This is a genomic window from Pseudomonas sp. 2, assembly GCF_056627435.1.
The window spans coordinates 227,818-279,902 of sequence record NZ_JBWXNG010000008.1 but is presented as its reverse complement, the minus strand read 5'-3'; the positions used below and the strand labels follow the sequence as shown (position 1 = coordinate 279,902).

The following is a 52,085-nucleotide window of genomic DNA, read 5'->3' as shown; positions in this document are numbered from 1 at the left end:
TTCACAGCAGCGACAAGTTTTAAGCCGCAAGCTGCAAGAGAGGCCGCGTTACCCTTTCTTGCAGCTTATAGCTTGAAGCTTAAGACTGCTTCAGCGTGACGCGACCGAACGCCTTCTTGCCGGCCTGGCATACATGAGTTGCGCCCAGCTTGAATACGAAGCCGCGATCGACGACCTCACCATCCACGCGCACACCGCCGGACGCCAGCAGATCGCGGGCGATCGCCGAGTTCTTTACCAGGCCAGCCTTATTAAGGACAGCAGCGATCGGCATGTCTTCAGCACCCGCCACTTCGATCTCCGGCAAATCCTCAGGCAGCTCGCCTTCCTTCATGCGGTTGCCGGCAGAACGGTGCGCCGAAGCGGCAGCCTCTTCACCATGGAAGCGAGCCACGATTTCCTCGGCCAGCTTGATCTTGATGTCGCGCGGGTTGGCACCGGCTTCGCAATCAGCCTTGAACGCGTTGATCTCATCCATCGAGCGGAAGCTCAGCAGCTCGAAGTAACGCCACATCAGCGCATCCGGAATGGAAACCAGCTTGCTGTACATGATGCCCGGCGCTTCCTGGATGCCGACGTAGTTGCCCAGGGACTTGGACATCTTCTTCACACCATCCAGACCTTCGAGCAACGGCATGGTCAGCACGCACTGTGCTTCCTGACCGTAAGCGCGCTGCAGCTCACGCCCCATCAGCAAGTTGAACTTCTGGTCGGTACCGCCCAGCTCCACATCCGCGCGCAAGGCGACCGAGTCATAACCCTGCACCAGCGGGTAGAGGAACTCGTGGATGGCGATGGACTGGTTCGACTTGTAGCGCTTGTCGAAATCGTCGCGCTCGAGCATCCGCGCAACGGTGTACTGGGAAGACAGGCGAATGAAGTCCGCCGGGCTCATCTGATCCATCCAGGTGGAGTTGAATGCCACCTCGGTCTTGGCCGGGTCGAGAATCTTGAAAACCTGGGACTTGTAGGTCTCGGCGTAGTCGAGCACCTGCTCACGGGTCAGCGGCGGACGCGTGGCGCTCTTGCCGCTCGGGTCGCCGATCATGCCGGTGAAGTCACCGATCAGGAAGATCACCTGATGCCCCAGGTCCTGGAACTGGCGCAGCTTATTAATAAGCACCGTGTGGCCCAGGTGCAGGTCCGGCGCCGTCGGGTCGAAGCCGGCCTTGATGCGCAGTGGCTGACCACGCTTGAGTTTGGCGACCAGCTCGGACTCCACCAGGAGTTCGTCCGCGCCACGCTTGATCAGCGCCAACTGCTCTTCAACCGACTTCATACACTGCCCCGTAAGCCTTATTCCAAAGGGAAACAACGATACAAGATCACCACCCAAATACAAGTTCTGCCCACAGCAGGGCGACGAATCAGGGAACGATCCGCGCGCAGACTTGCCTCAAGCAGGATTTGGTTATATTTTATACAGTTATTTCATCTTCATCATGTCATTCATCTTTTCCATTTCATCTTTTTTCAAAGTCAAAATTACTTATGAACGACACTCCGCCTAAAGCGCCCCCGCTTTATCCGAAGAGCCATCTGCTAGCTGCCAGCGGTATCGCGGCCCTGCTGAGCCTGGCGCTTCTAGTCTTTCCATCCAGCGATGTCGAAGCCAAGAAAACCAACATCGCGCTGGAGCTGGACACCCCGGTTGATCAGTTCAAGCAACAACAAGACGCTCAAGATCAGGCAAAAGCCACAGAAGACGACACCGCTTCCCCGTTTGCGCAAATCGACAACAGCGCCGACGAACCTGAAGAAACCGCCGAAGCCCCTGCCCCGTCAGCGACTCCAGCCAAGCCTGCCGCCGAGAAGGTAGCTGCCGCGAAGGACCCGAATCACAGGGAAATCGTGGTCTCCAAGGGCGACACGCTCTCGACGCTGTTCGAGAAAGTCGGCCTGCCGCCTGCCGCCGTGCACGAAGTCATCGCCAGCGACAAACAGGCCAAGCAGTTCAGCCAGTTGAAGAACGGCCAGGTACTGCAGTTCGAACTGACGCCTGACGGCAACCTCAAGCAACTGCACAGCAAACTCAGCGACCTGGAGACCATCAGCCTCTCCAGAACCGAGAAGGGCTACCTGTTCACCCGCGACGTCAGCAAGCCCAACGTTCGCACCGCCTACGTACACGGCGTGATCAACAACTCCCTGTCGCAGTCGGCACAACGCGCCGGTCTGAGCCACAGCATGACCATGGACATGGCCAACATCTTTGGCTACGACGTGGACTTCGCCCAGGACATCCGCAAGGGCGACGAATTCGACGTGATCTACGAGCAGAAAGTGGTCAACGGCAAGACCGTCGGCACCGGCAACATCCTGTCCGCTCGCTTCACCAACCGCGGCAAGACCTACACCGCCGTGCGTTACACCAACAAACAGGGCAACACCAACTACTACACTGCCGATGGCAACAGCATGCGCAAGGCGTTCATCCGTACCCCGGTCGAGTTCGCGCGCATCAGCTCGATGTTCTCCATGGGCCGCAAGCACCCGATCCTGAACAAGATCCGTGCTCACAAGGGCATCGACTACGCAGCGCCGCGCGGCACGCCGATCAAGGCCACCGGTGACGGCAAGGTGATCCTCGCCGGGCGTCGCGGCGGCTACGGCAACACCGTGATCATTCAGCACGGCGAAACCTACCGCACGCTGTACGGCCACATGCAGGGCTTTGCCAAAGGCATTCAAAACGGCAGCAGCGTCAAGCAAGGCCAGGTCATCGGCTATATTGGTACCACGGGCCTGTCTACAGGCCCGCATGTGCATTACGAGTTCCAGGTAAACGGCGTTCACGTCGACCCGCTGGGTCAGAAGCTGCCGATGGCAGACCCGATCGCCAAGTCCGAAAAACAGCGGTTCATGCAAGAGAGCCAACCTCTGATGGCTCGCATGGACCAGGAAAAGGCCACCATGCTGGCCTCGAGTAAGCGCTGACCCATGACTTTATATGTAGGTGTAATGTCCGGAAGCAGTCTCGACGGACTCGACTTCGCGCTGGTAGAACAGAGTGACCGACCGCACTTGCTCGGCACTCACTACATTCCCATGCCCGATGACCTGCGCGCCGAACTGCTGGGCCTGTGCGCCAGCGGCCCGGACGAGATCGCCCGTGTCGGCATCGCCGAACAGAAGTGGGTGCATCTGGCCGCACAGGGCGTGCTCGCGCTGCTGGACAAGCAGAACGTCTCGGCCGGCGAAATTCGCGCCATCGGCAGCCACGGCCAGACCATCCGCCACGAACCGGCTCGCGGCTTCACCGTGCAGATCGGCAACCCTGCGCTGCTGGCAGAGCTGACCGGGATCACCGTCGTCAGCGATTTCCGCAAGCGCGACATCGCCGCTGGCGGCCAGGGCGCCCCGCTCGTTCCTGCATTCCACGAAGCGCTGTTCGACGATAACAAGGACTACCGCGCAGTCCTCAACGTCGGCGGCTTCAGCAACCTCAGCCTGATCGAGATCGACAAGCCGGTTTCCGGATTCGACTCGGGGCCAGGCAACGTGCTGCTCGACGCCTGGATTCAGGCTCAGCGCGGCCTGAGCTACGACAAGGACGGCGCATGGGGCGACAGCGGAACGGTCAACCCGGACCTGCTCAAATCCATGCTCAGCGACCAGTTCTTCCAGACCCGGGGCCCGAAAAGCACCGGTCGCGAAGTGTTCAACCTGGGCTGGGTTCAGCACCACATGTTCCAGCTACCGACACTCAAACCGGAAGACGTTCAGGCGACCCTGCTGGAAGTGACGGCGCTGAGCATCACCGAGTCGCTGCAATCGGCTCAGGCCCAGACCAAGGAGCTGCTGGTGTGCGGCGGAGGCGCTCACAACAAGGCGCTGATGGCGCGGCTGGCCGCCCTGCTGCCCAACACCAAGGTGTCCAGCACTGCCGAATTCGGCGTGGACCCTGACTGGGTCGAAGCCATGGCGTTCGCCTGGCTGGCGCATTGCGCGCTGGAAAGCGTACCGGCCAACCGCCCCAGCGTGACCGGCGCCAAAGGCCTGCGAGTGCTGGGCGCGATCTACCCGGCGTAATAGATACGCTGAAACGCAAAACGCCGTGCATCTGCACGGCGTTTTTGTGTGTATCAGGGTTGCAGCAGGGAATCAGATCGAGAACGAGGAACCGCAGCCACAGGTGGTCGCGGCATTCGGGTTCTTGATCACGAAGCGCGAGCCTTCCAGCCCTTCCTGATAATCCACCTCTGCGCCTGCCAGGTACTGGAAGCTCATCGGGTCGACCACCAGGCTCACGCCTTCGCGCTCGACGATGGTGTCATCGTCTGCAACGTCTTCATCGAAAGTGAAGCCATACTGGAAACCGGAACAGCCACCGCCGGTCACGAATACTCGCAACTTCAGGCGATCATTGCCCTCTTCGTCGACCAGGGTTTTCACCTTGTGCGCTGCACCCTGGGTAAATTCCAGAGCCACCGGTGTGAAGGTTTCGACGCTCATGCTCAATATCTCCCGGCGCTAAGCCGTCATAATGCGTAATGGGCGCATTATCCGCTTCTCCCAGAAAATCGGTCAACTATTGCGAGAGCAGCGGCAGGCTTCAAGTGACAAGCTGCAAGCCGGCGCGCCCACCCCTTGCAGCTTGAAGCTTGCAACTTGTAGCTGCCGTTAAGGCAGCATACCGGCGCGGGACAGGCCCAGACGCTCGTCCAGGCCGAACATGATGTTCATGTTCTGCACCGCCTGGCCCGACGCGCCTTTGACCAGGTTGTCGATGACCGACAGCACCACCACCAGATCGCCACCCTGTGGACGATGCACCGCAATGCGGCAGACATTGGCGCCGCGTACGCTGCGGGTTTCCGGGTGGCTGCCGGCTGGCATCACGTCGACGAACGGCTCGTTGGCGTAGCGTTTTTCGAACAGTGCCTGCAGATCCACCGATTTATCGACCACGGTCGCGTACAGAGTCGCATGAATGCCGCGGATCATCGGCGTCAGGTGCGGCACGAAGGTCAGACCGACATCGCCACCGGCTGCGCGACGCAGGCCCTGGCTGATTTCCGGCAGGTGACGATGGCCCTTCACCGCGTAAGCCTTGAAGCTTTCGCTGGTTTCCGAATACAGCGAACCCACGCTAGCGCCGCGGCCAGCACCGCTGATGCCGGACTTGCAGTCGGCGATCAGGCGAGTCGCGTCGGCGAGGCCAGCTTCGAGCAGTGGCAAGAAGCCCAGTTGAGTGGCGGTGGGGTAGCAACCCGGCACCGCGATCAGGCGCGCGCCCTTGATCTTGTCGCGGTTGACTTCCGGCAGGCCGTAGACCGCTTCGCCCAGCAGCTCAGGTGCACCGTGTGGCTGGTTGTACCATTTGGCCCATTCATCGGCGTCCTGCAGACGGAAGTCGGCCGACAGGTCGATGACCTTGGTGCCGGCGGCCAGCAGTTCACCGGCCAGCGCATGGGCGACGCCATGAGGAGTGGCGAAGAACACCACATCGCAGGCGCCGAGGATTTTCACGTCCGGAACGCTGAACGCCAGGCCATCGTAGTGGCCGCGCAGGTTCGGATACATGTCTGCAACCGGCAGACCTGCTTCGGAGCGCGAGGTGATCGCCACCACTTCAGCTTGCGGATGCTGTGCCAGAAGACGCAGCAATTCGACGCCGGTGTAACCCGTGCCACCGACGATACCGACCTTGACCATGACCTGCCCTCAACGAAACCACTGGAAAGCCGCTGATAATATGGGCGCAGCGCCCTCGGGACAACCGCGAACGTGACGTACGGCCCCGCCAGCCACTACTATTTGCGCCACCGTGATCCTGGAAAAAGCAAAAATGTACCTGTGGATAAAAGCACTGCACATCGTTTCGATCGTCTGCTGGTTTGCCGGCCTGTTTTACCTTCCGCGCCTGTTCGTCTATCACGCCATGAGCGAAGACGACGTCAGCCGCGAGCGCTTCTGCACCATGGAACGCAAGCTGTATCGTGGAATCATGGGGCCGGCGATGATCGCCACGCTGGTGTTCGGCATCTGGCTGATTACACTGACCCCCGGATTTCTGCAGCAAGGCTGGATGCACGCCAAGCTGACCCTGGTCGTACTGCTGATCGGCTATCACCATATGTGCGGCGCGCAGGTCAAACGCTTCGCCCGTGGCGAGAAGGGCCGTAGCCACGTGTTTTATCGCTGGTTCAACGAAATTCCGGTTCTGATCCTGCTGGCCATCGTGATTCTGGTCGTCGTAAAACCGTTCTGATCTCGGTTTTCAAGAGACGCATTTAACCCAAGACAAGGAAGCCGCCCATGGCCGAACAGTTCAAGATCGTATTCGAAGGACAATTGCGAACGGGTGTGGAACTTGAAACGGCACGTCTGAATCTGGCGCAGCTGTTCAAGAGTGATGTATCGGCCATTGACCGGTTGTTCACCGGTCAGCCGGTCACCGTCAAGCGTGGCCTGACCCGCGATGATGCCCAGCGCTACCTCAAAGCGTTAAACGATGCCGGCGTTGAAGGGCGAATCGAATCCGAACAGCCGGTCGCCTGGACGCTGGAAGAAATTGAAGCGCCCGCCCCGGCACAACCCGCTGCCCAGCCCTCTTACCAGCCCGCCGCATCGCCCTACGCGCCACCCCGCTCATCGGTCACCCAAAACTGGCCGGCCGAGGGCGAGCTGAACGTGTTCACCGTTCAGGGCCGCATCGGCCGGTTGCGCTACCTGGCGTGGTCCATGGCGCTGGTCCTCGCCGCGATGGTATCGGCCGTGGTGGTCGTCAATGTGCTGAGCCTGTCGCTGGTGGCAGGCGGGCTGCTGGGCGCAATTCTGCTGCTGGCGTTCCTCGTCGTCAGCATCATGATGGGCGCACAGCGCCTGCACGACGCCGGCTGGTCGGCCTGGCTGCTGTTGCTCAACCTGGTGCCGTTCGTGGGCAGCTTCTTTCCGATCCTGATGTGCGTGGTGCCCGGCAATGCGGGGCCAAACCGCTACGGCGCGCCCCCCCCGAAGAACACCACTGGCGTGAAAATCCTTGCCACACTGTGGCTGCTGTTCCTGGCGCTGGTGTTTGTGGCAGGTTTGACGGGTGGCCTGCAGAAGGTCAAGAACACGGTAGAAGCCACCACCGACGAATATGAGCAGACGCTGCCGTATGACGATGACTCGGATGACGCCGCACAACCGGCCGCTCCGGTTGATCCCGCCGACGCCAGCGATTCGTCCGACAACGACGAAGACCAATAACTGACTGGCAGCAAGGATGCTGTCTCAACACTTGCAACACCTCATGGGAGAAATGCATGACCCGTTACGCCCTGGTCACAGGCGCATCCAGCGGCATTGGCCTGGCCTTGGCCGAAGCCCTGGCTCGCCGTGGCCGCAATCTGATTCTGGTCTCTCGCCACCGGGACATGCTGGAGAGTATTGCCATCGAGTTCACCCAGCGTTTTGGCGTCGAAGTGCTGTTTCGCGCCTGCGATCTGGGCGAGCCTTTGCGGCTGTCGGGGTTTCTGCTGGAGCTGGAAGAAGGCGAGCGGCAGATAGATCTGCTGGTCAATTGCGCCGGCATCGGCAACAGCGGCCCGTTTCTGGCGCAGGAGTGGGCGCAGGAGCAGGACCTGCTCGACCTGAACGTCCTGGCGCTGACTCGGCTCTGCCACACCGTCGGCAATCTGATGGCCGTGCAGGGCGGCGGCCAAATCCTCAATGTCGCCTCGATCATGGGTTTTCAGCCCGGTCCATGGATGGCCACCTATGCCGCCAGCAAAGCGTACGTGCTGCATTTTTCCGAGGCACTGCGTGAGGAACTGAAAAAGACCGGGGTGAAGATCTCGGTGCTCTGCCCGGGGCCGACCCGCACCTCGTTCTTCCGCACAGCGCAGTTGAACGCCGACAAGTTCACCAGTGACAAGACCCTGAGCGCCGAAGAGATCGCGCTGTACACCGTCCGGGCGCTGGACAAGAACCGGGCGATCATCGTGCCGGGCTGGCGCAACCGCTTCATGAGCCGCATGCCGCGCCTGACAGGACGCTGGATGACCCGCAAGATCTGGGGCTCGATGCTCAAGTCGCGCACCTCTGCCTGACCACCGTTGCGCAACAAACGGCTGGGCGTGGCCCTGCACGCTCAGTACACTCGCTCAACTGCCACTGAAACGGAGAAACAAGGCTGTGACTACTCTGTTCACCAAGATCATCAACCGGGAAATTCCGGCAAAGATCATCTACGAAGACGATCAAGTGCTGGCGTTTCACGACATTGCCCCGCAGGCGCCGATCCATTTTCTGGTCATCCCGAAGAAAGAGATCGCCACCCTCAACGACGTGACCGAAGAAGACAAGGGCCTGCTGGGCCACATCCTCTTCACCGCGCAGCGCCTGGCCAAGGAGCAGGGTTGCGAGGACGGTTTCCGCGTGGTGATGAACACCAATGAGAAAGGCGGACAGACCGTCTATCACATTCACATGCACGTACTGGGCAAGCGCCAGATGACCTGGCCGCCGGGCTGAGTCAGGCCTGCGAGCTTTTTCATCGACCCGCCGGGCGTCTATTACGCGCCTGGGCGGGTTGACGCAGCACAAGCCTCGTCACATTGATTGAGGTAGACTGGCCGCCGTGGATTTATCCGGAGGTGCCCATGGCTACCGAACGTCACTACTCCCCTATCGACCGTTTCCTTCTGCAGGCCGACGCTGCGATGAAGACGCTGCTGCCTGCCAGCGCGCATTCCCATCGCCCCTCGCCTGCCATCGTCAAGCCTGACACCAAGATGGACGAGACCGATACCCGGCACGTCGCCGGCCTCATGCGCATCAACCATACCGGTGAAGTCTGTGCCCAGGCGCTGTATCAGGGCCAGGCGCTGACCGCCAAGCTGCCTCACGTACGCAAGGCGATGGAACACGCCGCCGAAGAAGAAATCGACCATCTGGTGTGGTGCGAACAGCGCATCCGTCAGCTGGGCAGCCATACCAGCGTGCTCAACCCGCTGTTCTACGGCATGTCGTTCGGGATCGGCGCAGTGGCCGGCCTGATCAGTGACAAAGTCAGCCTGGGTTTTGTGGCTGCCACGGAAGATCAGGTCTGCAAGCACCTGAACGAGCACCTCGAGCAATTGCCGATCGAGGACGAGAAGTCCCGGGCGATTCTCGAACAGATGCGCACCGATGAAGAGCAGCACGCCGAAGGCGCGATCCAGGCCGGCGGATTCCGCTTCCCGGCGCCGGTCAAGTTCGGCATGAGCATGCTGGCCAAGGTGATGACCAAGAGTACCTACCGGATCTGACGATCAGGCTTGGTTGGCCCTTCGCCGTTTGGCGGGGCCATCGCGGAAAAACGCCTCCGTAGCAGCACGGCTTGCCGGCGGGCCGGTGTGTCAGACGGCACATTCGTCACAGATACACCGCCCCGCCGGCAAGCCGTGCTGCTACGGGGCTTGTGTCGATCAGCCCAGCTCGATGATTTCGTAATCGTGGGTGATTTCGACGCCCGCAGCGCCCAGCATGATCGAGGCCGAGCAGTATTTCTCGGCAGACAGCTCGATGGCGCGCTTGACCTGGGTTTCCTTCAGGCCAAGGCCCTTGACCACGAAGTGCAGGTGGATCTTGGTGAACACCTTGGGATCTTCGCTGGCGCGTTCGGCTTCCAGAAACGCCTCGCAGCTTTCGACCGGCTGGCGCGCCTTCTTCAGAATGCTGACGACGTCGAAGTTGCTGCAACCGCCAAGGCCGATCAGCACCATCTCCATGGGACGCACGCCCAGGTTGCGACCGCCGCTCTCGGGCGGGCCGTCCATCACGACCACATGGCCGCTGCCCGACTCGCCGAGGAACATGGCCTCACCCGCCCATTGAATACGCGCTTTCATCCCCAGGACTCCCCTGCTCAAATAACGATGCGTGAAAAAAGGCGGCCAGCTTAGCACAGGGTGGAGTTGTCGCTGAGTGTGTCCGGAGATGCCGAGAAGCGACACAAATGTAGGAATTTTCGGAAAAAATGGCGATTTGCCTCTCCCTCGGTGCGGTAAATGGGAAATACTGCCGATACCTATAAGAATGCCTCAGGGCGCAGTTTTTTACGGGATACAGCCATGGTTGCCATGACCCCTCCGAACAAAGCCAAACTGGCCGACAAGCTCTTGCCTCACGCCCAGCGTCGGCGCTGCCCGGCCAAGAGCAATATCCTCTGCGCGGGCGAAGAGTCCGAGTCGCTGTTTCTGATCATCAAGGGCTCGGTGACGATCCTGATCGAAGACAGCGACGGCCGCGAAATGATCGTCGCCTACCTCAATGCCGGGGATTTCTTCGGTGAACTGGGCCTGTTCCACCCGCCAAGCTCCGGCTCGCCGCGCAGCGCCTGGGTGCGCGCCAAGACCGAATGCGAAGTGGCGGAAATCACCTATGCCAAGTTCCGCGAGCTGAGCCAGCACGATCCCGAACTGCTCTACGCCATGGGCGGGCAGATGGCCGAGCGCCTGCGCAACACCACGCGCAAGGTCGGTGACCTGGCGTTTCTGGATGTCACCGGGCGCGTAGCCCGCAGCCTGCTCGACCTGTGCAAGCAGCCCGACGCCATGACTCACCCGGACGGCATGCAGATCAAGATCACCCGCCAGGAAATCGGCCGGATCGTCGGTTGTTCGCGGGAAATGGTTGGGCGCGTGCTCAAATCGCTGGAAGAGCAAAAGCTGGTGCACGTGCGCGGCAAGACCATGGTGGTCTTCGGTACCCGCTGACGTTCGTTACAGCTGAGCGAAACCTTTAGCGTAGCGCTCGGCCAAGCGGGTCAGGAAATCCGCCGCGGCGAACTGCTCGTGCAAGGCGATATGGCTGTCGGCGCGGCAGCGTTGCGGCAGATCGCACATCTGATTGAAGCGGTTGACCGCATTGACCATCTCCGCCCGTTCGTTATCCAGCAGCATGGCGCCATGGACCAGCACCACCGGGCGCTTGCCGCCCTGGCTCTGGCGCCAGCGCTGGGCCGTCCCGACCATCTTGCGGCCGTCTAGATTGACGTTGAAGCGCCCATCGCAGAACGCGCCCTCGACTTCGCCCAACGACGCCGCCCCGCCCAGCTCACCCAAGACATCGAGCATGGGCTGACACAGACGCAGGTAGGCGTTTTCGATGCGATCGCGATCAGGTTCGGATGCGGGCTGAACGTAGACCAGTGCGACGTTCACGGTCGCGGGGGATTGAGGCACCGGCTCGCCGCCGCTCTCGCGCAACAGCACCGGCCAACCGATTTCAGAGAGGGTCTCGCTGGCTTCAGTGAAACCTGCCAGTCGGCTCAGGCGGCGCGGCATCACCAGCGCGTGATCGTTGGGGCGCCAGAACAGCAGGCCGTGGTCGGCATCGCCGGCACAGACAGCGGCCAGCAGATCCTGCTCGGCCTTGAGGCCGGATTCGACGCAGATGTCGATAACCTGGGTGTTCATGCGCAGTCCTCAATGCATTCACCGCCCCGTAGCAGCACGGCTTGCCGGCGGGGCGGTGTATCTGTGACGAAGATGTCGCCTGACACAACGCCCCGCCGGCAAGCCGTGCTGCTACGGGGCATCAGAGCATCAATCCAGCGTATTGCCCTTGATCGCCGCCGCGCCCTTCTCCGGGAAGAACAGGCGCTGCAGTTCCACACCTGGCTTCTCGGCGCGCATGAAGGCTTCGCCGACCAGGAAGGAATACACCTCGTTGATTTCCATCAGCTCGACGTCGGCGCGGTTGAGAATGCCGCTTTCGGTGATGACCAGACGATCGCGCGGGATGCGCGGCAGCAGGTCCAGCGTGGTCTCAAGGCTCACATCGAAGGTGTGCAGGTTGCGATTGTTGACGCCTACCAGCGGCGTGTCGAGGGTCTTGAGTGCGCGCTCCAGCTCGTCGCCGTCGTGCACTTCGACCAGCACGTCCAGGCCGACGCCCTTGGCGACCGACGCCAGCTCGGCCATCTGCACGTCGTCCAGCGCGGAGACGATCAGCAGAATGCAGTCAGCCCCCAGTGCGCGCGCTTCGACGATCTGATACGGATCGATCATGAAGTCTTTGCGAATCACCGGCAGCGAACAGGCGCTGCGGGCTTCTTTCAAGTACGCATCGGCGCCCTGGAAGAAGTCGATGTCGGTCAGCACCGACAGGCAGGTCGCGCCGCCCGCTTCATAGCTCTTGGCGATTTCGCCAGGCTGGAAGTTCTCGCGAATCACGCCCTTGCTCGGCGAGGCCTTCTTGATTTCAGCGATGACCGCTGCCTGCTTGCGCTTGGCCTGCTCGATCAGCGCCTGGGCGAAGCCACGCGGAGCATCGGCGCTGCTGACCAGGGTTTCGAGTTCAGACAGGCTGACACTGGCACGGCGCGCCGCGACTTCCTCGGCCTTGCGGGCCAGAATCTTTTCCAGAACCGTCGGCACACTCATCCTTCATTCTCCTGTTTGAATACGGCGGTGAAGGCGCCCAGCTCCTCCAGTTTTTCACGCGCAAGGCCGGTATGCAGCGCATCGTGGGCCAGTTCCACGCCTTCTTTCAGCGACGAGGCATGGTCTGCAGCATAGAGCGCAGCACCGGCGTTGAGCACGATCATCTCGGCGGCCTTCTGACCGTTCTCGGTCTTGCGCCGGCCCAGGGCATCACGAATCAGCTCCAGCGACTGCTGCGGGCTGTCGACCACCAGACCAAACAGGCTCTGGCTCTTCATGCCCAGGTCTTCCGGCTGCACCCAATATTCGGTGACTTCGTCGTTCTTCAGCTCGGCGACGAAGGTCGGCGCGGCGAGGCTGAATTCGTCCAGGCCATCCTGAGAGTGCACCACCAGCACATGCTTGCTGCCCAGCCGGCGCAGTACTTCGGCCAGCGGGCGGCACAGCGCCTGATTGAACACGCCGACCACCTGATGCTTGACGCCAGCCGGGTTGGTCAGCGGGCCCAGCATGTTGAACAGGGTACGCAGCCCCAGTTCCTTGCGCGGCCCTGCGGCGTGCTTCATCGCCTGATGATGAGTCTGGGCGAACATGAAGCCGATGCCGACGCTGTCGATGCAGCGCGCGACTTGCACCGGTGTCAGGTTCAGATAAACACCTGCCGCTTCCAGCAGGTCGGCACTGCCGCTCTTGCCCGACACCGCGCGGTTGCCGTGCTTGGCCACGGTGCAGCCCGCTGCCGAAATCACCAGCGACGCCGCCGTGGAAACGTTGAAGATGTTCGCGCCGTCACCGCCGGTGCCGACGATGTCGACCACGCGATCCAGCGACTGCAGCTCGACCTGCCCCGCCAGCTCGCGCATGACCGACACCGCACCGACGATCTCGTCGATGGTTTCGCTCTTCATGCGCATGCCCATCAGGAAGGCGCCGATCTGCGCCTGGGTGCACTGGCCGGTCATGATTTCGCGCATGACGTCGCGCATTTCATCGGTGGTCAGGTCCAGTTGATTCACAACCCGGGCCAGCGCCGTTTTGATATCCATTGCCATAACGAAGTGTCCTTAACCCTGACGAGTGCCGCCGGTCTGCTTGAGGAAGTTGGCGAACAGCTCGTGGCCCTGCTCGGAGAGAATCGACTCGGGGTGGAACTGCACGCCCTCGACGTTCAGCGTCTTGTGGCGCAGGCCCATGATCTCGTCGACGGAGCCGTCTTCAAGCTGGGTCCAGGCGGTCACTTCCAGGCAGTCGGGCAGGGTTTCGCGCTTGACCACCAGCGAGTGGTAGCGGGTAACGGTGAGCGGATGTTTCAGGCCTTCAAACACGCCTTTGTCTTCGTGGATCAGGTCGCTGGTCTTGCCGTGCATGACCTGACGCGCGCGCACTACATCGCCGCCGAACGCCTGGCCGATGGACTGATGGCCCAGGCAAACGCCCAACACCGGCAGCTTGCCGGCGAAGTGCTTGATCACATCGATCGACACGCCCGCCTCGTTCGGCGTGCAGGGGCCTGGCGAAACCACGATGCGCTCGGGGTTGAGGGCTTCGATTTCGGCGACGGTCATTTCGTCGTTGCGGATCACTTTAACGTCGGCGCCCAGTTCGCCCAGGTACTGCACGACGTTATAGGTAAAAGAGTCGTAGTTATCGATCATCAGCAGCATGGTGTGCTTAACCTCTTGAAATCACTGACCTTATTCAAGCCTCTGGAAATCCGTGCCCGCTTGTTCGAGCCTCTGCGCGGTGCAGGGCTTGCGGGATGGAGCTCGTCTTCGAGGCAGGGTGTTGCAGGGCCGGGCGATGCCGGCAGGAGAAAGAGTCAGGCGCGCCAACGCCAGCGGGCGTGGGCCTTGATAACGCGCATCAAGAGTTTGCTGACAATTGTCACGGGAGGGGTCTCATCTATATGTTCCGGGACATTAGCGTACCGAACCTGGCGAAGCAACCGCATTCTACGATAGAAAAACCCCACTGGATGCAATCAGAACGGCGTGTATTCCCCGGATCAGCCCGACGTCAGCCGCTGGATACGGGCCCGCAGGCGCGGCGTGACGAAGTCCAGGAAGGCGCGCAGCTTCAAAGGCAGCGGCGTCTGCCCCCGGTGCACCAGGCTGACGGGCAACGGCGCAGACTCGAAGCGCTCCAGCACGATACGCAACCGGTTGTCGCGAACCGCCTCAGCGACCTGATACGACAGCACGCGAATCAGCCCGACACCCAACGCACAGGCGTCGATGGCCGCTTCGGCAGTATTGACCGCCAGCCGTGAACGCACCGCCACCGAACGCTCGCCCTTGCCCGTGCCGAACACCCAGGCGCGTCGGGATTCGAGGACCTCGAAGGTGATGCAGTCATGCCCGGCCAGTTGCTCCGGAGCCAGGGGCTCTCCCCGCTCGGCGAGGTAGCCGGGGCTGGCACATACCACCCGCCGCACGCTGCCTACGCTGGTCGCCATCTGCGAGCTGTCCGGCAACTCGCCGATGCGCAGCGCGACGTCGCTGTTTCCTCCATCAGGTGCACCACGCGATCGGTGAGCGTGAGGCTGACAGTGATCTGCGGGTACTGCGCGAGAAATTCGGCCAGCACCGGCACCACATGCAGACGCCCGAACACCACCGGCGCGGTGACCACCAGTTCGCCCCTGGGCGCGGCATACTCGCCGGTCGCCGCACGCTCGGCTTCTTCGATGTCCTGAAGAATCCGCCGGCATGCGGCCAGATACGAACTTCCCGCTTCGGTCAGCGAAAGCTGCCGGGTGGTGCGATGCAACAGGCGGGTGTTCAGATGCGCTTCCAACTCCGCGACCTTGCGGCTCACCGTCGCCAGCGGCGTACCCAACTGCCGGGCGGCGGCTGAGAGGCTGCCGGATTCGGCCACCGTGACGAATCGGGATCGCCGCGGCGATGCTGCTTCCCAAAGGCGTGCCGACCACCGACCTTTCCTACGGACGTCTGCTGACTTCACTCTGGCCACTGATGCGGGACAACCGGCCGATTCGTCAGTCGATGATCGTGCAGGCACTGTTGTGGGCGTGCTTCAACGCCTTCTGGGTCAACCTCGCCGCTCTGCTGGCCGAAGGTCCGTGGCACTTGAGCAGCGCCTGGGCAGGAGGTTTCGGCATCATCGGCGCGGCGGGCGCGCTGGCCGCGTCGCTGGGCGGCCGGGCATCTGACCGACTAGGGGCGCGCGCGGTCATCGGCGCCAGCATCGGCATTGTCACGCTGTCCTTCCTGCTGCTGGCTGGCGCAAACACCTCGCTGATCTATCTGGTGCTCGGCGTCATCGTGCTGGACATTGGCGTGCAGGCGGGCCTGGTCGCCAACCAGACGCGGGCCTTCGCGGTCGATCCCAAAGCCCAAGGCCGGATCAACAGCCTTTTACGTTGTGCAGGCCGCGTGTTTTTCCGCACAAAACCCATCCTGGATGACACAGGACATGGCGCTGTGTGTCATGACTGCTACCTTCTCGTACACAAATAACAAGACAAGAAGGGATTTCTCAATGTTCAAAACACCCCTGCGCGGTTCGTTTGCGGCCTGCCTGCTGGGCCTCGCCTGCTCCTCGGCGCTGGCCGCCTCCTCCCCTTACTCGACGATGATCGTATTCGGCGACAGCCTGGCCGACGCCGGCCAGTTCCCCGATGCCGGCGGCCCGGTGGGCGCTACGCTGCGCTTCACCAACCGCGTCGGGCCGACCTACCTGAACGGCAGCGGCGAAGTGTTCGGCCTGAACTCGTCGACTTTGCTCGGCAGCATGCTGGGCGTCGCGCCAGGCGACCTGCAGGCCTCGACGTCTCCCGTACGCGCCGCGTTGGGCCTGGCCGATGGCAACAACTGGGCGGTGGGCGGGGATCGAACCGATCAGATCCTGGCCGCGATCACCCGCCAGTCGCAAGTGGCCAACACCGACACCACGACCGGCGTGACCACGGTTTTCCGCACGCGCCCGGGGTATCTGGTAGGGACCGGTTTTCGCGCCGATCCCAACGCGCTCTATTACCTGACCGGTGGCGGTAACGATTTCCTGCAGGGCCGCGTGCTCAGTGCAGGCCAAGCGGTGGCCGCCGCAAACAACCTCGCCGACAGCGCGCAGGTGCTGTCTCAGGCGGGCGCGCGTTACATCATGGTCTGGCTGCTCCCGGACATCGGCCAGACGCCAGCGGTGTTCGGCACGCCGCTGCAAACCCCGTCGACACTGCTCAGCGGCGTGTTCAATCAGCAACTGGTCAGCCGCCTGGGCCAGATCGACGCCGAGGTCATTCCACTCAATGTCCCGGGCCTGGTGCGCGAAGTGCTCGATGACCCGGCGCGTTATGGGCTAGCCGCCGATCAGAATCTGGTCGGCACTTGTTTCAGTGGCAACAGCTGCACCGCCAACAGCGTGTACGGCATCGGCGGCCTGACGCCCGACCCGACCAAGCTGCTGTTCAACGACGGCGTTCACCCCACCGTGGCCGGCCAGCGGCTGATCGCCGACTACGGCTATTCGATTCTCTCGGCGCCATGGGAAATCAGCCTGCTGCCGGAAATGGCCAACGGCACCCTGCGCGCCCAGCAGGATGAACTGCGCAGCCAGTGGCTGGCGGACTGGGGCAATTGGCAAGGCGTCGGCCAATGGCGGGCAATCGTCGCCGGCGGCGGTCAGAAAATGGACTTCGACGCGCAAGGCAATTCCGCGAGCGCCGACGGCCACGGCTACAACCTCACCGTGGGTGGCAGCTACCGGTTTGCCGAAGACTGGCGCGCCGGTCTGGTGGCCGGTGCCTATCGACAGACCCTGGAGGCCGGCCCCCGGGATTCGGACTACAAGCTCAACAGCTACATCGCCACCGCGTTCGTGCAGTTTCAGGCCGAGCATCTGTGGGCAGACCTCGCAGCCTCGGGCGGACGACTGGACTACGACCACCTGAAACGCAAATTCGCCCTGGGCGTGAGCGAAGGCGCGGAAAAAGGCGATACCGACGGCGACCTCTGGGCCGTCAGTGGCCGGCTGGGTTACGACCTCGCCGGGCAAACCAGTCGCTGGCACGTCTCGCCGTTCATCAGCGCGGATTACTCGCACATCAACGTGGACGGCTATTCGGAAAACAGCACCCGTGCCACGGCGCTCAGCTATGACGACCAGACTCGTCGCTCGAAACGCCTCGGCGCAGGCCTGCAAGGCAAGTTCGACCTCACGCCGCAGACTCAAGTGTTCGGCGAAATCGCCCACGAGCGCGAGTTCGAAACGGATCAGCAGGACGTGACCATGGCCTTGAACAGCGTGCCGGGGGTGAATTTCACGTTGGAGGGATATGAGCCGCAACGCAGTCTGAACCGGGCCAGCGTGGGCCTGAGCCAGAAACTGGCACCGGATTTGACCCTGCACGCCGGCTACAACTGGCGCAAGAACGATGACGTGACGCAGCAAGGGGTGAATGTGGCGTTAAGTATGGATTTCTAGTGCCACAAAAAACGGCGCCATCGGCGCCGTTCCTGTGGATAAAACCCGATCACGCCTCTGGCGTCTGCTCCGCCAGGGCCACCGCGCGGAACATCGCGCGGCGTTTGTTGATGGTTTCTTCCCACTCCAGCGCCGGCACCGAGTCGGCAACGATGCCGCCACCGGCCTGAACGTGCAGTTCGCCGTTCTTGATCACTGCGGTGCGGATGGCAATCGCGGTGTCCATGTTGCCGTTCCACGCCAGGTAACCCACCGCTCCGCCGTAGACGCCGCGCTTGACCGGCTCCAGTTCGTCGATGATTTCCATCGCGCGAATCTTCGGCGCGCCGGACAAGGTGCCCGCCGGCAGAATCGCCCGCAGCGCGTCCATCGCCGTCAGGCCGCTTTTCAGTTGGCCGGTAACGTTGGAGACGATGTGCATCACGTTGGAATAACGCTCGATGACCATTTTCTCGGTCAGTTTCACCGAGCCGATTTCCGAGACGCGGCCCGTGTCGTTGCGGCCCAGGTCGATGAGCATCAAGTGCTCGGCGATTTCCTTGTCGTCGGACAGCAGGTCGACTTCCAGCGCATGGTCCGCTTCTTCGGTCGCGCCACGCGGGCGGGTGCCGGCGATCGGACGCACGGTGATCAGGTTGTCTTCGACGCGCACCAGCACTTCCGGCGAGCTGCCGACGACGTGGAAGTCGCCGAAGTTGAAGAAGTACATGTACGGCGTCGGGTTGAAGCAGCGCAGCGCGCGATACAGATCGATGGGCGCGGCCTTGAAGTCGATCGACATACGCTGCGACGGCACCACTTGCATGCAGTCGCCCGCCAGGATGTATTCCTTGATGGTGTCGACGGCTTTTTCGTAGTCGTCCTGGGTGAAGCTGGAGCGGAACTTGGGCTCGGCGGCTTGCGGACGGGTCAGGTCCAGGCCGCGACGCGGGGTGATCGGCTGACGCAGTTTCTCCATCAGCTCTTCCAGACGCGCCAGGCCGCTTTCATACGCTTCAGGCTGCGACGGGTCGACCAGCACGATGGCGTGCATCTTGCCCGCCAGGTTGTCGAACACCACCACGGCGTCAGAGACCATCAGCAGAATGTCCGGCACGCCCAGCGGATCCGGGTTCGGACATTTGCCCAAACGCGGCTCGACATAGCGCACGCAGTCATAGCCGAAGTAGCCCACCAGGCCGCCATTGAACCGCGGCAGGCCCGCCACGGTCGGCACGTTGTAGCGCGCCTTGAAGGTCTCGACGAAAGCCAACGGATCTTCAACGTCCTGCCGCTCGGTCTCGACACCGTCGTGGGTCACACTGATCGTGTGGTCGTGCACGCGCAAAACGGTGCGGCACGGCAGGCCGATCATCGAATAACGACCCCATTTCTCGCCGCCCTGCACCGACTCCAGCAAGTAGGAGTTCGGCTCGTCGGCGAGTTTCAGGTAGATCGACAGCGGCGTGTCGAAGTCAGCCAGGGTTTCGATGGCAAGGGGGATGCGGTTGTAGCCTTCGGCGGCCAAACGCAGGAATTCTTCGCGGGTCATGATCTGCCTCGTGGTCTGAGGGTAAAACGGTCAGGTATGCAAACGCGCCGCACAGGCGGCCAGATTCAAGTCAGGCGCGCCAACGCCAACGGGCCAGGGCCTTGATGACTTTCATCCAGAGTTTGCGAGTGACCACCACGATGGAATCTCTAAAGGAGGGAGTTGCAACGTCGGGCAACGTTATCTCAGCCCCAAGATCTAAGCAACCGGGAATAAGCTTGCGCAGGTCATCGATCACCAGCGCCGGAGATTCTTCGGCAATCGGACGCCCGTGGTTGTAGCCGTAACTCAATGCCACACAGGCGACACCGGCCGCCTTGGCCGCCAGCACATCGTTGCGCGAATCGCCCACGAACAGCGACTGCGAGCCGGGCACACCGGCCATTTTCATCACGAAAAACAGCGCGGCCGGGTCGGGCTTCTGCTGCGGCAGCGTGTCGCCGCCGACGATCCAGCGGAAGAACCGCCCCAGCTTCATGTCGTCCAGCAGCGGCGCCACGAAGCGCTCGGGCTTGTTGGTGATCAGGGCCATTTCCACGCCCTGCTTCTGCAGCCACTTCAGGGTCTCACGCACGCCGGGGTAGACGCGGGTCAGCGAATGGTTGTCGCTGTAGGCTTCCATGAAGATCGCCAGCGCCTCTTCGGTGGACGCCTCGTCGACAGCGGCGTGATCCATGTCGCCGGCCAGTGCGCGACGCACCAGCACGCGCACACCGTTGCCGATCCAGTTGCGCACCCGCTCGATACCGGCGGGGTCGCGGCCCAGCGCAATCAGCGTTTTGTCGACAGCTGCGGCCAGATCCGGCACCGAGTCGATCAGCGTGCCGTCCAGATCGAACATGATCAGTCTGGGCAAGCGACCCGGAAACAGCTGCTCGAAGCCGCTCATCAACGCGCCTGCGCCAGTTCTGCACGCATTTTGTCGATGACTTCCTTGTAGTCCGGCGCGTTGAAGATCGCGGAACCGGCCACGAAGGTGTCGGCGCCAGCGGCGGCGATTTCGCGGATGTTGTTCACGTTCACGCCGCCGTCGATTTCCAGACGGATGTCACGCCCGGACGCATCGATCAGCGCACGGGCTTCACGCAGTTTGTTGAGGGTGCCGGGGATGAACTTCTGGCCGCCGAAGCCCGGGTTGACGCTCATGAGCAGGATCATATCGACCTTGTCCATGACGTATTCGAGCAGGTTCAAGGGCGTTGCCGGGTTGAACACCAGGCCCGACTTGCAGCCGGCTTCGCGGACCAGTTGCAGCGAGCGGTCGATGTGCTGGGTCGCTTCCGGGTGGAAGGTGATGTAGGTCGCGCCGGCCTCGACGAAGTCGCCGATGATGCGATCCACCGGGCTGACCATCAGGTGCACATCGATCGGCGCGGTGACGCCGTACTTGCGCAGCGCCGCGCAGACCATCGGGCCGATGGTCAGGTTGGGCACGTAGTGATTGTCCATGACGTCGAAGTGAACGATATCGGCGCCAGCGGCCAGGACATTGTCGACTTCCTGGCCCAGGCGGGCGAAATCGGCGGACAGAATCGACGGAGCAATAGCGAAGGGCTGCATGACGCACCTTTTTTGAGCGAAATCACGGTGGCGCGCATTGTACCCCAGGAGTTTGCAACGTGGTGTGTGCGGCCGATCAATCGGCCAACGCCCGCTCCTTCTGGCGCTCGGCTTTCGCCACAGGTTGAGGGGCGGCTTTCATATCCTTGGCAAAGGTCCCGTCCACCTCGCCCTTGAAGAAATTCTTGCCGTAGATCAAGAGGCACAGCACCACGCCAATCCCGAACGCCCAGCTCGCGCCCTTGATCGCCAGCACTGCGCCGATCACACCGGCGATGCCCAGGTCACGCTGACTGCGCGCTTCGAGTATGCCCAGGCGCACGCTGACGTAGCCCTGAATCAGCAGCGTCAGGGACAGCGCCACGCCCAGGATTGGCTGCACCAGGGTCACCACCGGCAACAGCAGCAGGCCGGTGTTGGTGCCCCAGCGGAACGAGCCCACGCCGCCGATGATCGACTGCATGGCCTTCGGCCCGCCCTTGAAGCGCTCGATCACCACCACCAGCATCGCCGCCCACTTCGGCCCGCACATGGCCACGTCAGGCCCGAAGATGCTCATGAAGGCGTTGCGTGCGCCGAAGATCAGGTGAGCGCGGTCCGGGTTGTAGTCGACCACTTCGTCAGTGCGGACCGTTTCTGCCTCATCGAGCAGCGATTTCGCACTCAACACGTCGCCAAACACGATGATGTACACCGCCAGCATGGTCGGCAGCGCCGAGATGAACATCGACAGCGGCGGCATGCCCAGGCCGAACACGGTGTAGTTGTTCCACAGCCCGGCGAAGTCCGGCTTGCTGATGCCCCACTGAATGGTCGGCCACGGCGCTTCGCCAAACAGCGGCGCGACGACAACGGCCAACAGGATGATCGGCAGGATGCCCAGCTTCGCAAAGTTCCACCAGAAACGGTTGCGCTGTTTCAGGTCGTTGAAGTGCTGGGAGAAGATCAGGTAGAACGCGATGCCCACGGCAATCGAGATGGTCCACGGCAGCACGTTGAACTTGCCGCCGACCTGGAACACCGCGATCACCGCACTCAAGCCGGCGCCGACGATGATCCCCGACTTGATCGCCGAGGGCACGTATTCGACCACCTTCTTCGCCATCCCGGTCATGCCCAGCGCTATGGAAAACACCCCGAGCATCAACTGGAAGGCAATCAAGGCGTGGACACGCTCCGGGCCCATCGGGAACTGCGCGCAGTAGGCCATCAGCAACGGCACAGCCGGGGTGATCCAGCCCGGCACGGTCGGGTCGCCGAGCAGATGGTGCGTGAGGTAGAGCAAGCCGTTGAGCATCACCACCGCCAGCGCCACTTCGAATGGCATGCCCAGCAATTCGGTCATCAGCGGGATCGCGGCCAGGTCCACGGCGCACATCAAAAGGCCTTGGAGGTAGTCCGGCATCTCGAACTTGTAGTGAATGAACGGCAGCCGCACCTTGAACGGGCCGAGCGGGATGTAGGGGCTTTCGCTCCGCGATTGGGGAGTGTTGGACATGGGGTGCACCTGTCTTATTGGTTTTATGTGTGGGTCGTGTCGCGGCGAACGCCCGAATACGGATCGGGCGCTCTGTCATTCAGGCATCAGTAGGCTGCGCGGTAGATTTTCTCGATGTCACCGGCAGTCAACTTGCGCGGGTTGTTGCGCATCAGGCGCTCGATCTTGCTGGCCTCTTCAGCCATGGCCGGGATGGCGTCTTCGGGCACATTGAAGCTGCGCAGGCCGGCGGGGATATCGACCGCAGCGCACAGATCGGCCATGGCCTTGACAGCCAGGTCGGCGGCGTCCTGATCGCTCAGGTCAGCCACGCGAACGCCCATGGCTTCGGCGATGTCGCGGAATTTTTCCACGCAGGCCATCTTGTTCCACTCCATCACATACGGCAGCAGCAAGGCATTGCTGACGCCGTGGGCGATGTTGAAACGCCCGCCCAGCGGATACGCCAGCGCATGCACCGCGCCCACGCCAGCGTTGCCGAACGACATCCCGCCCATCAGGCTGGCGGTGGCCATGTCTTCGCGCGCCTGCAGGTTGTTCGGGTTGGCGTAGGCCTTGGGCAGCGCCTTGGCAATCAGCTTGATGGCGCCCAGGGCGATGGCATCGGTGATGGGCGACGCATTGACCGACAGGTACGACTCCACCGCATGCACCAGCGCATCGACGCCACTGGCCGCCGTCACGCTGCGCGGGCAGGTCAGGGTCATGGCCGGGCTGACCAGCGCCACATCCGGCAGCAGGTAATCGCTGACGATGCCCTTTTTCAGCTGCGCCTCTTTGTCGGAGAAGATCGCCACGTTGGTCACTTCCGAGCCAGTGCCTGCCGTGGTCGGAATCGCGATCAGCGCCGGGCCCTTGCGCTTGACCAGATCGACGCCGAACAGCTCGGCCAGCGGGCCTTCATGCCCGGCATAGGCTGCAACGCCCTTGGCGATATCGATGGCGCTGCCGCCGCCTAGGCCGATCAGCCCGTCGTGGCCGCCTTCGCGATAGGCGCGGGTGCAGTCCTCGACGATGGCGATTTCGGGCTCGGGTTTGACCTGATCGAAAATGCCATAGCGGCGCCCACCCAGTTGCGCCAGCGCGAGGTCGACGGTGCCGGACTTGACCAGAATGGTGTCGGTGACGATCAGCGGGTTGTTGACGTTCAGGCGGGTCAGTTCAGCGGCCAGCTGCTCGATGGCGGCTTGCCCTGTGATCAGTTTGTTGGCGATTTTGAAGGCAGCGATGCTCATCGGGCTCGTCCTGTGTGCGTTGTTTTAGTGAGAGACGTGCAAGATGAGATAGCGAAAGCTGTGCCATAACGCGCAAAGCCTTCTGGTACAAGGCTTTGCGCGGATCACGCGCGATTTGCGAGGGTTTTGACCGGCCAGTCCCGATCCATTTTCTGATCGGTTTTGCGGCCCTTGATTGAAATCCTAATCAGAGCGTTCCCAGCGTTTCATCTTCTGCACCACGGTCGCCTGGCTCACGCCGAGCGCCTTGGCGGCCAGGCGAGTGGTCTTGTGCACCTGCAACGCGGCGCGGATCGCCGCGCGCTCGGCGTTCTCCAGCACCTTGCGCAGCGGCAGGCGGCTTTCGTCGATGTGCTGCGGGTTGAGGTTGAGGATTTCGTCGGGCAGGTCCAGCGCTTCGATGATGCCGGTCTGGTTGGTGACCACCAGCCGCTCGGTGATGTTGATCAGCTCACGGATGTTTCCCGGCCAGGCGTACTCGCACATCAGGTCCAGCGCTTCCAGGCTCCACTGCACCTGGCGCTCGTAGCGGGTGTTGAAGCTGTCGAGGTAATAGTTGAGCAGCGGCGGGATCTCCTCGCTGCGCTCACGCAGGGCCGGAATGCTGATCGGCACCACGTTGAGCCGGTAATACAGATCGGCACGAAACTTCCCTTCGACGACCAGCTGCTTGAGGTCGTGATGGGTGGCGCTGATGATGCGCACATCGACCTCTTTGAGCTCCAGCCCGCCCACCGGAATGAAGCGGTTTTCCTCAATCACCTTGAGCAACTTGACCTGCACCGGCAGCGGCAAGTCGCCGATCTCGTCGAGGAACAGCGTGCCGTTGTGCGCCAGCTCCAGCAGCCCGCGCTTGCCTTTGGGGCCCGCGCCGGTAAAGGCACCGGGGGCATAGCCGAACAGCTCGGCCTCGATCAGGTTCTCGGGCAGCGCGCCGCAGTTGAGCGCCAGAAACGGCTCTTTGGCCCTGGGGCTTGCGTTGTGAATGAACTGCGCGACCAGGGTCTTGCCGACCCCGGTTTCGCCCTGCAGCAGCACCTTCACTGAGCTGCCGGCCACTTGCCGGGCGAGAGCGAACACCCGCCCCGACACTTCCTGATCGGCCATCAACGGCGAATGCAGCAGGTTGTCGCGCTGCCCGGCGTGCAATTTGGCCGTGCTGTTGCGCAGTTGCTTGAGCTGCTGCAACTCGTCGCGCTCGTGCTTCATGCGCAGCAGTTCGGTCATGTCGCGCACTGTGCTGACGACGTAGGACACCCGGTGTTCCGCATCGAGAATGGGCGTTGCGCTGACCAGCAGTTTCTTGCCCTGGCTCAGGCTCTGCATCACCGACACCGGCCGACCTTCCTGCAGCACCCGCAACGACGCGGATTGCGAAATGACGCCTTCCTTGACCAGCGCCTGCATCGAACGGCCGATCAGATCGGCACCACTCAAACCGGTGAGGCGTTCGTAAGCGTGATTGACCTTGAGCGTCGTGCCGTTGCCATCGGTGATGTACACGCCGTCGTGCAGGGCGTTGAGCAGTTCTTCGAAACTGGCGTCGTTGACGTTCACCGAGGGGCTCCGGAGCGGGGTGGGGAGCGGTGAAGTTTAAACGCTAAGGTGGGGGTTTGAGAGGCGACGATGGTCTGCAGGACTACCAACAACCCTTGTGGGAGTGAGCTTGCTCGCGAATGCGGTCTATCAGTCAAAACTGCATCGTCTGATCTGGCGCATTCGCGAGCAAGCTCACTCCCACAGAATCGGCAGAGCCTACTCCACCACCGCCGTACGCAACTTCTCGCTACGCCCGCGCAGCCACTCCAGCACCAGCAGCAGGATCACCGAGAAGGCCACCAGCAAGGTGGCCGCCGCCGCGATGGTGGGGCTGAGGTTTTCGCGGATGCCGCTGAACATCTGCCGAGGCAACGTGGCCTGTTCGGGGCCGGCGAGGAACAGGGTCACCACCACTTCGTCGAACGAGGTGGCGAAGGCGAACAGCGCGCCGGAAATCACCCCCGGCGCAATCAGTGGCAGCGTCACCCGGCGGAACGTGGTCACCGGCGAGGCACCCAGGCTGGCTGCAGCACGCACCAGGTTGTAGTTGAAACCCTGCAGCGTGGCTGACACGGTGATGATCACGAACGGCACACCCAGCACCGCATGCACCAGGATCAGCGAGGTGTAGCTGTTGCCCAGCCCCAGCGGGGCGAAAAACAGGTAACTGGCCACACCGATGATCACCACCGGCACCACCATCGGCGAGATCACCAACGCCATCACCAGCGATTTGCCGGGGAAGTTGCTGCGGGTCAGACCAATGGCCGCCAGCGTACCGAAGCCCATGGCCAGCACCGTGGCCGCCGGGGCGACGATCAGGCTGTTCTTCAGCGAGCGCATCCACTCCGCCGAGTTGAAGAAATCCTGGTACCAGTGCAGCGAGAAGCCCTGCAGCGGGTAGACCAGAAAGCTGCCCGAGTTGAACGACAGCGGCACGATCACCAGCACCGGCAGCACCAGGAACAACAGAATCAGCGCGCAGAGGATGCGCAGCGTGTAATGCCAGACCCGCTCGATGGGCGAGGAATAAGGACTCAACATGTTTCTCTCCTCAGCTCAGACGCAGGCGGCTGGCGCCGACCAGCCAGCTATAGATCAGGTACAGGACCACGGTCGCCAGCAGCAACAGGCCGCCCAGCGCGGTGGCCATGCCCCAGTTGATGCTGGTGTTGGTGTAGAACGCCACGAAGTAGCTGACCATCTGATCGTTCGGGCTGCCCAGCAGCGCCGGGGTGATGTAGTAACCGATGGCAAGGATGAACACCAGCAGGCAACCGGCGCCGACACCGGCGTAGGTCTGCGGGAAGTACACCCGCCAGAAGCTGGCAAAGGGGTTGCAGCCCAACGAAATCGCCGCCCGCATGTAGGTCGGCGAGATGCCTTTCATCACGCTGTAGATCGGCAGAATCATGAACGGCAGCATGATGTGCACCATCGAGATGTACACGCCGACCCGGTTGAACACCAGTTCCAGCGGCTTGTCGATGATGCCCATGGCCATCAGTGCACCGTTGATCAGGCCACCCGATTGCAGCAACACGATCCATGCGGCGACCCGCACCAGAATCGAGGTCCAGAACGGCAGCAGCACCAGAATCATCAGCAGGTTGCTCTGGCGTGCAGGCAGGTTTGCCAGCAGATAGGCCAGCGGATAGGCGAGGAACAGGCAGATCAAGGTGATCACCAGGCCCATCCAGAACGTACGGGCGAAGACGTCGATGTAGATCGCCTGATCCGGGGTCGCGGGGGCCAGCTCACCGAGGTCATCGATGCGATGGTCGACCGCGGCCAACAGGTAATAGGGGGTGAAGCTCGAAGTGTTGCGACGCACGGCCTGCCAGTACGCCGGGTCACCCCAACGTTCGTCGATGGCTTCCAGCGCCTCTTTGTAGGAAGCAGGTTCTTCCTTGAATGGCAGCGCGCGGGCGGTTTTCGCCAGCAGGCTGCGATAACCGGCCAGCTCCTGGTTCAGGCGCTTGGACAGATCGCCCAGGGTCTGGTTTTTGCGAGCGTCGGCCAAGTCCTGGCTTGCCGCCTTGTACACCGCTTCCGGTGGCAGGCCCTTGCCGTCCCATTTGTCGACTTCAACGACTGTGAGCGGCATGCCGCCGACCACTTCAGGGTTGCTCACGCTTTTGTAGAGCAGCGCCGCAATCGGCACCAGAAACACCAGCAGCAGGAAAATCGCCAATGGCGCGATCAACGCCTGAGCCTTCCAGCGGTTGACGCGCTCGGCACGGGCCAGGCGTTGCTTCAAGGTCGGGCTGGCGCCTTCAGTCAGGGGCACGGCGGTGGCCATAGCGAACTCCGAAATCTTTTTACAAAAGGTGCGGCTTTTTTCTCGATAAGAAACAGCACACACCCGGATCTGACACAAAAATGCGACGAGGACGGACACCGGTCCGTGGGAGCCGGCTTGCTGGCGAAAGCGTCAGGTCAGACGCCGCGATGTTGAATGAACCACCGCATTCGCCAGCAAGCCGGCTCCCACAAGTTTGCGGCTCGCAGGCTCGTACTGTTCAGACGCAAGCCGGCTCCCACAGGTCCGGGCCAAGCCGTTTACCGCAGGCTGCTTACTTGGCCGCCCAGGAGTTGAAACGCTGCTCCAGGTTTTCGCCGTTGTCGGTCCAGAAGCTCACGCTCAATTGCACCTGATCCTTGATGTTCTCAGGCGTGGTCGGCATGTTTTTCTGGTTGTCGGCGGTCAGCAGGCTGACAGCCTGGGAGTTGGCCGGGCCGTAGGCGATGTTCTCGGAGTAGGTCTTCTGCTGCTCAGGTTTGAGGGTGAAGGCCAGGAACTTCTTGGCTTCCTCGACGTTTTTCGCGCCCTTCGGAATGGCCCAGGAATCGAAGTCGTAGACGCCGCCGGCCCAGACGATTTTCAGGTTGCTTTCTTTCTGTACCGCAGCGATACGGCCGTTGTAGGCCGAGCTCATGACCACGTCACCCGATTGCAGGAATTGCGGCGGCTGGGCACCGGCTTCCCACCACTGGATGTTCGGCTTGAGCTCATCGAGCTTCTTGAACGCGCGGTCCTGGCCGTCTTTGCTGGCCAGCACTTTGTAGACGTCTTTTGGCGCAACGCCGTCAGCCATCAGGGCGAATTCCAAGGTGTACTTGGCGCCCTTGCGCAGGCCGCGCTTGCCCGGGAATTTCTTGGTGTCCCAGAAATCGGCCCAGCTGGTCGGTGCAGTTTTCAGCTTGTCGGCGTTGTAGGCCAGCACGGTCGACCAGACGAAGAAGCCCACGCCGCAAGTCTGGATCGCACCTGGTACGTAGTCTTCTTTCTTGCCCAGAATGGCCGGGTCGATCTCTTCGAACATGTCCTCGTCGCAACCGCGAGCCAGTTCAGGGGATTCGACTTCCACCAGGTCGTAAGTCACGCTCTTGGTGTCGACCATGGCTTTGACCTTGGCCATCTCACCGTTGTATTCGCCGGCAATGATCTTGCCGCTGCCTGCCTTTTCCCACGGGGCGTAGAAGGCCTTTTCCTGCGCGGCCTTGTTCGCACCACCGAAGGAAATGACAGTCAGATCGGCGGCCATGGCTTGCGCCGCGCACATCATGCCGACCGACAGGGCGGTGAGCTTCAATGTCTTGAGCATTTGTTTTTCTCTCCACGAACGATTTGGATAAGCGTTGGGGGCGATTTCTTTCGCCTCTGGGTGCTTCTTTTTACAAACACAGCGTGCGACTACAGCGTTTGAATCAATGCGCTTGCTGCAACGGGTCCAGCGCGCGGGCGTGCTCGACCTGCCAGCCAATGGGCACGACGTCGCCAACGCTCAGCGCCGGGTCCAGCTCGGCGATCGGTTGTTTGACGAAGAAGTCGGTTTTGCCCGCCACTTCCAGACGCACACGCACGTGGTCGCCCAGGTAGATGAACTCGGCCACGCGGCCCGAGAAACGGTTTACGCAACTCTCGCTGCGGCCATTGAGGCTCACGCGCTCCGGGCGAATCGACAGGGTCACCGGATCGCCTGCACCGCCGACGTTGACCGCCAGCGCCTCGACTTTCTCGCCACGGCCCAGAGTCACGACGCAGCGGTCGCCGGTCTGGCTGAGCAAGGTGCCGTTGATGCGGTTGTTCTCGCCGATGAAGTTGGCGACGAAGGTGTTCTTCGGCTCTTCGTACAGGGTGCGCGGCGGCGCGATCTGCTGGATTTCGCCCTGGTGGAACACCGCGACGCGGTCAGACATGGTCAGCGCTTCGCCTTGGTCGTGGGTCACGTAAACGACCGTCACGCCCAGACGCTGATGCAGGTGTTTGATCTCCATCTGCATGTGTTCGCGCAGCTGTTTGTCCAGCGCGCCGAGGGGTTCGTCCATCAGCACCAGTTGCGGCTCGAACACTAGTGCGCGGGCCAGTGCCACACGCTGCTGCTGGCCGCCGGACATCTGCGCCGGGTAACGATGGGAAAGCGAGCCGAGCTGCACCATGTCCAGCGCGCGCTTGACCTTCTCGGCCACGTCAGTCTTGCTCATGCCACGCACCGACAGCGGGAACGCCAGGTTCTCAGCGACCGTCATGTGCGGGAACAGCGCGTAGTTCTGGAACACCATGCCGATGTCGCGCTTGTGCGGCGGCACGTTGTTGATCGAACGGCCACCGAGCAGGATCTCGCCCGCGGTCGGTGTTTCGAAACCGGCGAGCATCATCAGGCTGGTGGTCTTGCCGGAACCCGAAGGCCCGAGCAGGGTGAGAAATTCGCCCTTGCGAATGTCCAGGTTGAGGTCTTTGACGATCAGAACTTCGCCGTCGTAGCTCTTTTGCACACCACGAAAGCTGACCAGAACATCGCTCGCCCCAGCGCTTGAATCGACGTTGCTCATTACCCACACCTTTGTTTAATCAAACGTGGGAACAAGCCTAGATCAGCCTGAAGACCGCGCAAATCGGGGGGTATGAGAGATTGTCCTAGGCGTGGTGGAAGGTCTGGGGTAGGGATTGCCCTACACGGATGGCGGGGATGGATATGTCCAGCGGCAGAAACAGTTCGTCTGTTTCAACGCCTTCGCGAGCAAGCTCGCTCCCACAGGGGAATGGTGCACCTCTGTGGGAGCGAGCTTGCTCGCGAAGGCGTCATTGCAGGCGCCAGAGAGAGTCGCTTTTAGATACGAGATCAGACCAGCTTGTGCTCCATCGCGTACTTCACCAATTCGGCCAGCGAGGTAATGTTGAGCTTCTGCATCAACCGCGCCTTGTGGGTGCTGATGGTTTTGCTGCTCAGCGCCAGCTGCTGGGCGATGTCGTTGACGTTGGCACCCTGGGCCAGGCGCTCGAACACCGAGAACTCGCGCTCGGACAACAGCGAATGTAAAGGCCGGCTGTCCGTCAGCCCCACTTCGAACACCATGCGGTCGGCCAGTTCCGGGTCGATGTAGCGTCCGCCCGACGCCACCCGTCGGATCGCCGTCAGCAACAGCGCGGGGTCGCTGTCCTTGGTGGCGTAACCGGCTGCGCCGATTTTCAAGGCGCGGGCGGCCATCTGCGCTTCGTCGTGCATCGACAGCACCAGAATCGCTGGCGGATTGTTCAGCGCACGGATCCTGGGAATGGCTTCAAGGCCGTTGACGCCGGGCATCGAGATGTCCAGCAGCACGACCTCGCACTCGGTGCAACGCAGCGTGTCGAGCAGTTGCTCGCCATTGCTGGCCTCTCCCGCCACGTAAAGATCCTTGGCCAGGCCGATCAGTTGCTTGATGCCCTCGCGGACGATGGTGTGATCTTCGGCGACCAATACACGAATCACTGCACTTGCTCCTGCGCGACCTGTTCCAGCGGAATGTAGATACGCAAGGTTGTGCCTTCTCCCAGCGTGCTGTCCAGATGCAATCGTCCGCCCATGATCAACACCCGCTCGCGCATGCCCACCAGGCCGAACGACGCCGGGCGTTCGGCAACCTGATCGAAGCCCTTGCCATCATCGGCGACGCTCATGCACAGCACGCCGTCCTTGAGGCTCAGGTTCAACTCCACCGAGTGCGCTTCGGCATGACGCATCACGTTGGTCAGAGCCTCCTGCAGAATGCGGAACAGACCGATGGCCGTGGCGTCGGCCAGCCTCGGCAGGTTGTCCGGCACCTGGACCAGACACGGGATCTGCGTGCGCGCCTCGAAGCGCCGGGCCTGCCATTCGATGGCCGAAGCGATGCCGGCATCCAGAATCGGCGGACGCAACGCTGTCGCCACATCGCGCACCAGCTGGAACAACTGGGCGATCAGGCGCTTCATGCTGTTCAAGCGATCGCGCAGGCCAGGATCGAGATCGGCGTAGGCCAGTTCGCACATGGACGTTTCCAGCTTGAGCACGGTCAGCATCTGACCCAGCTCGTCGTGCACTTCCCGGGCGATGCGGGCCTTTTCCTCTTCCCGTACCGTTTCCAGGTGCGCCGACAACTCGCGCAACTGTTCGGCCAGGACCTGCAGACGCGCCTCGCTTTCCTGCAGGGCAGCCAGTGAGCGACGGCGCTCGGTGACATCGGTGATAAACACCACAAGATACTCGGCCTCGCGAAACCTGAGAAAGCTCAGTGACACATCGGCGGGCAGAATGCTGCCATCGGCGCGCACGCAATTGCTTTCGAAGTTCTGCGGAGCGTCGTCGCTGGCGCGGGCGTTCTTCCACAGGTTGAGCCAGCGATCCATGTTCAGTTGCGGCTCGAAGTCGATCAGCGGCCGATCGACCACGCCGCCGCTTTGGTAGCCCAGCATGGCCTCGGCCGCTCGGTTGGCGTAGCGCACATGGCTGTCCCAGTTGACCCAGAGAATGCCCACAGTGCTCTGGTCGATGGAAAACTGCGCCAGACGCAGCGCCTCTTCGTTGGCCAGCCGCCGGGTGAGCTCCTCTCGGGCGGCGAGCAATTCGCGCTCAAGGGTCTGTTGCTGCTTGCGCTGCCAGTAGACGATCGCCGCGCTCGATAGAAACAGCACCAGAAAAAACAGCGCAAGGTTTTTCCACAGCCCCGGCGATTCGCTGACCCGCGTGTATTTGGCTTGCAGCCACTGCGCGTGCAACTGGTCCAGATCCTTGGGCGCGATCGCATTCAGCGCCAGGCTGATGATGTCAGCCAGCTCCGGTGCATCCCGTCGTGACGCCACGCGCAACAGCTGTGGTGAGCCGATATCGCCGACCACCGCCAGATCGGCGAACTCATTCTCCCGGGACAGCCGACTCAACTGCGCCTCATCGACCACCGCATAGCGCGCCTGCTGGGTGAGCAGCAGTTGCAAGGCCTGGCGATCCAGTGGCACGCCTTGCAGGTTGAGATGGGAATAGTTGGAGCGCAGGTAATCGGCAGTCGCGCTGGGCATGCGCACGGCGACCCGCACCTGCTCGCCGAGCTTTTCGAGGTCCACGGCACCGGCGCCATCGCGCTCGCCGACAATCAGCTGCGACACCCGCATGTAGGGGTCCGAATACAGCCACAGGCGCAGGCCCGCTGGGGTCTGTGTCAGGCCCGGGGCGAAATCGACCTCGCCATCGGCCAGGGCTTTTTCAAGCTCGGCCTGATCGGAGAAATTACGCCAGATCAACTCGACCTGCAGGGTTCTGGCCAGCAGATTGACCAGATCGACGTTGGCCCCGGACAACACCTGGGCCCGCCGGTCGAATTGCGCATAAGGCGCCTGCAACACCAGGCCGACGCGCAACTGCCCGCGCTGGTTGAGCCAGTCACGCTGAGCGTTGCTCAGCACATCCGCGGGCGCGGGCACTGCGCCCGCCTGCGCAGCGCCGGACACGCCAATCAGCAACAGCGCCATCAAGAGCGCTCTGGCACAGCCGATAACCCAAAGGCACAGCACGCGGATTCTCAATCTGTCATCCCCACTTCCCTGAATCCTCGCTCGATCATCTGGTGTGCATGGCGCCTGAACGCGGTCGGCAAGCCCCGGCCTGACAAACCGCCATCAACCCATTAGGCTGCCGGAATTGTTTCTGGCCTTTGGAATATTCGATGTCCTACACCATTCGCGCAATATTTCCCGCGATTTGCCTGACACTGATCCTACCTTGCTCGCAGATCGCCATGGCCGCCGACCCGGCACCCGCCACCGACGCGAAAGCTGAGGAGAAAGCGCCCGAACGCGCCGCCCTGCCCTCGCGCAGCCAGGAAGATTCGCTCGCACTGGAGCGCAGTGTCCCACAAGCCGAGCAGCAACAATTGCAGGCCGCAGACGAAAGCTTCCTCGCCTTGTGGAAACCCGCCAACGTCGACGAACCCAAGGGCGCGGTGGTGATCGTACCCGGTGCCGATGAGTCGGCAGACTGGCCCATCGCGGTCGGCCCCCTGCGCAACAAGCTGCCGGATGTCGGCTGGGCCAGCCTGAGCCTGTCCATGCCGGACGCCTACAACGACGGCGTTTTCGCACGCACCGCCGACGCACCGGCCACAGACGACAAGCCAGCGGCTGACAAGGATAAGGAAAAAACGCCCGACCCTGCCGCCAGCGCAGAAGCCGATGCCAAGGCGGCAGCCGAACAGGCTGCAGCCCAGGCAGAACGGGACAAGGCGACCGCCGAGAAAGTCTTCGCCCGGATCGACAGCGCGGTGGCATTCGCCCAACAGAACAAGGCCCACAGCGTCGTCCTGCTCGGCCACGGCACCGGCGCCTACTGGGCGGCGCGCTACATGAGCGAGCGTCCGGCTCCGGCGATCCAGAAGCTGGTGATGGTGACGGCCGTGGAAACCGCGCTGCAGAAACCTTCGCTGGTCGAGGTGCTGCCTACGCTGAAAGTGCCGACGTCGGACTTCGTCAACCGCGACCTGCCGGTGCCGCGTCAGCAGGCCAAGGACCGCCTGGACGTCAGCAAACGCATCAAGAACGCGAAATTCACCCAGGTGGCGCTGACGGCCGTGCCGGGCAACCGGGCGAGCGAGCAGGAGCAACTGGTGCGTCGGGTTCGCGGGTGGCTGGATGCGGAGTGACGCCGCCACTCTGCCTCTGCCGAAGGCGTGGGAGCCGGCTTGCTGGCGAATTCGGTCGGTCACCGAACATAGCGGTGCCTGACCGAACGCTTCGCCAGCAAGCCGGCTCCCACAATCGCAATGCCTCGGACCTTAACGAAACCCGCGCCGGTCGCGAATCACCGCATAGGCATGGTGCAACTCGCGGGTCTTCTCGGTCGCATCGCGCACCTGTGACTGGCTCGCCCCGGAGCCTGCGACCTTGTCCGGATGATGGCGGCTGAGCAAGCGTCGATACGCCCGCTTGATCTGCGCCGGCTCCGCATCCGAACGCACACCCAACAATCGCAGCGCTTCCTGATACTCGCCACCGCTGCTGGCCGGCGCGCGGTTGCGCTGTTCGTCCTCGGTGGCGGCCAATCCCTCAACCTGCTCGGTGGTCCAGCCCAGCCATTTGCCCCATTGCACGATCAGCGCGCGCTCGGCCCGCGACGCCTTGCCGTCCGCCCAGGCCATGCGCCAGCAGGCGCGCAGCAAGCCCTCGGCGGCGTGGGGCTGGGTTTTCAGCCGATGCAGATGCACCTGCAAATTGTCACGCCCGTCCTTGCCGCGATTGAATGCGGCAATCGCCCGCCGCGTCGCGGATTCGCCCAGGTCCAGCCGGCGCATTTCCACCCGCGCCTGCTGAATATGCCCGTCGACCACCCGGCCATCACTCTTGGCCACCCGCCCCAGCAGAATGAAGATCAGCTCGTCATCACGCGGCACGCTACGCCCGCGAGCGCGCTCCCACAGCTCGGCCAGGCTCTGCACATGCAGCCGTCGATCCAGCGCCTGCCCCAGCAGCGCGCCCAGCATGGCGCCGGGAATGCTGGCAATTGCATACCCGGCGCCACCGCCGATTACCGTAAATGGCCAGAGCATTCAGGAATGCACCGCAAGGATCTGCTCGACTTCTGCCAACCGTTCATGGGTGCCGACGTCGACCCAGCGCCCGGCCAGATGCTCGCCGCTCACCAAGCCCTTGGCCATCGCGTCACGCAGCAACGGCGCGAGTTTGAACGCGCCTTCGCTGCAACCGGCAAACAAATCAGGATGGAGGACGGCGATGCCGCTGTAGGTCAGGCGCGGCAGGCTGGCATCGTCGATCACCTGGCCATTGACCAGGGCGAAATCCCCGGCCGGGTGATGCGCCGGGTTGTCCACCAGCACCAGATGAGCCAGGCCGTCGATCGAGCGGTTCAGGCCGGCGAAGTCGCAGTCGGTCCAGATATCGCCATTGACCACCAGAAACGGCTCGTCACCCAGCAACGGCAGCGCACGAAAGATGCCGCCACCGGTCTCCAGCGGTTCGCCTTCTGGCGAGTAGCGGATATTCAGGCCCAGTTGCCGGCCATCGCCCAGATAGTCCTCGATCTGCTGCCCGAGCCAGGCATGGTTGATCACCACTTCGGTGAAACCTGCGAGCTTCAGCGCGCGCAGGTGGTACTCGATCAGCGGAACACCGCCGGCGCGCACCAGCGGCTTGGGCGTGTGCAGGGTCAATGGACGCAGGCGCTCGCCCTTGCCGGCGGCCAGAATCATCGCTTTCATGGGTTCCTCTTGGAAACAGTCTTCACATCCGTACCTTACAAGCAGCGATCATCGACGCTCAGGCTTCTTGTTTTGGCTGACCGAGGCTGGTCAGCAGATTGTTCAGTTCCACCAGCTCCGGCCGGCGCGCCAGCACCGCTTCTATATAAGAGAAGAAGCGCGGCACATCGGCGACATAGCGCGGCTTGCCATCACGGTGGCAAATGCGGGCGAAGATACCGATGACCTTCAAGTGCCGCTGCACGCCCATCAGATCGCTGGCGCGGCGGAACTCCTGGAAATCGTCCTGCACGGGAATGCCTTTTTCTCGGGCCTTTTCCCAATACACCTTGAGCCAGTTCGCAACACGCTCCTCGGGCCAGCTCAGGAATGCATCCTTGAACAGGCATGTGATGTCGTAAGTCACCGGGCCATACACCGCATCCTGGAAGTCCAGCACGCCGGGATTCGGTTCGCTGAGCATCAGGTTGCGCGACATGTAGTCGCGGTGCACCAACACTTTGGGCTGCGCCAGGGCGCTGTCGATCAACAGCTCGCTGACGCGCTGCCAACTGGCCTGCTGCGCAGCGTCAAACTCGACACCCAGGTGGCGTTTCACGTACCACTCGGGGAACAGCTCCAGCTCGCGACGCAGCAACGCCACATCGTAGCTCGGCAATGGCGTCTGCATCGGCAACTGCTGATAGGCCAGCAAGGCGTCGATGGCATCGGCGAACAATTGATCGGCATTGTGCTCGTCGATCACATCCAGATAGGTTTTGCGACCCAGATCGTTGAGCAGAAGGAAGCCCTGATTCAGGTCTTCGGCATAAATGAGCGGAACATTAATCCCCGATTCGCTCAATAAATGAGCGATATCCACGAAGGGTTTGCAGTTTTCCTGGGGCGGTGGCGCATCCATCACAATAAATGTGCGGTCCGGACTCTCCCAACGGAAGTAACGACGAAAACTCGCATCGCTGCTGGCCGCAGTCAATGTGGCCGGGGGAACGGCGCCCCAGCCCTGTTTCGAAAACAATTCTGGCAGCTGTTCATCGAGCCAAACTTTCAGGTGTTGCAGGCGTACATCTTGATCTGGCATTGCAAGGGTCTCCGACGGCGCTAGCCGTCAAGCGGGTCATGCTTTATTATCCGACATCTTTTTCAGCCCATCGAGAGGCGTGCGGCCCCCCGCGGGCAGATGGCGCGCAGGAAGCCCGGACTAATAAGATGGCATTGAAATCCCCCGCGTTTCGTAAAAAATTTCCGTTGCTGGTAACCGGCAGTTTGCTGGCGATGCAACCTCTGGCCACTCAGTACGTGGTTGCAGCCGAACAGTATGACTGCTCGGTGTCGGCAACCGGTTCCTGGGATTGCTCTCCGAAAACCAACGCAGCCCAGTTGCCTCCGCGGCCTGTGCACGACGCCAACAGTGTGTCGTCCAACAGCAGCACGGCCACTGAAGGCACGACCACCACCGAAAGCGGTGAAGTCGTGCCCAAGACGATGCTGGTCACCGAGGCCAAGGGCCGTGGCTTGAGATCGCGCAGCGCCGACTACAGCCATCTGGACTGGGTTCCACGTGAGAAGCTGACCGCTGCCCAACTGGCAGAGACAGGCCCTTATTGCTCCGGCGCCTACATCGAGCCGATTCGCCCTGGCATGGACGACAAGACCGCCAAGAGCGATGCGCCGACGTTCATCGGTGCCAAGGCTTCGCGCTATCAGCAGGAAGAGCAGATCGCCACCCTGGCCGGTGACGTCGTCATGCGCCAGGGCTCGATGCAGGTCGAATCCGACGAGGCCAGCCTGCACCAGGCCGAGAACCGTGGCGAGCTGAATGGCGATGTCCGTCTACGCGACAACGGCGCGCTGATCGTGGGCGACCACGCCGAAATCCAGCTGGACACCGGCGAAGCGAAAGTCGACAACGCCGAATACGTGCTGCACAAGTCCAACGTGCGGGGTAACGCGCTGTACGCCCGTCGTGCAGAAAACGCCATCATCCGCCTCAAGGACGGTACGTACACCACGTGCGAACCGAGCAGCAACGCCTGGACGGTCAAGGGCAACAACATCACCCTGAACCCGGCCACTGGTTTCGGTACGGCGACCAACGCCACCCTGCGCGTGAAGGACATTCCGATCCTCTACACGCCGTACATCTATTTCCCGATCGACGACCGTCGCCAGTCCGGCTTCCTGCCACCGACCATCGGTGCCAGCAGCGACACCGGCTTCTCGTTGCTCACCCCGTACTACTTCAACCTGGCGCCGAACTACGACGCCACGTTGTACCCGACCTACATGGCCAAGCGCGGCCTGTTGCTCGAAGGCGAGTTCCGCTACCTGACCAAGAGCAGCGAAGGTCAGTTCGGCGCCGCTTACCTGAACGACGACAACGACGATCGCAAGCTGCAGTCCGATTACAAGGACACGCGCTGGATGATCAACTGGCAGGATCGCAGCGGCCTGGACACACGCCTCACGTCCAAGATCGACTACACCAAGGTCAGCGATCCTTACTACTTCAAGGATCTGAAAAGCGGCCAGGAAGGCGTCAGTACCCACGACTTCCTGAACCAGCAAGGTGCCTTGACCTACCGTGGCGACAGCTATACAGCCGGTCTGAACGTTCAGCAGTATCAGCTGACTACGGTTACCCAGATCACGCCTTATGGCCGCCTGCCGCAGCTGACCCTCAACGGTACGCTGCCATTCCGTCCGGAAGGCCTGAAGTTCGATTACGAGACCGAGCTGGTTCGCTTCGATCGTGACCTGCGTACTGGCGGGTTTACGGACGAGGACGGCTTCACCACGCCACGCCTGGACACCAACGTCGCCGGCCTGGCCCGCGCCAACGGCAACCGGTTGAACCTCGCGCCGTCGATCAGCCTGCCGCTGACTGCGTCTTATGGCTACATCACGCCAAAACTGAAATATCAGTACACCAAGTACGATCTGGATCTGGACGCTCAAGGCAAGCGCACGCTGCTGGATGGCGAACAGTTCGACAGCGGCGTCGACCGCTCGATCCCGATCGCCAGCGTCGACAGCGGCCTGTACTTCGATCGCAACACCAACTGGTTCGGCACGAACTATCGCCAGACCCTGGAACCGCGTCTGTACTACCTCTATGTGCCGTACAAGGACCAGACCGACATCCCGGTTTTCGACACGGGTGAAACCACCTTCAACTACAGCTCGCTGTTCCGCGACAACCGCTTCGTTGGCGGGGACCGCGTGGGTGACGAGAACAAGCTGTCGCTGGGTGTGACCAACCGCTGGATCGAAGACAACGGCTTCGAACGTCAACGCTTCAGCATTGGCCAGGCGTTGTACTTCAAGGATCGCAAGGTCCAGTTGCCAGGCATCAGCTTCGACGACCGCAAGGACGCCCAGTCCGACGTCTCGCCGTACGCGCTGGAATACGAATATCGCTTCAACCGCGACTGGCGTCTGGCCTCCGACTTCAACTGGGACCCGGACAGCCGCAGCACCCGTTCGGGCAGCGCGATGTTCCACTACCAGCCTGAAGACGAGCCGGGCAAAGTGTTCAACGCCGGTTATCGCTACCGCAACGACCAGGTCCGTTACGACCCGGCAACCGGTCGCTGGACCGTGGGCGGCGGCGACGCCGTGCTGGCTGACGGCTCGGTCATCAAGGACTACTACAAGATCGAGCAGCATGACTTCTCGGTCATCTGGCCGGTCGTCCCACAGTGGAGCGCCATCGCTCGCTGGCAGTATGACTACAACCGCAGTCGCACCCTGGAAGCCTTCGGTGGTTTCGAATACGACAACTGCTGCTGGAAGCTGCGTCTGATCAACCGTTACTGGGTTGACTACGACGAGTCCACGCAAGAAGTGGCGACCAACGAGAAGGGCGACCGCGGCATCTTCCTACAAATCGTGTTGAAGGGACTTGGTGGCGTTGTTGGCCAGAAAGTTGAAAGCTTCCTCGACAAAGGCATCCAAGGTTATCGTGAACGTGAAGACCAAGCTTTCTGATTGTCTGCGCCCGCTGATGCTGGGCGCGTTGCTCATCGGTACCGTGGCGCACGCTGAAGTGCGCCCCATCGACAGTGTGGTCGCCATCGTCGACAACGACGTGGTCATGAAAAGCCAGCTCGATCAGCGCACCCGTGAAGTTCAGCAAACCATCGCCAAGCGCGGCCAGGGCGTGCCCCCGGCCAGCGCACTGGAATCCCAGGTTCTGGATCGCCTGATCCTGGAAAACCTGCAGTTGCAGATCGGCGAGCGCTCCGGCATTCGCATCACCGACGAAGAACTGAACCAGGCGGTCGGCACCATCGCTCAGCGCAACAACATGAGCATCGAGCAGTTCAAGGCAGCGCTGGCCCACGACGGCCTGTCGTACCAAGCTGCCCGTGAACAGATCCGCCGCGAGATGATCATCAGCCGCGTGCGTCAGCGCCGCGTGGCCGAGCGCATTCAGGTGTCGGAACAGGAAGTGAAGAACTTCCTGGCGTCGGACCTGGGCAAGGCGCAGTTCTCCGAAGAGTACCACTTGGCCAATATCCTGATTCCTACGCCTGACAGTGCTTCCTCGGACCAGATCCAGGCGGCTGCCGTTAAAGCGCGGGACATCTACGGCAAGCTGCAACAAGGTGCCAACTTCGAACAACTGGCGATCTCTTCCTCGGCCAGCGAAAGCGCCCTGGACGGCGGTGACATGGGCTGGCGTAAAGCCGCTCAACTGCCACCTCCGTTCGGCGACATGCTCGCCTCGATGAGCGCCGGCGACGTGACCCCACCGGCCCGTACCCCGGGCGGTTTCATCATCCTCAAGTTGCTGGGTAAACGCGGCGGCGAGAATCAGACCCAGATGCGCGACGAAGTCCATGTTCGCCACATCCTGATCAAGCCAAGCGAAATCCGCAGCCCGGCTGAAACCAAGCTGCTGGCAGAGCGCATCTACGATCGCATCCAGAACGGCGAAGACTTCGGCGAATTGGCGAAGAACTTCTCGGAAGACCCGGGCTCGGCGCTCAACGGCGGCGACATGAACTGGGTTGACCCACGTTCGCTGGTGCCGGAGTTCCGCGACGTGATGAACGAGACGCCACAAGGTGTCGTGTCCAAGCCGTTCCAGACCCAATTCGGCTGGCACGTCCTGGAAGTGCTGGGCCGTCGCGCCACCGACAGCACCAATCAGGCGCGCGAGCAGCAGGCCATGACCGTACTGCGTAACCGCAAATACGACGAAGAGCTGCAAACCTGGCTGCGTCAGATCCGCGACGAAGCCTACGTCGAAATCAAGCTGCCTGGCGCTGACCAGGCTGCCAAGTGAAACCCCAGCGTTTCGCCCTGACACCCGGCGAGCCCGCCGGCATTGGTCCTGACCTCTGCCTGCTGCTCGCCGCGCAGTCCCAGCCTCACCCCCTGATTGCCATCACCAGTTGCGACCTGCTCAGCGAGCGGGCCGCGCAACTGGGTGTGGCTATCAGTCTGATTCCTGTCACGCCGGATGCATGGCCTGAGCTGCCCGCCCCCGCCGGCAGCCTGTATGTGTGGGACACACCGCTGGCGGCGCCTGTCGTCACCGGCCAGTTGAACAAGGCCAATGGCCCGTTCGTCCTGGAAACCCTGACCCGCGCCGGCGTCGGCTGCCTGAACGGCGATTTCGCCGGGATGATCACCGCCCCCGTGCACAAGGGCGTGATCAACGAGAGCGGCATTGCCTTCTCCGGCCACACCGAGTTTCTCGCCGAGCTGACCCAGACCGAACAAGTGGTGATGATGCTGGCCACTGGCGATCTGCGCGTTGCCCTGGTGACCACTCACCTGCCCCTGCGTGACATCGCCGACGCCATCACCCCCGACCGGCTGGAGCGCGTGACACGCATCCTGCACGCCGATCTGGTCAACAAATTCGGCATCGCCCACCCGCGCATTCTGGTCTGCGGCCTGAATCCGCACGCGGGCGAAGGCGGCCATCTGGGCCGCGAAGAAATCGACATCATCGAACCCACCCTGGAGCGTCTGCGCAGCGATGGCCTGGATTTGCGCGGCCCGCTGCCCGCCGACACTCTGTTTACCCCCAAATATCTGGAGCACTGCGATGCAGTGCTGGCGATGTACCACGACCAGGGCCTGCCCGTACTCAAGTACAAAGGCTTCGGCGCTGCCGTCAACGTCACCCTGGGCCTGCCGATCATTCGCACTTCTGTGGATCACGGCACGGCGCTGGACCTGGCCGGCAGCGGCAGGATCGACACCGGCAGCCTCAAGGTCGCGCTGCACACCGCCTATCAGATGGCCGAGACCCGTACGTAAATGACCGAGCAATACCAACACAAGGCGCGCAAGCGCTTCGGCCAGAACTTCCTGCACGACGCCGGCGTGATCGACAAGATCCTGCGTTCGATCCGCGCCAAGGCCGATGACCGCATGCTGGAAATCGGCCCGGGCCAGGGCGCCCTGACCGAAGGCCTGCTGGGCAGCGGCGCCAAGCTGGACGTCGTCGAGCTGGACAAGGACCTGGTGCCGATCCTCATGCAGCAGTTCAGCCACCTGCCCAACTTCAACCTGCATCAGGGCGACGCGCTGAAGTTCGACTTCAACACCCTGAACGCCGCGCCCAACAGCCTGCGCGTGGTCGGCAACCTGCCGTACAACATTTCCACGCCGCTGATTTTCCACCTGCTGGACAACGCCCACCTGATCCGCGACATGCATTTCATGCTGCAGAAGGAAGTGGTCGAGCGTCTGGCTGCGGGCCCGGGCGGCGGCGACTGGGGCCGTCTGTCGATCATGGTCCAGTACCACTGCCGCGTGGAACACCTGTTCAACGTCGGCCCCGGTGCGTTCAACCCGCCACCGAAGGTCGATTCGGCCATCGTGCGCCTGGTGCCCCACGAGACCCTGCCGCACCCGGCGAAGGATCACCGCCTGCTGGAGCGCGTCGTGCGCGAAGCCTTCAACCAGCGCCGCAAGACCCTGCGCAACACGCTGAAAGCCCTGCTGACCAGCGAAGAAATTTCCGACGCCGGAGTAGACGGCAGCCTGCGACCAGAACAGCTTGATCTGGCTGCATTCGTCCGTCTGGCTGACAAACTCAGCGAGAAACCCGCCGCCGCGTAACACCGACAGGACATGTCCGGGGCTGCCAGCCATTGGTTTTTTACCCGTGACATGTCCTAGACTGAACGCTCTACGGGCTTTTCCGACTCTTTCCGCTTTCGCTTTAAGGCCTCTTGCATGTCCGATCCTCGTTATCAGGTCGACGTCAGCGTCGTGACCCGCTTTCTCGCCGAACAATCCCAGCCTGAGCAGAACCGCTTTGCGTTCGCCTACACCATCACCGTGCACAACAACGGCGAGCTGCCGGCCAAGCTGCTGTCGCGCCACTGGGTGATCACCGATGGCGACGGCCATGTCGAAGAAGTGCGCGGCGAAGGCGTCGTCGGCCAGCAGCCGCTGATCCAGGCCGGGCAGAGCCACACCTACAGCAGCGGCACCGTGATGACGACCAAGGTCGGCAACATGCAGGGCACCTACCAAATGCTCGCCGAAGACGGCAAACGCTTCGACGCGGTCATCGCGCCCTTCCGCCTGGCGGTACCGGGGGCGCTTCACTGATGACGGTGTATGCGGTCGGAGATCTGCAAGGCTGCCTTGAACCCTTGAAGTGCCTGCTGGAGCGTGTGTCGTTCGAACGCGGCAGGGACAAACTCTGGCTGGTGGGTGACCTGGTCAATCGCGGCCCGCATTCGCTGGAAACCCTGCGCTTTCTCTACGCCATGCGCGACTCGGTGGTTTGCGTGCTCGGCAACCACGACCTGCATCTGCTGGCGGCCGGGCGCAACATCGAACGCCTGAAAAAAGGCGACACCTTGCGCGAGATTCTCGAAGCGCCGGACGCCAAGGACCTGCTCGACTGGCTGCGCCAGCAGAAGCTCGTGCACTACGACACCGAGCGCGACATCGCCATGGTCCACGCCGGCATCCCGCCGCAGTGGACGCTGAAAAAGGCCCTGCGCTGCGCCGAGGAAGTCGAAGAGGCGTTGCGTGACGACAACCTGTTCGAGCCGTTTCTGGACGGCATGTACGGCAACGAGCCGGCCAAGTGGGACAAGGATCTGAGCGGCGTGACTCGCCTGCGCGTCATCACCAACTATTTCACCCGCATGCGCTTCTGCACCAGCGACGGCAAGCTCGACCTCAAGAGCAAGGAAGGCCTGGACAGCGCGCCGGCCGGCTACCTGCCCTGGTTCAGCCACAAGGAGCGCAAGACCAAAGGCCTGAATATCATCTTCGGCCATTGGGCGGCCCTCGAAGGGCGCTGTGACGAGCCTGGCGTCTATGCACTGGACACCGGCTGCGTCTGGGGCGGCAGGATGCGCATGCTCAACGTCGATACCCGTCAGGTGATCCATTGCGATTGCGACGAGCGTGGCGATCTGGCCAAACCCGCCCCTGCGCCTTCGCCGGCTGGCGACCGCAGCCATCTTCAGCGCTAGAATTTCATTTTTCGGTTCTCGACCGTTCGAGCACCCCACGGCCCAGGAGCCCACGCCATGACCGAATTCAAACGTATCCCGCCGGAGCAGGCTCACGCCCTGCGCGAGAATGGCGCCGTATTGGTGGATGTGCGCGATGCGCAGACCTTCGCCAGCAGTCACATTCCTGACTCGCACCACCTGGACAATCATTCGGTGGCCGACTTCATTCGCAACGCCGATCTGGATAAACCGCTCGTCGTCGTGTGCTATCACGGCAACTCAAGCCAGAGCGCGGCAGCCTATCTTGTCAGTCAGGGCTTCTCCGAGGTCTACAGCATGGATGGCGGTTTCGAGTTGTGGAAAACCACTTTCCCTGGCGAAACCGCGCAAGGCTGATTCGAAAATATTTTTTTGACGCTCGATCCCGCGTTCTACGCGGGCTCGCGCCCCCAACTGACGAACGGTCCCGCTTCGTTCACGTGCATTCCTTCTTTGTGTGCGCGATTCCGATCTATCCTTACCTCAGGCCATCCGAATCAGGGGAGAGCCGGTACACCGGCGCGTGGGTCATCGGTAGCTACTTTTATGGTGTTTGGGGGGTAAATGGTCGCTGACTGATCAGCGTCCATCCAACATCGACTGACGATCCGCCGCCGGCTCCACGTATCGAGCGAGGTGACGTCATGAGTATTTTTAGCCACTTCCAACAACGCTTTGAATCGACACGCCAGGAAGAGCTCTCGCTACAGGAGTACCTGGAGCTCTGCAAAACCGACCGCAGTGCATACGCCTCTGCCGCAGAACGTCTTCTGATGGCCATTGGCGAGCCTGAGCTGTTCGACACCTCGACCAACTCCAGGCTGTCGCGAATCTTCTCCAACAAGGTTATCCGGCGCTATCCGGCGTTCGAGGATTTCCATGGCATGGAGGACTGCATCGAGCAGATCGTCTCGTACTTCCGGCACGCAGCGCAGGGCCTGGAAGAGAAGAAACAGATCCTGTACCTGCTGGGTCCGGTCGGCGGCGGTAAATCGTCCCTGGCCGAGAAACTCAAACAGCTGGTTGAAAAAATACCTTTCTACGCCATCAAGGGCTCGCCGGTTTTCGAATCGCCCTTGGGCCTGTTCAAACCTTCCGAAGACGGGGCGATCCTCGAAGAGGACTACGGCATCCCGCGCCGGTATCTGAATACCATCATGTCGCCATGGGCGACCAAGCGTCTGGCCGAGTTCGGGGGCGACATCAGCCAGTTCAAGGTGGTCAAACTCTATCCATCGATCCTTAACCAGATCGCCATTGCCAAGACCGAACCCGGTGACGAAAACAACCAGGACATCTCGGCGCTGGTGGGCAAGGTCGACATTCGCAAACTCGAGGAATACCCACAGAACGACGCCGACGCCTACAGCTACTCGGGCGCGCTGTGCCGGGCCAACCAGGGCCTGATGGAATTCGTCGAGATGTTCAAGGCGCCGATCAAGGTCCTGCACCCACTGCTCACCGCCACTCAGGAAGGCAACTACAACAGTACCGAAGGCCTGGGCGCGATTCCGTTCACCGGGATTCTTCTGGCCCACTCCAACGAATCGGAATGGCACACCTTCCGCAACAACAAGAACAACGAAGCCTTCATCGACCGGATCTACATCGTCAAGGTGCCGTACTGCCTGCGCGTCAGCGACGAGATCAAGATCTACGACAAGCTCTTGTTCAACAGCTCACTGGCCAAGGCGCATTGCGCCCCCGACACGCTGAAGATGCTCGCGCAGTTCACTGTGCTGTCGCGCCTGAAAGAGCCTGAGAACTCGAACATCTACTCGAAGATGCGGGTCTACGACGGCGAAAACCTCAAGGACACCGATCCCAAGGCCAAGTCGATCCAGGAGTACCGCGACAGCGCCGGCGTGGACGAAGGCATGAACGGCCTGTCGACCCGCTTTGCGTTCAAGATCCTGTCCAAGGTGTTCAACTTCGACCCGCACGAAGTGGCCGCCAACCCGGTTCACCTGCTGTACGTGCTGGAACAGCAGATCGAACAGGAGCAATTCCAGGCCGAAACCCGCGAGCGCTACCTGCGTTTCATCAAGGAATACCTGGCGCCGCGCTACATCGAGTTCATCGGCAAGGAAATCCAGACCGCGTACCTTGAGTCCTACAGCGAATACGGCCAGAACATCTTCGACCGCTATGTGCTGTACGCCGACTTCTGGATTCAGGATCAGGAATACCGCGACCCGGAAACCGGAGAAATCCTCAACCGCGTGGCCCTGAACGAGGAACTGGAGAAGATCGAAAAACCGGCCGGGATCAGCAACCCGAAAGATTTCCGCAACGAGATCGTCAATTTCGTGCTGCGTGCCCGTGCCAACAACAACGGCAAGAATCCGACCTGGCTCAGCTACGAGAAGCTGCGCGTGGTGATCGAGAAGAAAATGTTCTCCAACACCGAGGATCTTCTGCCGGTCATCAGCTTCAATGCCAAAGCCAGCAAAGAGGACCAACAGAAACACAACGACTTCGTCACTCGGATGGTCGAGCGTGGTTACACCGATAAACAGGTACGCCTTCTCTCGGAATGGTACCTGCGGGTCCGTAAGTCGCAGTAAAGCAGCGACAAGTTGCAAGCCTCAAGCCGCAAGCTGAATGTGGCAGCGTCTGAATGCCTGGCCAGGATCAGCTTGCAGCTTGTGGCTGTCTCTTTCTTGTAGCTGCCCGGAGGGCTTATGAGCTATGTGATCGACCGACGTCTCAATGGCAAGAACAAGAGCACGGTGAACCGTCAGCGCTTTTTGCGCCGCTACCGTGACCACATCAAGAAAGCAGTGGAAGAAGCCGTCAGCCGCCGTTCCATCACCGACATGGAGCACGGCGAACAGATCAGCATCCCCGGTCGCGACATCGACGAACCGGTGCTGCACCACGGGCGCGGCGGCAAACAGACCGTCGTCCATCCCGGCAACAAGGAATTCACCACCGGCGAGCACATCGCCCGCCCACAAGGAGGCGGCGGTGGCAAAGGGGCTGGCAAGGCGAGCAACTCCGGCGAAGGCATGGACGAGTTCGTGTTCCAGATCACCCAGGAAGAATTCCTCGAATTCATGTTCGAAGACCTCGAACTGCCCAACCTGGTCAAACGTAACCTGAGCGGCACCGACACCTTCAAGACCGTGCGCGCGGGCATCAGCAACGAAGGCAACCCGTCACGCATCAACATCATTCGCACGCTGCGCTCGGCCCATGCCCGGCGCATCGCGCTGTCCGGCAGCAGCCGCGCCAAACTCAAGGAGGTGCTCGCCGAACTCGAGCGCCTGAAACGCGAAGAACCCGACAACTTCGGCGATATCCAGGAACTGGAAATCGAAGCCGCGCGCCTGCAGGCACGGATCAAACGCGTCCCGTATCTGGACACCTTCGACCTCAAGTACAACCTGCTGGTCAAACAGCCCAACCCCAGCTCCAAGGCGGTGATGTTTTGCCTGATGGACGTTTCCGGCTCCATGACCCAGGCGACCAAGGACATCGCCAAGCGCTTCTTCATCCTGTTGTACCTGTTCCTCAAGCGGAACTACGACAAGATCGAAGTGGTGTTCATCCGCCATCACACCAGCGCGCGGGAAGTGGATGAAGAAGAGTTTTTCTATTCCCGGGAAACCGGCGGCACCATCGTCTCCAGCGCCTTGAAGCTGATGCAGGAGATCATGGCCGAGCGCTACCCCACCAACGAGTGGAACATCTACGCTGCCCAGGCCTCGGACGGCGACAACTGGAACGACGACTCACCCATCTGCCGCGACATTCTGATCAACCAGATCATGCCGTTCGTGCAGTACTACACTTACGTCGAAATCACGCCGCGGGAACATCAGGCACTGTGGTTCGAATACGAGCGCATCGGCGAGGCCTTCGCCGACACGTTCGCCCAGCAGCAGCTGGTCTCTGCCGGTGATATCTATCCGGTATTCCGTGAACTCTTCCAGCGCAGGTTAGTGACATGACCGCTAGAGAGCAGAAGCGCCAACCCCTTTCCACGGGTTCAGAGTGGACGTTCGAACTGATCCAGGCCTACGACCGGGAGATCAGCCGCATCGCCGAGCGTTATGCCCTGGACACCTACCCCAATCAGATCGAGGTGATTACCGCCGAGCAGATGATGGATGCCTACGCATCGGTCGGCATGCCGCTGGGCTATCACCACTGGTCCTACGGCAAGCACTTCCTCAGCACGGAAAAATCCTACTCGCGCGGCCAGATGGGTCTGGCCTACGAGATCGTCATCAACTCCGATCCCTGCATCGCCTACCTGATGGAAGAAAACACCATCTGCATGCAGGCGCTGGTCGTGGCCCACGCCTGCTATGGCCACAACAGCTTCTTCAAGGGCAACTACCTGTTCCGCACCTGGACCGATGCGAGCTCGATCATCGACTACCTGGTGTTCGCCAAGCAGTACATCATGCAGTGCGAAGAACGCCACGGCATCGATGCCGTCGAGGACCTGCTGGATTCCTGCCACGCACTGATGAACTACGGCGTCGACCGCTACAAGCGCCCCTACCCCATCTCCGCCGAAGAAGAACGCCGGCGGCAGAAGGATCGCGAAGAACACCTGCAGAAACAGATCAACGACCTGTGGCGCACCATTCCGAAAAACGCCAGCAAGAACGACAAGGAGGACTTCGCCCGCTTCCCGGCCGAGCCGCAGGAGAACATCCTCTATTTCATCGAGAAACACGCGCCGCTGCTCGAGCCATGGCAGCGCGAAGTGGTGCGCATCGTGCGCAAGATCGCCCAGTATTTCTATCCACAGCGCCAGACTCAGGTGATGAACGAAGGCTGGGCGACGTTCTGGCACTACACGCTGATGAACGATCTGTACGACGAAGGCCTGGTGACTGACGGCTTCATGCTCGAATTCCTGCAGTCGCACACCAGCGTGGTGTTCCAGCCGGGCTTCGACAGTCCATACTACAGCGGCATCAACCCTTACACCCTAGGCTTTGCGATGTACCAGGACATCCGACGGATGTGCGAACACCCCACCGAAGAAGATCGCCGCTGGTTCCCCGAACTTGCCGGCACCGACTGGCTGACCGCAGTGAAATTCGCCATGAGCAGCTTCAAGGACGAGAGTTTCATCCTGCAATACCTCTCGCCCAAGGTCATTCGTGACCTGAAACTGTTCAGCATCCTGGATGACGACCAGAAGGATGACCTGCTGGTGCCGGCCATCCACGATGAAAGCGGCTACAAGATCATCCGCGAAACCTTGGCGGCGCAGTACAACCTGGGCAATCGCGAACCGAACGTGCAGATCTACAGCATCGACCGCCGCGGCGACCGTTCCCTGACTCTGCGTCACCAGCAACATGACCGCAAACCGCTGGGCGAATCCACCGAAGAAGTGCTCAAACACCTGCATCGCCTGTGGGGGTTCGACATTCATCTGGAAACGCTGCAAGGCGATCAGGTCATGAAAACCCACCACGTGCCACCGAGAAGCGAACACGCTGACAGTGAATATCCCCGGCTCGACCTGGCGGTCGTTCACCTTTAGGGGATAACGCGAACCAAGCCTCCAAAAGTGCGAAATCAGGTTTATCCTGTCGCGCTTACGGAGGCTTTTTTATGCAGATCTATAAAGTTGGCGGCGCGGTTCGCGATCGCCTGCTGGGCAAACCCGTGGCTGACACCGACTGGGTGGTCGTCGGCGCCACGACCGACGAGATGCTGATCAAGGGTTATCGGCCCGTCGGAACAGACTTCCCGGTATTTCTGCACCCGCTGACCGGCGAGGAATACGCCCTCGCCCGCACCGAGCGCAAGACGGCGCCGGGCTACGGCGGATTCGTGTTTCATGCAGACCCGGACGTGACGCTGGAAGAAGACCTGATCCGCCGCGACCTGACCATCAACGCCATTGCCGAAGACAAGGACGGGCACCTCACCGACCCGTTTCACGGCCAGCGAGATCTCGAAGCGAAGGTTTTGCGCCACGTGTCGCCGGCGTTCGAGGAAGATCCCTTGCGGGTACTGCGCGTCGCGCGTTTCGCCGCACGCTATGCGCCCGACGGTTTCACCATCGCGCCGGAAACGCTGGAATTGATGCGCCGTCTCAGCGCTTCAGGCGAGCTAAACGCCCTGACCCCGGAACGCAGCTGGAAGGAAATTTCCCGCGCCCTGATGGAGCGCGAGCCACAGGTGTTCATCCAGGTGCTGCGCGACTGCGGCGCGCTGAAGGTGCTGATGCCGGAGATCGATACGCTGTTCGGCGTCCCGCAGCCTGAAGCCCATCACCCAGAAATCGACACCGGATTGCACGTGCTCAGCGTTCTGCATCAGTCCGCGCTGCACCAGCAGCCACTCAGCGTGCGCTGGGCCTGCCTGCTCCATGACCTGGGCAAGGGCCTCACGCCCGAGGAAGAATGGCCGCGCCATATCGCCCATGAACACAAGGGCCTCAAGGCGATCAAGGCGGTGAACCTGCGCTTCAAGGTGCCCAAGGATTGCCAGGAACTGGCGCTGCTGGTCGGCCAGTACCACACCCATGGTCATCGGGCGCTGGAGCTCAAGCCGTCGACCTTGCTCGATCTTTTGCAGAGCTTCGACGTGTATCGCCGCCCGCAGCGCTTCGAGGAATTCATCGTCGCGTGCGAAATGGACGCCCGGGGTCGCAAAGGCTTCGAGGATCGCAGTTATCCACAGGCCGATTACCTGCGCGGCGCGGCCGAAGCAGCGCGGCAAGTGGCGGTGCAACCGTTGCTGGACAAGGGGTATCAGGGGCAGGAACTGGGCGAAGCGCTCAAGCGTGAGCGGCTGGAAACCCTGAAGGCCTACAAGGCGGCTTATCCGGGCTTTACGTAGCAGCACGGCTTGCCGGCGGGGCGATATGTCTGTGACGCAAATGTCGCCTGACACACCGCTCCCGCCGGCAAGCCGTGCTGCTACGTCAGTTTTTTTCCAGTAGCGAAGCCGGCGTCAGCTGTTGCCCACGCCACTCAAACTCCACCGGCCAGAGCTGCTGATCGATCTGCGCCTCGGCCCACAAACGGCCGAACGACACACCAACACCCGGATGCACCCGCTGCGGCGCGATCAACGACAGCGGCCACAGCACGAACGCATTCTTCAGAATCTCGGCGCGCGGCAGCACCAGCCCGTCGAAATTGCCGACGTGCTCATCGAACAGCAACACGTCGATGTCCAGCGGCAAACCCTTGCGGTCCGGCGCGTAGCGGCCGTTGTCGGCTTCGATGAACTTGAGGCGACGGTCCAGCTCGATCAGCGGCAGGTCGGTCAGCGCAGACACCACCAGGTTGAAGAACGGCCCGCTCTTGATCCCCACCGCATGGCTCTCGAACACCGGCGAGCAGCTCATGTCAGTGAGAAAGCCGGCCAGCGCATCGAGCCCGGCGCACAGGTGCTGTTCGCGGTCGATGTTGCTGCCCAGGCCGAGGAAAATCCGTGTCAGCGACATCCGCGCTCGATCTCCACACCCACGCCTTTGGCTGCAGCGACAGCGCCTGGCTTGGTCAGTTTGAGGTGCATCCAGGGAATGTTGAACTCGCTCATCAACACCTCGGCCAGACGCTCGGCGAAGGTTTCCACCAGTTCGAAGTTCGAGGCTTCGGCGAACGCCTGAATACGGGCAGAAACGCTGGCATAGTCGAGCGCCTTGCTCAGGTCATCCCCTGCCGCGGCAGGGCGGTTGTCCCAGGCAAAACTCAGGTCCAGGCGCAGGCATTGGCGAATGCTGCGCTCCCAGTCGTAGGCGCCGATCACCGTATCGACTTCCAGACCCTCAATGAAAACTCTGTCCAAGCCTTTCTCTCCGTTGCACGACAAGGGCGCGATGCGCCGTTAGAATCAAGCCATCCCCGCCCGGAATGGTTAGCATGTTTTGGTCACTGGCGATCTTCGCCTACCTGCTCGGCTCGCTGTCCTTCGCCATCCTGCTCAGCCGCATCACCG

At 61.8% G+C, this 52,085-nt stretch carries 50 protein-coding genes (1 of these 50 running past the window's edge); 23 read left to right on the top strand and 27 right to left on the bottom strand.

The window, feature by feature from the left end:
- Positions 1-79 precede the first annotated feature (79 nt).
- Positions 80-1,279, bottom strand: coding sequence for a tyrosine--tRNA ligase (gene tyrS, locus AC1MEK_RS16085; protein WP_480397279.1), 1,200 nt, complete (start codon positions 1,277-1,279; stop codon positions 80-82).
- Positions 1,280-1,491: 212 nt separating this feature from the next.
- Between tyrS and AC1MEK_RS16080 the strand changes: the two genes are divergently transcribed.
- Positions 1,492-2,937, top strand: coding sequence for a peptidoglycan DD-metalloendopeptidase family protein (locus AC1MEK_RS16080; protein ID WP_480397278.1), 1,446 nt, complete (start codon positions 1,492-1,494; stop codon positions 2,935-2,937).
- A gap of 3 nt (positions 2,938-2,940) precedes the next feature.
- Positions 2,941-4,032, top strand: coding sequence for an anhydro-N-acetylmuramic acid kinase (locus tag AC1MEK_RS16075; protein WP_480397277.1), 1,092 nt, complete (start codon positions 2,941-2,943; stop codon positions 4,030-4,032).
- A gap of 72 nt (positions 4,033-4,104) precedes the next feature.
- On the opposite strand, the gene erpA is transcribed toward AC1MEK_RS16075, so the two are convergent.
- Positions 4,105-4,455 (bottom strand): iron-sulfur cluster insertion protein ErpA, encoded by a 351-nt coding sequence (erpA, locus tag AC1MEK_RS16070; RefSeq protein WP_480397276.1) that lies wholly within the window; start codon positions 4,453-4,455, stop codon positions 4,105-4,107.
- Positions 4,456-4,623: 168 nt separating this feature from the next.
- Positions 4,624-5,658 carry an N-acetyl-gamma-glutamyl-phosphate reductase gene (gene argC / locus AC1MEK_RS16065; RefSeq protein WP_480397275.1) on the bottom strand — a complete coding sequence of 345 codons (1,035 nt, stop codon included), beginning with the start codon at positions 5,656-5,658 and terminating at the stop codon, positions 4,624-4,626.
- A 133-nt stretch (positions 5,659-5,791) separates the two neighbouring features.
- On the opposite strand from argC, the gene hemJ reads away from it, so the two are divergent.
- The 5 genes from hemJ to coq7 all read left to right on the top strand — a co-directional run bounded on the left by hemJ (position 5,792) and on the right by coq7 (position 9,239).
- A complete protein-coding gene (gene hemJ / locus AC1MEK_RS16060) occupies positions 5,792-6,214 on the top strand; it encodes a protoporphyrinogen oxidase HemJ (protein WP_480397274.1) in 423 nt (140 codons plus the stop codon).
- Positions 6,215-6,261: 47 nt separating this feature from the next.
- The gene (locus tag AC1MEK_RS16055; RefSeq protein WP_480397273.1) at positions 6,262-7,197 is read left to right on the top strand and encodes a DUF805 domain-containing protein; all 936 of its coding nucleotides are present in this window, start codon (positions 6,262-6,264) and stop codon (positions 7,195-7,197) included.
- Positions 7,198-7,253: 56 nt separating this feature from the next.
- The gene (locus AC1MEK_RS16050; protein WP_480397272.1) at positions 7,254-8,039 is read left to right on the top strand and encodes an SDR family NAD(P)-dependent oxidoreductase; all 786 of its coding nucleotides are present in this window, start codon (positions 7,254-7,256) and stop codon (positions 8,037-8,039) included.
- An 85-nt stretch (positions 8,040-8,124) separates the two neighbouring features.
- Positions 8,125-8,463, top strand: coding sequence for a histidine triad nucleotide-binding protein (locus AC1MEK_RS16045; RefSeq protein WP_480397271.1), 339 nt, complete (start codon positions 8,125-8,127; stop codon positions 8,461-8,463).
- Positions 8,464-8,591: 128 nt separating this feature from the next.
- Entirely contained in the window at positions 8,592-9,239 is a 648-nt protein-coding gene (gene coq7, locus AC1MEK_RS16040) for a 2-polyprenyl-3-methyl-6-methoxy-1,4-benzoquinone monooxygenase (protein ID WP_480397270.1), read from the top strand.
- Positions 9,240-9,398: 159 nt separating this feature from the next.
- On the opposite strand, the gene AC1MEK_RS16035 is transcribed toward coq7, so the two are convergent.
- On the bottom strand, positions 9,399-9,821 hold the full coding sequence (locus tag AC1MEK_RS16035; protein WP_480397269.1) for an OsmC family protein: 423 nt from the start codon (positions 9,819-9,821) through the stop codon (positions 9,399-9,401).
- A gap of 222 nt (positions 9,822-10,043) precedes the next feature.
- Between AC1MEK_RS16035 and crp the strand changes: the two genes are divergently transcribed.
- On the top strand, positions 10,044-10,688 hold the full coding sequence (gene crp / locus AC1MEK_RS16030) for a cAMP-activated global transcriptional regulator CRP (RefSeq protein ID WP_480397268.1): 645 nt from the start codon (positions 10,044-10,046) through the stop codon (positions 10,686-10,688).
- Between the two features lie 6 nt (positions 10,689-10,694).
- Here the strand turns inward: crp and AC1MEK_RS16025 are convergent, their stop codons facing one another.
- The 6 genes from AC1MEK_RS16025 to AC1MEK_RS16000 form a co-directional block, all read right to left on the bottom strand.
- Positions 10,695-11,390 carry a lipoate--protein ligase family protein gene (locus tag AC1MEK_RS16025; RefSeq protein ID WP_480397267.1) on the bottom strand — a complete coding sequence of 232 codons (696 nt, stop codon included), beginning with the start codon at positions 11,388-11,390 and terminating at the stop codon, positions 10,695-10,697.
- Between the two features lie 129 nt (positions 11,391-11,519).
- Complete coding sequence (trpC, locus tag AC1MEK_RS16020) at positions 11,520-12,359, bottom strand: indole-3-glycerol phosphate synthase TrpC (protein ID WP_480397266.1); 840 nt, start codon at positions 12,357-12,359, stop codon at positions 11,520-11,522.
- Entirely contained in the window at positions 12,356-13,405 is a 1,050-nt protein-coding gene (trpD, locus tag AC1MEK_RS16015) for an anthranilate phosphoribosyltransferase (protein WP_480397283.1), read from the bottom strand. The genes trpC and trpD overlap by 4 nt, the downstream gene beginning before the upstream one ends.
- An 18-nt stretch (positions 13,406-13,423) precedes the next feature.
- Positions 13,424-14,023, bottom strand: coding sequence for an aminodeoxychorismate/anthranilate synthase component II (locus AC1MEK_RS16010; RefSeq protein ID WP_480397265.1), 600 nt, complete (start codon positions 14,021-14,023; stop codon positions 13,424-13,426).
- Between the two features lie 341 nt (positions 14,024-14,364).
- Positions 14,365-14,814, bottom strand: coding sequence for a LysR substrate-binding domain-containing protein (locus tag AC1MEK_RS16005; RefSeq protein WP_480397264.1), 450 nt, complete (start codon positions 14,812-14,814; stop codon positions 14,365-14,367).
- Positions 14,799-15,236 (bottom strand): LysR family transcriptional regulator, encoded by a 438-nt coding sequence (locus AC1MEK_RS16000; RefSeq protein ID WP_480397263.1) that lies wholly within the window; start codon positions 15,234-15,236, stop codon positions 14,799-14,801. The genes AC1MEK_RS16005 and AC1MEK_RS16000 overlap by 16 nt, the downstream gene beginning before the upstream one ends.
- Before the next feature lie 26 nt (positions 15,237-15,262).
- Here AC1MEK_RS16000 and AC1MEK_RS15995 point away from each other — a divergent pair, with 26 nt between their 5' ends.
- Entirely contained in the window at positions 15,263-15,838 is a 576-nt protein-coding gene (locus AC1MEK_RS15995; RefSeq protein WP_480397262.1) for an MFS transporter, read from the top strand.
- 22 nt (positions 15,839-15,860) lie between these two features.
- Positions 15,861-17,801: an esterase EstP gene (gene estP, locus AC1MEK_RS15990; protein ID WP_480397261.1), complete on the top strand. Its 1,941-nt coding sequence runs from the start codon at positions 15,861-15,863 to the stop codon at positions 17,799-17,801.
- 49 nt (positions 17,802-17,850) lie between these two features.
- Here estP and trpE read toward each other — a convergent pair whose 3' ends face one another.
- From trpE to AC1MEK_RS15930, 12 genes are all read right to left on the bottom strand, one after another.
- A complete protein-coding gene (gene trpE, locus AC1MEK_RS15985; protein ID WP_480397260.1) occupies positions 17,851-19,332 on the bottom strand; it encodes an anthranilate synthase component I in 1,482 nt (493 codons plus the stop codon).
- Positions 19,333-19,402: 70 nt separating this feature from the next.
- Positions 19,403-20,221 carry a phosphoglycolate phosphatase gene (locus tag AC1MEK_RS15980; RefSeq protein ID WP_480397259.1) on the bottom strand — a complete coding sequence of 273 codons (819 nt, stop codon included), beginning with the start codon at positions 20,219-20,221 and terminating at the stop codon, positions 19,403-19,405.
- On the bottom strand, positions 20,221-20,892 hold the full coding sequence (gene rpe / locus AC1MEK_RS15975) for a ribulose-phosphate 3-epimerase (protein WP_480397258.1): 672 nt from the start codon (positions 20,890-20,892) through the stop codon (positions 20,221-20,223). The genes AC1MEK_RS15980 and rpe overlap by 1 nt, the downstream gene beginning before the upstream one ends.
- Before the next feature lie 76 nt (positions 20,893-20,968).
- A complete protein-coding gene (locus tag AC1MEK_RS15970; protein ID WP_480397257.1) occupies positions 20,969-22,390 on the bottom strand; it encodes a hypothetical protein in 1,422 nt (473 codons plus the stop codon).
- 86 nt (positions 22,391-22,476) lie between these two features.
- Entirely contained in the window at positions 22,477-23,625 is a 1,149-nt protein-coding gene (locus AC1MEK_RS15965) for an iron-containing alcohol dehydrogenase (protein WP_480397256.1), read from the bottom strand.
- A 183-nt stretch (positions 23,626-23,808) separates the two neighbouring features.
- Positions 23,809-25,182: a sigma-54 interaction domain-containing protein gene (locus AC1MEK_RS15960; RefSeq protein WP_480397255.1), complete on the bottom strand. Its 1,374-nt coding sequence runs from the start codon at positions 25,180-25,182 to the stop codon at positions 23,809-23,811.
- A gap of 198 nt (positions 25,183-25,380) precedes the next feature.
- Positions 25,381-26,208 carry an ABC transporter permease gene (locus AC1MEK_RS15955; protein ID WP_480397254.1) on the bottom strand — a complete coding sequence of 276 codons (828 nt, stop codon included), beginning with the start codon at positions 26,206-26,208 and terminating at the stop codon, positions 25,381-25,383.
- Positions 26,209-26,218: 10 nt separating this feature from the next.
- Complete coding sequence (locus tag AC1MEK_RS15950; protein ID WP_480397253.1) at positions 26,219-27,466, bottom strand: ABC transporter permease; 1,248 nt, start codon at positions 27,464-27,466, stop codon at positions 26,219-26,221.
- Between the two features lie 274 nt (positions 27,467-27,740).
- On the bottom strand, positions 27,741-28,772 hold the full coding sequence (locus tag AC1MEK_RS15945; protein ID WP_480397252.1) for an ABC transporter substrate-binding protein: 1,032 nt from the start codon (positions 28,770-28,772) through the stop codon (positions 27,741-27,743).
- A gap of 103 nt (positions 28,773-28,875) precedes the next feature.
- Positions 28,876-30,000, bottom strand: coding sequence for an ABC transporter ATP-binding protein (locus tag AC1MEK_RS15940; RefSeq protein ID WP_480397251.1), 1,125 nt, complete (start codon positions 29,998-30,000; stop codon positions 28,876-28,878).
- A gap of 290 nt (positions 30,001-30,290) precedes the next feature.
- Entirely contained in the window at positions 30,291-30,920 is a 630-nt protein-coding gene (locus AC1MEK_RS15935; protein WP_480397250.1) for a response regulator, read from the bottom strand.
- The gene (locus AC1MEK_RS15930; protein ID WP_480397249.1) at positions 30,917-32,932 is read right to left on the bottom strand and encodes a PAS domain-containing sensor histidine kinase; all 2,016 of its coding nucleotides are present in this window, start codon (positions 32,930-32,932) and stop codon (positions 30,917-30,919) included. The genes AC1MEK_RS15935 and AC1MEK_RS15930 overlap by 4 nt, the downstream gene beginning before the upstream one ends.
- 194 nt (positions 32,933-33,126) lie before the next feature.
- Between AC1MEK_RS15930 and AC1MEK_RS15925 the strand changes: the two genes are divergently transcribed.
- A complete protein-coding gene (locus AC1MEK_RS15925; protein WP_480397248.1) occupies positions 33,127-34,098 on the top strand; it encodes an alpha/beta hydrolase family protein in 972 nt (323 codons plus the stop codon).
- A 132-nt stretch (positions 34,099-34,230) separates the two neighbouring features.
- Here AC1MEK_RS15925 and AC1MEK_RS15920 read toward each other — a convergent pair whose 3' ends face one another.
- The 3 genes from AC1MEK_RS15920 to AC1MEK_RS15910 are packed head-to-tail and all read right to left on the bottom strand — an operon-like array spanning position 34,231 to position 36,751.
- Entirely contained in the window at positions 34,231-35,001 is a 771-nt protein-coding gene (locus AC1MEK_RS15920) for a TerB family tellurite resistance protein (RefSeq protein ID WP_480397247.1), read from the bottom strand.
- The gene (gene murU / locus AC1MEK_RS15915; RefSeq protein ID WP_480397246.1) at positions 35,002-35,670 is read right to left on the bottom strand and encodes an N-acetylmuramate alpha-1-phosphate uridylyltransferase MurU; all 669 of its coding nucleotides are present in this window, start codon (positions 35,668-35,670) and stop codon (positions 35,002-35,004) included.
- Between the two features lie 58 nt (positions 35,671-35,728).
- On the bottom strand, positions 35,729-36,751 hold the full coding sequence (locus AC1MEK_RS15910; RefSeq protein ID WP_480397245.1) for an aminoglycoside phosphotransferase family protein: 1,023 nt from the start codon (positions 36,749-36,751) through the stop codon (positions 35,729-35,731).
- A gap of 128 nt (positions 36,752-36,879) precedes the next feature.
- Between AC1MEK_RS15910 and AC1MEK_RS15905 the strand changes: the two genes are divergently transcribed.
- From AC1MEK_RS15905 to AC1MEK_RS15855, 11 genes are all read left to right on the top strand, one after another.
- Positions 36,880-39,660 carry an LPS-assembly protein LptD gene (locus AC1MEK_RS15905; protein WP_480397244.1) on the top strand — a complete coding sequence of 927 codons (2,781 nt, stop codon included), beginning with the start codon at positions 36,880-36,882 and terminating at the stop codon, positions 39,658-39,660.
- Positions 39,641-40,963, top strand: a complete 1,323-nt coding sequence (locus AC1MEK_RS15900) for a peptidylprolyl isomerase (RefSeq protein ID WP_480397243.1) — start codon at positions 39,641-39,643, stop codon at positions 40,961-40,963. The genes AC1MEK_RS15905 and AC1MEK_RS15900 overlap by 20 nt, the downstream gene beginning before the upstream one ends.
- Positions 40,960-41,949, top strand: a complete 990-nt coding sequence (gene pdxA / locus AC1MEK_RS15895) for a 4-hydroxythreonine-4-phosphate dehydrogenase PdxA (RefSeq protein WP_480397242.1) — start codon at positions 40,960-40,962, stop codon at positions 41,947-41,949. The genes AC1MEK_RS15900 and pdxA overlap by 4 nt, the downstream gene beginning before the upstream one ends.
- Positions 41,950-42,756: a 16S rRNA (adenine(1518)-N(6)/adenine(1519)-N(6))-dimethyltransferase RsmA gene (gene rsmA / locus AC1MEK_RS15890; RefSeq protein ID WP_480397241.1), complete on the top strand. Its 807-nt coding sequence runs from the start codon at positions 41,950-41,952 to the stop codon at positions 42,754-42,756.
- A gap of 117 nt (positions 42,757-42,873) precedes the next feature.
- On the top strand, positions 42,874-43,254 hold the full coding sequence (gene apaG / locus AC1MEK_RS15885) for a Co2+/Mg2+ efflux protein ApaG (protein WP_274131451.1): 381 nt from the start codon (positions 42,874-42,876) through the stop codon (positions 43,252-43,254).
- A complete protein-coding gene (locus tag AC1MEK_RS15880) occupies positions 43,254-44,135 on the top strand; it encodes a symmetrical bis(5'-nucleosyl)-tetraphosphatase (protein WP_480397240.1) in 882 nt (293 codons plus the stop codon). Before apaG ends, AC1MEK_RS15880 begins: the two co-directional genes overlap by 1 nt.
- A gap of 57 nt (positions 44,136-44,192) precedes the next feature.
- Positions 44,193-44,513: a thiosulfate sulfurtransferase GlpE gene (glpE, locus tag AC1MEK_RS15875; protein ID WP_480397239.1), complete on the top strand. Its 321-nt coding sequence runs from the start codon at positions 44,193-44,195 to the stop codon at positions 44,511-44,513.
- 287 nt (positions 44,514-44,800) lie between these two features.
- Positions 44,801-46,723, top strand: coding sequence for a PrkA family serine protein kinase (locus tag AC1MEK_RS15870; RefSeq protein WP_480397238.1), 1,923 nt, complete (start codon positions 44,801-44,803; stop codon positions 46,721-46,723).
- A 117-nt stretch (positions 46,724-46,840) separates the two neighbouring features.
- Positions 46,841-48,112 (top strand): YeaH/YhbH family protein, encoded by a 1,272-nt coding sequence (locus AC1MEK_RS15865; protein ID WP_480397237.1) that lies wholly within the window; start codon positions 46,841-46,843, stop codon positions 48,110-48,112.
- Positions 48,109-49,671, top strand: coding sequence for a SpoVR family protein (locus tag AC1MEK_RS15860; RefSeq protein WP_480397236.1), 1,563 nt, complete (start codon positions 48,109-48,111; stop codon positions 49,669-49,671). Before AC1MEK_RS15865 ends, AC1MEK_RS15860 begins: the two co-directional genes overlap by 4 nt.
- 71 nt (positions 49,672-49,742) lie before the next feature.
- On the top strand, positions 49,743-50,978 hold the full coding sequence (locus AC1MEK_RS15855; protein WP_480397235.1) for a multifunctional CCA addition/repair protein: 1,236 nt from the start codon (positions 49,743-49,745) through the stop codon (positions 50,976-50,978).
- A gap of 85 nt (positions 50,979-51,063) precedes the next feature.
- On the opposite strand, the gene folK is transcribed toward AC1MEK_RS15855, so the two are convergent.
- Both folK and folB read right to left on the bottom strand, forming a co-directional pair.
- The gene (gene folK, locus AC1MEK_RS15850) at positions 51,064-51,591 is read right to left on the bottom strand and encodes a 2-amino-4-hydroxy-6-hydroxymethyldihydropteridine diphosphokinase (protein ID WP_480397234.1); all 528 of its coding nucleotides are present in this window, start codon (positions 51,589-51,591) and stop codon (positions 51,064-51,066) included.
- On the bottom strand, positions 51,582-51,935 hold the full coding sequence (gene folB / locus AC1MEK_RS15845) for a dihydroneopterin aldolase (protein WP_480397233.1): 354 nt from the start codon (positions 51,933-51,935) through the stop codon (positions 51,582-51,584). The genes folK and folB overlap by 10 nt, the downstream gene beginning before the upstream one ends.
- Before the next feature lie 74 nt (positions 51,936-52,009).
- Between folB and plsY the strand changes: the two genes are divergently transcribed.
- A protein-coding gene (gene plsY / locus AC1MEK_RS15840; protein WP_480397232.1) for a glycerol-3-phosphate 1-O-acyltransferase PlsY crosses the window boundary here: on the top strand, positions 52,010-52,085 show its 5' end (the start). Its footprint extends 494 nt past the window's final position; only the first 76 of its 570 coding nucleotides appear in the window; its start codon is at positions 52,010-52,012; the stop codon falls past the right edge of the window.

Bases quoted from the DNA above. Each gene is read 5' to 3' on its own strand.
- tyrS (WP_480397279.1), bottom strand. From the start codon at position 1,279: ATGAAGTCGGTTGAAGAGCAGTTGGCGCTGATCAAGCGTGGCGCGGAC.
- AC1MEK_RS16080 (WP_480397278.1), top strand. From the start codon at position 1,492: ATGAACGACACTCCGCCTAAAGCGCCCCCGCTTTATCCGAAGAGCCAT.
- AC1MEK_RS16075 (WP_480397277.1), top strand. From the start codon at position 2,941: ATGACTTTATATGTAGGTGTAATGTCCGGAAGCAGTCTCGACGGACTC.
- erpA (WP_480397276.1), bottom strand. From the start codon at position 4,455: ATGAGCGTCGAAACCTTCACACCGGTGGCTCTGGAATTTACCCAGGGT.
- argC (WP_480397275.1), bottom strand. From the start codon at position 5,658: ATGGTCAAGGTCGGTATCGTCGGTGGCACGGGTTACACCGGCGTCGAA.
- hemJ (WP_480397274.1), top strand. From the start codon at position 5,792: ATGTACCTGTGGATAAAAGCACTGCACATCGTTTCGATCGTCTGCTGG.
- AC1MEK_RS16055 (WP_480397273.1), top strand. From the start codon at position 6,262: ATGGCCGAACAGTTCAAGATCGTATTCGAAGGACAATTGCGAACGGGT.
- AC1MEK_RS16050 (WP_480397272.1), top strand. From the start codon at position 7,254: ATGACCCGTTACGCCCTGGTCACAGGCGCATCCAGCGGCATTGGCCTG.
- coq7 (WP_480397270.1), top strand. From the start codon at position 8,592: ATGGCTACCGAACGTCACTACTCCCCTATCGACCGTTTCCTTCTGCAG.
- AC1MEK_RS16035 (WP_480397269.1), bottom strand. From the start codon at position 9,821: ATGAAAGCGCGTATTCAATGGGCGGGTGAGGCCATGTTCCTCGGCGAG.
- crp (WP_480397268.1), top strand. From the start codon at position 10,044: ATGGTTGCCATGACCCCTCCGAACAAAGCCAAACTGGCCGACAAGCTC.
- AC1MEK_RS16025 (WP_480397267.1), bottom strand. From the start codon at position 11,390: ATGAACACCCAGGTTATCGACATCTGCGTCGAATCCGGCCTCAAGGCC.
- trpC (WP_480397266.1), bottom strand. From the start codon at position 12,359: ATGAGTGTGCCGACGGTTCTGGAAAAGATTCTGGCCCGCAAGGCCGAG.
- trpD (WP_480397283.1), bottom strand. From the start codon at position 13,405: ATGGATATCAAAACGGCGCTGGCCCGGGTTGTGAATCAACTGGACCTG.
- AC1MEK_RS16010 (WP_480397265.1), bottom strand. From the start codon at position 14,023: ATGCTGCTGATGATCGATAACTACGACTCTTTTACCTATAACGTCGTG.
- AC1MEK_RS16005 (WP_480397264.1), bottom strand. From the start codon at position 14,814: ATGGCGACCAGCGTAGGCAGCGTGCGGCGGGTGGTATGTGCCAGCCCC.
- AC1MEK_RS15995 (WP_480397262.1), top strand. From the start codon at position 15,263: ATGCTGCTTCCCAAAGGCGTGCCGACCACCGACCTTTCCTACGGACGT.
- estP (WP_480397261.1), top strand. From the start codon at position 15,861: ATGTTCAAAACACCCCTGCGCGGTTCGTTTGCGGCCTGCCTGCTGGGC.
- trpE (WP_480397260.1), bottom strand. From the start codon at position 19,332: ATGACCCGCGAAGAATTCCTGCGTTTGGCCGCCGAAGGCTACAACCGC.
- AC1MEK_RS15980 (WP_480397259.1), bottom strand. From the start codon at position 20,221: ATGAGCGGCTTCGAGCAGCTGTTTCCGGGTCGCTTGCCCAGACTGATC.
- rpe (WP_480397258.1), bottom strand. From the start codon at position 20,892: ATGCAGCCCTTCGCTATTGCTCCGTCGATTCTGTCCGCCGATTTCGCC.
- AC1MEK_RS15970 (WP_480397257.1), bottom strand. From the start codon at position 22,390: ATGTCCAACACTCCCCAATCGCGGAGCGAAAGCCCCTACATCCCGCTC.
- AC1MEK_RS15965 (WP_480397256.1), bottom strand. From the start codon at position 23,625: ATGAGCATCGCTGCCTTCAAAATCGCCAACAAACTGATCACAGGGCAA.
- AC1MEK_RS15955 (WP_480397254.1), bottom strand. From the start codon at position 26,208: ATGTTGAGTCCTTATTCCTCGCCCATCGAGCGGGTCTGGCATTACACG.
- AC1MEK_RS15950 (WP_480397253.1), bottom strand. From the start codon at position 27,466: ATGGCCACCGCCGTGCCCCTGACTGAAGGCGCCAGCCCGACCTTGAAG.
- AC1MEK_RS15945 (WP_480397252.1), bottom strand. From the start codon at position 28,772: ATGCTCAAGACATTGAAGCTCACCGCCCTGTCGGTCGGCATGATGTGC.
- AC1MEK_RS15940 (WP_480397251.1), bottom strand. From the start codon at position 30,000: ATGAGCAACGTCGATTCAAGCGCTGGGGCGAGCGATGTTCTGGTCAGC.
- AC1MEK_RS15930 (WP_480397249.1), bottom strand. From the start codon at position 32,932: ATGGCGCTGTTGCTGATTGGCGTGTCCGGCGCTGCGCAGGCGGGCGCA.
- AC1MEK_RS15925 (WP_480397248.1), top strand. From the start codon at position 33,127: ATGTCCTACACCATTCGCGCAATATTTCCCGCGATTTGCCTGACACTG.
- AC1MEK_RS15920 (WP_480397247.1), bottom strand. From the start codon at position 35,001: ATGCTCTGGCCATTTACGGTAATCGGCGGTGGCGCCGGGTATGCAATT.
- murU (WP_480397246.1), bottom strand. From the start codon at position 35,670: ATGAAAGCGATGATTCTGGCCGCCGGCAAGGGCGAGCGCCTGCGTCCA.
- AC1MEK_RS15910 (WP_480397245.1), bottom strand. From the start codon at position 36,751: ATGCCAGATCAAGATGTACGCCTGCAACACCTGAAAGTTTGGCTCGAT.
- AC1MEK_RS15905 (WP_480397244.1), top strand. From the start codon at position 36,880: ATGGCATTGAAATCCCCCGCGTTTCGTAAAAAATTTCCGTTGCTGGTA.
- rsmA (WP_480397241.1), top strand. From the start codon at position 41,950: ATGACCGAGCAATACCAACACAAGGCGCGCAAGCGCTTCGGCCAGAAC.
- apaG (WP_274131451.1), top strand. From the start codon at position 42,874: ATGTCCGATCCTCGTTATCAGGTCGACGTCAGCGTCGTGACCCGCTTT.
- AC1MEK_RS15880 (WP_480397240.1), top strand. From the start codon at position 43,254: ATGACGGTGTATGCGGTCGGAGATCTGCAAGGCTGCCTTGAACCCTTG.
- glpE (WP_480397239.1), top strand. From the start codon at position 44,193: ATGACCGAATTCAAACGTATCCCGCCGGAGCAGGCTCACGCCCTGCGC.
- AC1MEK_RS15870 (WP_480397238.1), top strand. From the start codon at position 44,801: ATGAGTATTTTTAGCCACTTCCAACAACGCTTTGAATCGACACGCCAG.
- AC1MEK_RS15865 (WP_480397237.1), top strand. From the start codon at position 46,841: ATGAGCTATGTGATCGACCGACGTCTCAATGGCAAGAACAAGAGCACG.
- AC1MEK_RS15860 (WP_480397236.1), top strand. From the start codon at position 48,109: ATGACCGCTAGAGAGCAGAAGCGCCAACCCCTTTCCACGGGTTCAGAG.
- AC1MEK_RS15855 (WP_480397235.1), top strand. From the start codon at position 49,743: ATGCAGATCTATAAAGTTGGCGGCGCGGTTCGCGATCGCCTGCTGGGC.
- folK (WP_480397234.1), bottom strand. From the start codon at position 51,591: ATGTCGCTGACACGGATTTTCCTCGGCCTGGGCAGCAACATCGACCGC.